This is a genomic window from Janibacter anophelis NBRC 107843, assembly GCF_001570945.1.
Classification (GTDB): Bacteria; Actinomycetota; Actinomycetes; order Actinomycetales; family Dermatophilaceae; genus Janibacter; species Janibacter anophelis.
Genome location: NZ_BCSQ01000027.1, coordinates 1 through 45,690 on the forward strand (window position 1 = coordinate 1; position 45,690 = coordinate 45,690).

At 71.7% G+C, this 45,690-nt stretch carries 46 protein-coding genes; 17 read left to right on the plus strand and 29 right to left on the minus strand.

Annotated elements, in window-relative coordinates:
* From JAN01S_RS08765 to JAN01S_RS08775, 3 genes are all read right to left on the minus strand, one after another.
* Nucleotides 1-2,338, minus strand: a 2,338-nt coding sequence (locus tag JAN01S_RS08765) for a PHP domain-containing protein (protein WP_157075673.1), incomplete at its 3' end; no start/stop codon positions are given.
* Nucleotides 2,335-2,907 (minus strand): SAV_6107 family HEPN domain-containing protein, encoded by a 573-nt coding sequence (locus JAN01S_RS16915; RefSeq protein ID WP_068316769.1) that lies wholly within the window; start codon nt 2,905-2,907, stop codon nt 2,335-2,337. The genes JAN01S_RS08765 and JAN01S_RS16915, both read right to left, overlap by 4 nt.
* Before the next feature lie 7 nt (nt 2,908-2,914).
* Nucleotides 2,915-3,208 carry a DUF6504 family protein gene (locus tag JAN01S_RS08775; protein ID WP_068316771.1) on the minus strand — a complete coding sequence of 98 codons (294 nt, stop codon included), beginning with the start codon at nt 3,206-3,208 and terminating at the stop codon, nt 2,915-2,917.
* A gap of 143 nt (nt 3,209-3,351) precedes the next feature.
* Between JAN01S_RS08775 and JAN01S_RS08780 the strand changes: the two genes are divergently transcribed.
* Complete coding sequence (locus tag JAN01S_RS08780; RefSeq protein ID WP_068316773.1) at nt 3,352-4,437, plus strand: polyprenyl synthetase family protein; 1,086 nt, start codon at nt 3,352-3,354, stop codon at nt 4,435-4,437.
* A gap of 200 nt (nt 4,438-4,637) precedes the next feature.
* Here the strand turns inward: JAN01S_RS08780 and JAN01S_RS08785 are convergent, their stop codons facing one another.
* Together JAN01S_RS08785 and JAN01S_RS08790 are read right to left on the minus strand one after the other, a co-directional pair.
* Complete coding sequence (locus JAN01S_RS08785; RefSeq protein ID WP_157075675.1) at nt 4,638-6,050, minus strand: hypothetical protein; 1,413 nt, start codon at nt 6,048-6,050, stop codon at nt 4,638-4,640.
* Nucleotides 6,051-6,087: 37 nt separating this feature from the next.
* Entirely contained in the window at nt 6,088-6,441 is a 354-nt protein-coding gene (locus JAN01S_RS08790; RefSeq protein ID WP_169797196.1) for an Rv2175c family DNA-binding protein, read from the minus strand.
* Between the two features lie 150 nt (nt 6,442-6,591).
* Between JAN01S_RS08790 and JAN01S_RS08795 the strand changes: the two genes are divergently transcribed.
* From JAN01S_RS08795 to JAN01S_RS08805, 3 genes are read left to right on the plus strand one after another with little or no spacing between them, the layout of a single operon-like run.
* Entirely contained in the window at nt 6,592-7,755 is a 1,164-nt protein-coding gene (locus JAN01S_RS08795; RefSeq protein WP_068316778.1) for a LysM peptidoglycan-binding domain-containing protein, read from the plus strand.
* Nucleotides 7,756-7,790: 35 nt separating this feature from the next.
* A complete protein-coding gene (pknB, locus tag JAN01S_RS08800) occupies nt 7,791-9,707 on the plus strand; it encodes a Stk1 family PASTA domain-containing Ser/Thr kinase (protein WP_068316781.1) in 1,917 nt (638 codons plus the stop codon).
* Nucleotides 9,708-10,139: a DUF2177 family protein gene (locus JAN01S_RS08805; protein WP_068316783.1), complete on the plus strand. Its 432-nt coding sequence runs from the start codon at nt 9,708-9,710 to the stop codon at nt 10,137-10,139.
* A gap of 355 nt (nt 10,140-10,494) precedes the next feature.
* On the opposite strand, the gene JAN01S_RS08810 is transcribed toward JAN01S_RS08805, so the two are convergent.
* From JAN01S_RS08810 to JAN01S_RS08825, 4 genes are all read right to left on the minus strand, one after another.
* On the minus strand, nt 10,495-11,820 hold the full coding sequence (locus tag JAN01S_RS08810; protein ID WP_068316872.1) for a class II 3-deoxy-7-phosphoheptulonate synthase: 1,326 nt from the start codon (nt 11,818-11,820) through the stop codon (nt 10,495-10,497).
* Between the two features lie 88 nt (nt 11,821-11,908).
* Nucleotides 11,909-12,589, minus strand: coding sequence for a response regulator (locus tag JAN01S_RS08815; protein ID WP_068316786.1), 681 nt, complete (start codon nt 12,587-12,589; stop codon nt 11,909-11,911).
* Nucleotides 12,586-13,764: a MacS family sensor histidine kinase gene (gene macS / locus JAN01S_RS08820; RefSeq protein ID WP_068316789.1), complete on the minus strand. Its 1,179-nt coding sequence runs from the start codon at nt 13,762-13,764 to the stop codon at nt 12,586-12,588. Before macS ends, JAN01S_RS08815 begins: the two co-directional genes overlap by 4 nt.
* A gap of 3 nt (nt 13,765-13,767) precedes the next feature.
* The gene (locus JAN01S_RS08825) at nt 13,768-14,601 is read right to left on the minus strand and encodes a lysophospholipid acyltransferase family protein (protein WP_068316792.1); all 834 of its coding nucleotides are present in this window, start codon (nt 14,599-14,601) and stop codon (nt 13,768-13,770) included.
* 110 nt (nt 14,602-14,711) lie between these two features.
* Between JAN01S_RS08825 and JAN01S_RS08830 the strand changes: the two genes are divergently transcribed.
* Entirely contained in the window at nt 14,712-15,254 is a 543-nt protein-coding gene (locus tag JAN01S_RS08830; RefSeq protein ID WP_068316795.1) for a hypothetical protein, read from the plus strand.
* A gap of 10 nt (nt 15,255-15,264) precedes the next feature.
* Here the strand turns inward: JAN01S_RS08830 and JAN01S_RS08835 are convergent, their stop codons facing one another.
* From JAN01S_RS08835 to JAN01S_RS08865, 7 genes are read right to left on the minus strand one after another with little or no spacing between them, the layout of a single operon-like run.
* Entirely contained in the window at nt 15,265-15,972 is a 708-nt protein-coding gene (locus JAN01S_RS08835) for an endonuclease/exonuclease/phosphatase family protein (RefSeq protein ID WP_068316797.1), read from the minus strand.
* A complete protein-coding gene (locus tag JAN01S_RS08840; protein ID WP_068316800.1) occupies nt 15,969-16,943 on the minus strand; it encodes an ROK family glucokinase in 975 nt (324 codons plus the stop codon). Before JAN01S_RS08840 ends, JAN01S_RS08835 begins: the two co-directional genes overlap by 4 nt.
* Entirely contained in the window at nt 16,940-17,911 is a 972-nt protein-coding gene (locus JAN01S_RS08845) for an ROK family protein (protein WP_068316804.1), read from the minus strand. Before JAN01S_RS08845 ends, JAN01S_RS08840 begins: the two co-directional genes overlap by 4 nt.
* Nucleotides 17,911-18,237 carry a hypothetical protein gene (locus JAN01S_RS08850; RefSeq protein WP_068316809.1) on the minus strand — a complete coding sequence of 109 codons (327 nt, stop codon included), beginning with the start codon at nt 18,235-18,237 and terminating at the stop codon, nt 17,911-17,913. Before JAN01S_RS08850 ends, JAN01S_RS08845 begins: the two co-directional genes overlap by 1 nt.
* Entirely contained in the window at nt 18,230-19,141 is a 912-nt protein-coding gene (locus JAN01S_RS08855) for an ArsA family ATPase (protein WP_068316812.1), read from the minus strand. The genes JAN01S_RS08850 and JAN01S_RS08855 overlap by 8 nt, the downstream gene beginning before the upstream one ends.
* 5 nt (nt 19,142-19,146) lie before the next feature.
* Nucleotides 19,147-19,590, minus strand: a complete 444-nt coding sequence (locus tag JAN01S_RS08860) for an SRPBCC family protein (RefSeq protein ID WP_068316815.1) — start codon at nt 19,588-19,590, stop codon at nt 19,147-19,149.
* A 10-nt stretch (nt 19,591-19,600) separates the two neighbouring features.
* Nucleotides 19,601-20,017: a polyketide cyclase / dehydrase and lipid transport gene (locus tag JAN01S_RS08865; protein WP_157075676.1), complete on the minus strand. Its 417-nt coding sequence runs from the start codon at nt 20,015-20,017 to the stop codon at nt 19,601-19,603.
* A gap of 91 nt (nt 20,018-20,108) precedes the next feature.
* Here JAN01S_RS08865 and JAN01S_RS08870 point away from each other — a divergent pair, with 91 nt between their 5' ends.
* Entirely contained in the window at nt 20,109-21,899 is a 1,791-nt protein-coding gene (locus tag JAN01S_RS08870) for an AMP-dependent synthetase/ligase (protein ID WP_084360123.1), read from the plus strand.
* A 23-nt stretch (nt 21,900-21,922) separates the two neighbouring features.
* On the opposite strand, the gene JAN01S_RS08875 is transcribed toward JAN01S_RS08870, so the two are convergent.
* Nucleotides 21,923-22,198: a hypothetical protein gene (locus JAN01S_RS08875; protein ID WP_244884795.1), complete on the minus strand. Its 276-nt coding sequence runs from the start codon at nt 22,196-22,198 to the stop codon at nt 21,923-21,925.
* 76 nt (nt 22,199-22,274) lie between these two features.
* On the minus strand, nt 22,275-23,306 hold the full coding sequence (locus JAN01S_RS08880; RefSeq protein ID WP_068316822.1) for a DUF2332 domain-containing protein: 1,032 nt from the start codon (nt 23,304-23,306) through the stop codon (nt 22,275-22,277).
* A gap of 65 nt (nt 23,307-23,371) precedes the next feature.
* On the opposite strand from JAN01S_RS08880, the gene JAN01S_RS08885 reads away from it, so the two are divergent.
* Together JAN01S_RS08885 and JAN01S_RS08890 are read left to right on the plus strand one after the other, a co-directional pair.
* Entirely contained in the window at nt 23,372-25,063 is a 1,692-nt protein-coding gene (locus tag JAN01S_RS08885) for a DEDD exonuclease domain-containing protein (protein ID WP_068316825.1), read from the plus strand.
* Complete coding sequence (locus JAN01S_RS08890; protein WP_068316881.1) at nt 25,060-25,338, plus strand: Lrp/AsnC family transcriptional regulator; 279 nt, start codon at nt 25,060-25,062, stop codon at nt 25,336-25,338. Before JAN01S_RS08885 ends, JAN01S_RS08890 begins: the two co-directional genes overlap by 4 nt.
* An 81-nt stretch (nt 25,339-25,419) precedes the next feature.
* Here JAN01S_RS08890 and trpD read toward each other — a convergent pair whose 3' ends face one another.
* Together trpD and JAN01S_RS08900 are read right to left on the minus strand one after the other, a co-directional pair.
* Nucleotides 25,420-26,484, minus strand: a complete 1,065-nt coding sequence (gene trpD / locus JAN01S_RS08895; protein ID WP_068316828.1) for an anthranilate phosphoribosyltransferase — start codon at nt 26,482-26,484, stop codon at nt 25,420-25,422.
* Nucleotides 26,481-26,942, minus strand: a complete 462-nt coding sequence (locus JAN01S_RS08900) for a response regulator transcription factor (RefSeq protein WP_068316831.1) — start codon at nt 26,940-26,942, stop codon at nt 26,481-26,483. Before JAN01S_RS08900 ends, trpD begins: the two co-directional genes overlap by 4 nt.
* A gap of 146 nt (nt 26,943-27,088) precedes the next feature.
* Between JAN01S_RS08900 and ctaE the strand changes: the two genes are divergently transcribed.
* From ctaE to JAN01S_RS08930, 6 genes are all read left to right on the plus strand, one after another.
* The gene (gene ctaE, locus JAN01S_RS08905; protein ID WP_068316834.1) at nt 27,089-27,691 is read left to right on the plus strand and encodes an aa3-type cytochrome oxidase subunit III; all 603 of its coding nucleotides are present in this window, start codon (nt 27,089-27,091) and stop codon (nt 27,689-27,691) included.
* A 56-nt stretch (nt 27,692-27,747) separates the two neighbouring features.
* The gene (gene qcrC, locus JAN01S_RS08910) at nt 27,748-28,530 is read left to right on the plus strand and encodes a cytochrome bc1 complex diheme cytochrome c subunit (protein ID WP_068316837.1); all 783 of its coding nucleotides are present in this window, start codon (nt 27,748-27,750) and stop codon (nt 28,528-28,530) included.
* Nucleotides 28,531-28,569: 39 nt separating this feature from the next.
* Entirely contained in the window at nt 28,570-29,694 is a 1,125-nt protein-coding gene (qcrA, locus tag JAN01S_RS08915) for a cytochrome bc1 complex Rieske iron-sulfur subunit (RefSeq protein ID WP_068316840.1), read from the plus strand.
* A 2-nt stretch (nt 29,695-29,696) separates the two neighbouring features.
* Nucleotides 29,697-31,409, plus strand: coding sequence for a cytochrome bc1 complex cytochrome b subunit (gene qcrB, locus JAN01S_RS08920; protein ID WP_068316843.1), 1,713 nt, complete (start codon nt 29,697-29,699; stop codon nt 31,407-31,409).
* 89 nt (nt 31,410-31,498) lie between these two features.
* Nucleotides 31,499-32,758 carry a multidrug effflux MFS transporter gene (locus JAN01S_RS08925; RefSeq protein ID WP_068316846.1) on the plus strand — a complete coding sequence of 420 codons (1,260 nt, stop codon included), beginning with the start codon at nt 31,499-31,501 and terminating at the stop codon, nt 32,756-32,758.
* Nucleotides 32,759-32,760: 2 nt separating this feature from the next.
* Nucleotides 32,761-33,141 (plus strand): metallopeptidase family protein, encoded by a 381-nt coding sequence (locus tag JAN01S_RS08930; RefSeq protein ID WP_068316848.1) that lies wholly within the window; start codon nt 32,761-32,763, stop codon nt 33,139-33,141.
* 137 nt (nt 33,142-33,278) lie between these two features.
* On the opposite strand, the gene JAN01S_RS08935 is transcribed toward JAN01S_RS08930, so the two are convergent.
* The 4 genes from JAN01S_RS08935 to ctaC form a co-directional block, all read right to left on the minus strand.
* A complete protein-coding gene (locus tag JAN01S_RS08935) occupies nt 33,279-34,496 on the minus strand; it encodes a L,D-transpeptidase (RefSeq protein WP_068316884.1) in 1,218 nt (405 codons plus the stop codon).
* A 119-nt stretch (nt 34,497-34,615) separates the two neighbouring features.
* The gene (locus JAN01S_RS08940; protein WP_068316850.1) at nt 34,616-35,017 is read right to left on the minus strand and encodes a cytochrome c oxidase subunit 4; all 402 of its coding nucleotides are present in this window, start codon (nt 35,015-35,017) and stop codon (nt 34,616-34,618) included.
* The gene (gene ctaD / locus JAN01S_RS08945) at nt 35,014-36,756 is read right to left on the minus strand and encodes an aa3-type cytochrome oxidase subunit I (protein ID WP_084360124.1); all 1,743 of its coding nucleotides are present in this window, start codon (nt 36,754-36,756) and stop codon (nt 35,014-35,016) included. The genes JAN01S_RS08940 and ctaD overlap by 4 nt, the downstream gene beginning before the upstream one ends.
* Nucleotides 36,756-37,664, minus strand: coding sequence for an aa3-type cytochrome oxidase subunit II (gene ctaC, locus JAN01S_RS08950; RefSeq protein ID WP_068316853.1), 909 nt, complete (start codon nt 37,662-37,664; stop codon nt 36,756-36,758). Before ctaC ends, ctaD begins: the two co-directional genes overlap by 1 nt.
* Before the next feature lie 180 nt (nt 37,665-37,844).
* Here ctaC and JAN01S_RS08955 point away from each other — a divergent pair, with 180 nt between their 5' ends.
* Complete coding sequence (locus JAN01S_RS08955) at nt 37,845-38,984, plus strand: cysteine desulfurase family protein (RefSeq protein WP_244884796.1); 1,140 nt, start codon at nt 37,845-37,847, stop codon at nt 38,982-38,984.
* On the opposite strand, the gene aat is transcribed toward JAN01S_RS08955, so the two are convergent.
* The 4 genes from aat to JAN01S_RS08975 all read right to left on the minus strand — a co-directional run bounded on the left by aat (nt 38,947) and on the right by JAN01S_RS08975 (nt 42,450).
* Nucleotides 38,947-39,717: a leucyl/phenylalanyl-tRNA--protein transferase gene (aat, locus tag JAN01S_RS08960; RefSeq protein ID WP_169797198.1), complete on the minus strand. Its 771-nt coding sequence runs from the start codon at nt 39,715-39,717 to the stop codon at nt 38,947-38,949. The genes JAN01S_RS08955 and aat overlap by 38 nt on opposite strands.
* A gap of 19 nt (nt 39,718-39,736) precedes the next feature.
* The gene (locus JAN01S_RS08965; protein ID WP_068316855.1) at nt 39,737-40,726 is read right to left on the minus strand and encodes a carbohydrate kinase family protein; all 990 of its coding nucleotides are present in this window, start codon (nt 40,724-40,726) and stop codon (nt 39,737-39,739) included.
* 69 nt (nt 40,727-40,795) lie between these two features.
* A complete protein-coding gene (locus JAN01S_RS08970) occupies nt 40,796-41,167 on the minus strand; it encodes a HesB/IscA family protein (RefSeq protein ID WP_068316857.1) in 372 nt (123 codons plus the stop codon).
* A gap of 116 nt (nt 41,168-41,283) precedes the next feature.
* On the minus strand, nt 41,284-42,450 hold the full coding sequence (locus JAN01S_RS08975; RefSeq protein WP_068316860.1) for a glycerate kinase family protein: 1,167 nt from the start codon (nt 42,448-42,450) through the stop codon (nt 41,284-41,286).
* Nucleotides 42,451-42,490: 40 nt separating this feature from the next.
* On the opposite strand from JAN01S_RS08975, the gene nadA reads away from it, so the two are divergent.
* Both nadA and JAN01S_RS08985 read left to right on the plus strand, forming a co-directional pair.
* Nucleotides 42,491-43,702 (plus strand): quinolinate synthase NadA, encoded by a 1,212-nt coding sequence (gene nadA / locus JAN01S_RS08980; RefSeq protein ID WP_068316862.1) that lies wholly within the window; start codon nt 42,491-42,493, stop codon nt 43,700-43,702.
* A 262-nt stretch (nt 43,703-43,964) separates the two neighbouring features.
* Nucleotides 43,965-44,897 (plus strand): putative endonuclease domain-containing protein, encoded by a 933-nt coding sequence (locus JAN01S_RS08985; RefSeq protein ID WP_068316864.1) that lies wholly within the window; start codon nt 43,965-43,967, stop codon nt 44,895-44,897.
* A gap of 46 nt (nt 44,898-44,943) precedes the next feature.
* Here JAN01S_RS08985 and JAN01S_RS08990 read toward each other — a convergent pair whose 3' ends face one another.
* Entirely contained in the window at nt 44,944-45,585 is a 642-nt protein-coding gene (locus JAN01S_RS08990) for a maleylpyruvate isomerase mycothiol-dependent enzyme family protein (RefSeq protein WP_068316867.1), read from the minus strand.
* Nucleotides 45,586-45,690 lie beyond the last annotated feature (105 nt).

The window sequence follows — 45,690 nt, forward strand, 5'->3', positions numbered from 1 at the left end:
CCTGCGGGTAGCCACGGGCAGCCGCCGCGGGCCGCCACCACGCCTCGATGCGTGCCTGCCCGTCGGGGCTGCCCATGGTGCGGCGCACCTCGTCGGCCTGGGCCAGGGTCGCGCCGGTCGTCTCGGAGATGATCCGCAGCATCTGCTCGTGGAAGACGACGACCCCTTCGGTCTCGGCGAGCGCGGGCACGAGCCGGTCGTGGAGGAACTGCGGCCGCGACCACCCGTGCCGCGCCTCGAGGAAGGGCCGGATCATGTCGGACTTCACCGGGCCGGGGCGGAAGAGCGAGATGTCGATGATGAGGTCGTCGAAGACCGTCGGCGCGAGCTTGCCGATGAGCTCGCGCTGCCCCGGGCTCTCGATCTGGAAGCACCCGAGCGTGCGGGTCGTGCGGATCATCGCGAAGGTCGCCGGGTCGTCGAGCGGGACGTCGTCCCGGTCGTCGAGGTCGATCCGCTCCCCCGTGGACCGCTCGACCTCACCGACGGCGTGCGCCATCGCCGACTGCATCCGGATGCCGAGGACGTCGAGCTTGAGCAGACCGAGCGCCTCGACGTCGTCCTTGTCGAACTGGCTCATGGGGAAGCCCAGCCAGCTCGACTCCACGGGCGTGCGGTCGAGCAGCCCGCCGTCGGACAGGACCACCCCGCACGGGTGCAGCGCGATGTGCCGCGGCAGGCCGTCGAGCCGCTCGACGAGGTCGAAGAGCACCCCCAGGCGTGGCCCGTCGAGGCTGCGGGTGCGCAGCTCGGGCAGCTCGGCCATCGCCGAGCGCACGTCCTTGGCCCGGATGTGCGGGAAGGCCTTGGCGATCTCGTCGACCTCCGAAGGGGGCACCCCCAGGGCCGCGCCGACGTCCCGGATCGCGTGCCGCGCCTTGTAGGTGTCCATCATCGACACGCACGTCACCCGGTCGCGGCCGAAGCGCTGCAGGATCAGCTCGTACATCTCGGTGCGCCGGGCCGACTCGACGTCGATGTCGATGTCGGGCAGCTCGGCCCGCAGCGGCGAGCAAAAGCGCTCCATGAGCAGGTCGTGCCGGATCGGGTCGATGGCGCTGATGCCGAGCAGGTGGTTGACGAGGCTGCCGGCGCCGGAGCCGCGGGCGGCGACCCGCACCCCCGCCCCGACGATGAGGTCGACGACCTCGGCGACGGTGAGGAAGTAGGTCGGGTAGCCCAGCGCCTCGACGACGTCGAGCTCGTCGGCCAGCCGCTCCTCGACCTGACGCAGGACCGAAGGGGGTGCGTCCGGGTAGCGGGCGCCGATCGCCGCCCGAGCGCGCTGGGCGAGCACCGCCTGCGGGTCCTCGTCGGGGCGCAGCCCGAGCACGTGGGCCTCGGGCAGGTGCACCCGGCCGATGCCCAGGTCCTTGCGGTCGTCCTGGGCACAGGCCATCGCGGTGGCGAGGGTCGTGTCGAGCAGCGCCGCGGCGCGCTCGGCCGGCCCGGCGCAGGACCAGCCGCCGGCACCACCGCCGAGGACGCTCGTCACCCGGTGGGCCCGCTCGGCCATCGTCGCGTCGTCGGCGAGGTGCCCTGCGGTCGTCACCCGGTCGAGGTGGCGGGTGTCGAGGACGACGAGCCGACGGGTCGCGTCGAGGACGTCGGCCGTCGTCGCGTCCTGCGGGTGCAGGTGGCGCACCGCCGCGGTGAGCACCGCGGGGACGCCGCAGGCGTCGGCCAGGCCGAGCAGGTGGGCGGCGTGGCCGGTCGAGGCGGGCGTGCCCGGCGGCCCTCCGTGGTCGACGACCTCGATCGCGAGCGCGTCGGGAGGCAGCACCTGCTGCCAGGCCCGCAGCCGCTGCCGGGCCAGGTCGGGCCGGCGGGCGAGCAGCGCGGCGCCGACGTCGGAGGCCGGGCCGAGCAGGACGAGCAGCGGTCCCGGCTCGTCGGGCCCGGGCGCTGCCGCGTGCCGGGCGACCATGGCGGCGCTCGCCACGGCCTCGCCCCGCTCCCCCGTCAGGTGCACCTCGCTGACGAGCCGGCACAGCCGGGCCCAGCCGACCCCGTGCGGCACCCCGGCACCGGCCCCGCGGGCCAGGACGGTGACGCGGGGGTGCCGCGGGTCGACCTCGGCTCCCCCGCGCACCGGCGTGCGTCGCCGCGGGTGCACCGGGGCCCCGTCGGCGACGGCCAGGTCCACGCCGAGGACCGGCGCGACCCCGGCCGCGGTCGCCGCCCGGACGAACCGCACCGCCCCGTAGAGCCCGTCGCGGTCGGTGAGGGCGAGCGCCGGCTGCCCGAGCTCCGCGGCCCGTGCCACGAGGTCCTCCGGTGTCGTCGTGCCATGACGAAGGGAGAATCCCGACGCCACGTGCAGGTGGGCAAAACTCACCCGGCACCACCCCCGGCCCACGTCTCCTCCGAGCCGCCCGCGCGCATGTCCCCGGGGAAATGCGCGGTCTGGTCCGCGCCCGCGCGCATGTCCCCGGGGAAATGCGCGTCCTGGTGCGCGCCCTCGGACGACGGGGTGAGCGCGACGAGGTCGCCGGTCACCCGCACCGGCGGCAGGCCGAGGATGCCGGCGACGAGCCGCACGAAGTCCTCACCCTGGCGCAGCAGGTCGTCGACCTCGCGCACGCTCATCGGACCGGACGGCCCGTGACCGGGGCGGGCGCCCCCTTCGGGCAGGACGGTCGCGAAGAAGTCCGCCCACTCGGTCAGCTCGGGCGCCACCTGCGGCAGCAGCCGCCACACGTCGACGGGCCCTGCCGCGCCCGTGGTGCGCCCCCGGACGGCGAGCACGGCCGCGGCGGCCCGGAGCACCGCCAGGCGCGTCCCGGAGCTGCGCTCGGGCACGCTGCGCGCCATGTGCGCGGCGGCGAGGCTCTCCCCGGCGCAGGAGAGCAGGTCCAGCGCCCCGTCGAGACGATCGGGACGGAGTACGGCGACGGCAACCACCACGACCCCCTCAGTCCTGGGTCCGCAGGAGCAGCCAGCCGGACGTGCCCTCGGGGTCGCCGTCGACCCCGAGGTCGTAGACCCCCGGCGTGCTGCTGCGTCCCCGGCTGGCCTCGACCCGCCACACGTCCCGGGCGAGCGGGACCTGCGCGAGCGGCCGCCCGCCCTCGCGCCACCACGCGTGCCTCTCCTGCCAGTGGTCGACCACCTCCGTCACCCGGTAGAGCCGCCCCCTCCACAGGAACTGCTCCGGCGAGGTCTCGCCCACCCGCACCTCGATGGACTCCTCGACGAGCCTGACCATTGCCCACTCCTTTGCTCGAACACCTGTTCGAACAACAGTAGACCCGGGGGCCGACACCGCGTCAACCCCGCTCGACGTAGGCTGGGCGCGATCACCGGATCCGACCACGGACCCCCGACAACCCCTCTGCCCCTGGAGCCCACGTGCCGCACCCGCTGGACCTGGCCGACCTGCGCTCGCGGGTCCAGGACCGCATCGACACCGAGCTGGACCGCTGGGAGGTCGAGCTCGCCGAGGTCGGGCCCGACGTCGCCGACCTCACCGGCCCCGTGCGCACCCTGCTGCAGGGCGGCAAGCGCCTGCGGGCCGGCTTCGCCTACTGGGGCTGGCGCGCCGCCGGCCAGGACGACCACGAGGGCGCGATCTCCCTGGCCGCCGCGATGGAGCTCTTCCAGGCCGCCGCGCTCATCCACGACGACGTCATGGACGACAGCGAGACCCGCCGTGGGCAGCCCGCGATGCACCGGGCGCTCTCCCGCGCCCACGCCGAGCGGCTCTGGCACGGCGAGCCCGACCGCTTCGGCGTCGCCGGCGCGATCCTCGCGGGCAACCTCTGCCTCGGCTGGTGCGACGACCTCTTCGCCGACTCCGGGCTGCCCCCGCAGGCCCTCGAGGCGGCCCGCCCGGTCTTCGAGCGGATGCGCGGCCAGCTCATGGCCGGGCAGTTCCTCGACATCGTCACCTCGATGCGCCCGTGGCACGACCTCGACGACGCCGAGCGGATCGAGCGCTCCCGCCACGTCATCACCTACAAGAGCGCCAAGTACTCGATCGAGCACCCGCTGCTCATCGGCGCCACCGCCGGTGGCGCCTCGCAGCAGGACCTCGACGCCCTCTCCCGCTACGGCGTGGCCCTGGGTGTGGCCTTCCAGCTGCGCGACGACGTGCTCGGCGTCTTCGGCGACCCGGACGTCACGGGCAAGCCCGCAGGTGACGACCTGCGCGAGGGCAAGCGCACCGTCCTCATCGCCCGGACCCTCGCCGGCGCCGACGACGTGGCGAGCACGCAGGTCGACCAGTGGCTCGGCGCACCCGACCTCGGCACCGCGGAGGTCGAGGCCTTCCGCGAGCTCATCATCAGCACGGGTGCGCTCGAGGGCGTCGAGCGCGACATCGCCGAGGGGGCTGCGGCAGCCCGCAGCGCACTCGCCGAGGCGAGCGGCGTGCCCGAGCCGGCGCGCACCGTCCTCGCCGAGCTCATCGACCTGACGACGGCCCGCAGCACCTGACGCGACGCTGTCGCCCCAGCTCCTGACGCGACGCTGTCGCCCCAGCTCCTACAGCGCTGCGCGTGTCGTACTGCAGTTCGTGCACGCGGCGACGAGGAATGGCGGAGCCGTCGGTCTCCCGGCCTGAACTGCAGTACGACACGCCGCTGCACCTGACCCGGCGCTGCCGTCCCGGCCCTGCTGGCAGCTGCGCGCGGTCGTCACGACCGCCAGGGCCACCTGACCCGGCGCTGCCGCCCCGGCCCCTCCGGCAGCTGCGCCCGGTCACCACGACCGTCCACCTGCGCACGTCGGGTCGCCGCCTCGAGCACCCCGGCGGGCACGAGCTCCTCCAGCGGCGGCAGCTCGTTGCCCGGCAGCGGCTGGTCCACGGGCAGACCGAGCCCGGACAGCCGCGCCTCCAGGTCGCGCCACGGCCCGTCGGGTACGACGTCGACGAGGTCGTCCACCTCATCGAGGTCGCCGTCCTCGCCGTCCTCGTCGACCGGGGCCGGCGGCCACGCGAGGTGGCCGTCCACCTCCACGGCCCGCTCGAGCACGTGCCGCACCGACACCCCCGGCCAGCCCCGCAGCGGGCTGCGCTCCTCCTCGGGCAGCAGCCTCGAGACGACCCCGCTCGCGAGCAGCTCGTCCGCCACCCGGTCGACGACCCGGGGCAGTCGGCCCGCGTCCGACGCCAGTGCCTGGTGCGCCCGGGGAGACGACATCACGCCCGCCAGGGCCACGGCCGCCAAGCACTCGCGGCGCTCGACGGCGCGGGTCGTCACGAGCGCGTCCACGGCCACCGAGCCGGTGGTGCCGCTGCCACGCCACAGCGGTGAGGCCATGACCTCCTCGACCGCCGCAGTCGCCACGGTCGGGTCGACGGCCGCCCCGGCGAGAGCGGTGAGTGCTCCCCAAAAACGGGTGGCCCCTGGCGTTGGTTGCTCACGCCGGTCACGCCGAGAGCCGTGCACGGACCACCCCGTCATCACCGCCGTCGACACCTCCGGGTCGTCGGGGCGGGCGCTGGCTGCGGCGTGGAGGGCGGCCGCCTCGAGCGCCGGGTCGTGCCGGGCGATCGCGAGGTAGAGCCCCTCACCGCCGTCGTCCGTGCGCCACCGCGTGGCCGGCCACAGCGAGTAGGCGATCTCGCTGCCGGCAGGTCGTCGGAGCACCTCGCGGAGCCACTGACGCATCGCCGGCTCGACGGCCTCACGGGCCGACGGGCAGCGGACGCCCACCTCGAGCATGCCCGTGAGCCCGTGGCTGGGGTGGGTCGGACGACCCTGCTGGGACCACGGCACGTCGTGCCACGGCAGCACCTCGTGCAGGACGTCGAGGTCGTCCCACAGTCCGGCCAGCAGCATGGCCGCCGTCTGCGCCCGGACTCGGGCGGCGGCCTCGTCCCCGGTCAACGAGGCAGGCTCGACCGGTCCGGCCGAGGGCACGGCGGCGCGTGCCGTCGCGTGCAGCGCCTCCCGCGCCTCGTCCCCGCCGCGGGCCAGCTGCCTCAGGTCGCTCGAGCTCCACGGCAGCACGTCCGGGGTCTCGAGCGCCGCCCGTACCCGGGCCGGCAGGTCCGCGAGACGACCCCGTGGGTCAGCCGCGATCTCCTCGTCCACGCGTCGCACGTGGTCCCCCTCCTGTCGTCACACTGCCACGACCCTGCTAGAGCGCCTCCTCCATCGCCCGGCGGCGCACCTCGGTCTTGAAGCCTGCGCGGATCGCCGCGATCGGGGTCGACCCGCCGGGGAGGGTCTCGTCGGTGGCGAACATCCACTCGACGATCTCGTCGTCGCCGAAGCGCCCGTCAGCGAGGACGGTGAAGGTCCCGGCGAGGTCCGGCAGCGGCCCGTGCTCGTCGACGAAGTCGGCCGGCACGGACAGGGCATTGCGCTCGCCGCGGCGCACGGCGACCAGCTGCCGCTCGTCGATCCAGCGCCGCACGTCGGTGATGCGCACGCCGAGTCGCTCGGCGAGGTCGGGCAGGGTCAGCCAGGTGGTCTCAGGGGTGCTCGTCACGCCGGTCAGTGTGGCAGAGCGGGCGCGCGGGCCCGATCTTCGGTACCGTCGACCGCAACCACATACGTCACACCAGTCACAGGCGCCACATGCGCCACGTCTCTCAGCCCCCGGGCGTTCCCCTGCGCCCCCGACATCGGAGTCCCCCACATGGTCCTTCCGCTCCTCGTCACCGTGCCGGCCACCCCCGTGGCACCGGCGGTCGACCTGACCGCAGAGTCCACGACGACCACGTCCGTCTCCCAGGGCACCCGCCACCACACCGTCCGCGACGGCGAGACCATCTACGACATCGCCGCCCGCTACCGCGTCTCCGCCACCGCGCTGCTCTCGCGCAACCACCTGTCGGTCGACGAGTTCATCCACCCCGGCCAGAAGCTGCGGATCCCCGGACGCTCGGGCGAGTCCTCCCCTTCGTCCTCGTCGTCGAAGAAGAAGCCGGCCCGCTCCGGCTCCACCCGCACCTACGTCGTGCGCAGCGGTGACACGCTCGTCGGCATCGCCGCCCGCCACCACATGAGCGTCGAGCGACTGCGCTCGCTCAACGACCTGAGCGGACGCTTCATCCACCCGGGCGACAAGCTGCGCGTCACCGGCACCGCGGCCAAGCCCGCCAAGCGGGCGACGGCCAGCCGGTCGACCTCCTCGCACAAGGTGCGCAGCGGCGAGACCCTCACCGGCATCGCCGCGCGGTACGACATGAGCGTCGCGCGCCTGGCCAAGCTCAACGACCTGTCGACGCGTGAGTTCATCCACCCCGGCACGACCCTCAAGGTCACCGGGAGCACGACGTCGTCCACGAGCACCAAGGCGGCCACCAAGCCCAAGCGCACGAAGCACAACACCTTCGCCGGGCGCACCTACTCCGACGAGATCGTCGACGCGGCCACGCGCAATCGCCGCATCCTCGCCGGACGCGACGTGCCGAGCCGCGCCGAGACCAAGGCCAAGATCACCCGCATCGCCCGCCAGCACGGGGTCGACCCCTCGATCGCGCTCGCCATCTCCTACCAGGAGTCGGGCTGGAACCAGCGCCAGGTCTCGGTCGCCAACGCGGTCGGCACGATGCAGGTCATCCCGAGCTCCGGCCAGTGGGCCTCCCAGCTGGCCGGGCGCCAGCTCGACCTGCTCGACACCGACGACAACATCACCGCCGGCGTGATCCTGCTCAAGGTCCTCACCCGCGAGGCCGACAGCACCTCCGACGCGATCGCGGGCTACTACCAAGGCCTGGCATCCGTCGAGTCCAACGGCATGTACAGCGACACCAAGCAGTACGTGGCCAACGTCAAGGCGCTCCGACGTCGGATGTGACGGACGGACGAAGGGGGCGAACCTAGACTTTGGGCGTGACCACGGCATCCACGCACCCGCTCGTCGGCGAACTCGTCGACGGCCGGTACCGCGTGCTGCGCCACCTCGCCGACGGCGGGATGGCCACGGTCCTGCTCGCCACCGACACGCGGCTCGACCGCGAGGTGGCCCTCAAGGTCATGCGCCCCGACCTCGCGGCCGACGAGACCTTCGTCGCGCGCTTCCGCCGCGAGGCGCGCTCGGCCGCGCGCCTCAGTCACCCCAACGTCGTCCCCGTGCTCGACCAGGGCGAGGACCGCGGCCGGGTCTGGCTCGCGATGGAGTACGTCGAAGGGAGGACCGCCCGGGCGGTCATCGACGCGGAGGGCGCGTTGACCCCGCGGGCAGCTCTCGACATCCTCGAGCCGGTCCTCACCGGGCTGGCCGTGGCGCACGAGGCCGGGTACATCCACCGCGATGTCAAGCCGGAGAACGTGCTCATCGCCGACCGTGGCCCGGTGAGGGTCGCCGACTTCGGACTGGCCCGAGCGGTGACCTCGCAGACGACGACGGCCGAGGACGGCGTGCTCTTCGGCACCGTCGCCTACCTCTCCCCCGAGCAGGTCGAGCGCGGCATCGCCGACGCCCGCAGTGACGTCTACGCCGCTGGGCTCATCCTCTTCGAGTTGCTCACCGGGCAGCGAGCGGTCGAGGGCGAGTCGCCGATCCACGTCGCCTTCCAGCACGTCCACGGTTCGCTGCCGGTGCCGTCGGAGGTCGTCGAGGACCTGCCCACCGAGCTGGACGACCTCGTCGCGCTGGCCACGCACCGCGACCCCGACGAGCGCCCTCTCGACGCCGGCGCCTACCTCGCCGAGCTGCAGCGCGTGCGCGCCGACCTGACGACCGCTCAGCTCGATCGACGCCCCACCGGTGCACGGGCGAGAGCTGCGACCGGAGCCGAGACGGTCGCCCACCCCCGTCCCCGTCCGACGACCGCCATCACGCGGCCGGCCGCCGTGGCCGGCCTCGCGACGACCGCGGCGGCGGACGACGACCCGACGAGCCCGGCCACTCCCCCTTCGCGCCGACGACGTGGCCTCGGGGCCCTCGTGGCGCTGCTGCTCGCCGGGGCGCTGGCCGCCGGCGGTGGCTGGTGGTGGACCCAGATGGGTCCGGGCAGCAAGGTCCTGGTGCCCGAGCTGGCCGGCCAGCCGCAGCAGGACGTCGAGACCACGCTCGCCCAGTACGAGCTGTCGCTCACCGAGCAGACCGCCTTCGACGAGGCGGTGCCCAAGGGCGAGGCGATCACCTCCAACCCGCCGACCGGCACCGAGCTGGCCAAGGGCAGCGAGGTCACCGTCGTCTTCTCCAAGGGGCCCGAGCGCTACGAGGTCCCCGACCTCGCCGGCCGGACCACGGCGCAGGCCACGTCCGACCTCGAGGCCGAGCACCTCGTCGTCGGGACGACGACCGAGTCCTGGCACGCCGAGGTGCCCGCGGGCCAGATCATCTCCTCGACGCCCGCTGCCGGCACGGAGCTCAAGCGGGACGCGGCCGTCGGCATCGTCGTGTCCAAGGGACCGGAGCCGGTCGCCGTCCCCGTCGTCGCGGGCAAGACCGCTGCCGACGCGACGACCGCGATCGAGGCGGCCGGCCTCAAGGTGGCCCGGGCCGAGGACGCGTGGAGCTCGACCGTGGCCAAGGGCTCGGTCATCAGCCAGAGCCCCTCGACCGGCACCCTGCTGCCCGGCGAGACGGTGACGATGACGGTCTCCAAGGGCCCCGAGATGGTCGCGGTGCCCGATGTCCAGGGCCTCACCCGGGCTGAGGCGACCAAGAAGCTGCAGGACGCCGGGTTCAAGGTGTCGGTGCAGAACTTCCTCGGCGCCCCGCTCGACGAGGTCCGCGCCTCGCGCCCCAGCGGCGGCACCGCCCCCAAGGGCTCGACCGTCACCATCCTGGTGGTCTGAGTGCCCTCGGCGGACGGGATCCTGCGCCGCTGGCTGCTGCCGGCCGCCCTGGCGGCTCTCGTCATCGGGGTGCTCGACGCGCTGTGGATCTCCCTCGTGGCAGGACCGCTCTACGCAGCCGAGCTCGGTGACCAACTGGCCGACCCGGTGGTCGGGTGGGCCGCAGCGATCTTCTACGTCGTCCACGTCGTCAGCGTCACGGTGCTGGCGATCCGACCGGCCCTCGATGCCGACTCACTGCGAGTGGCGGCGGTGCACGGCTTGGTGCTCGGGGTCGGCGCCTACGCGACCTTCGGGTTCACCAACCTCGCCGTCCTCGCCGACTGGACGCTGCTCCTGGCGGTGACGGACACCCTCTGGGGCGGCTTCCTCACCGCCACAGCCGCCGTCATCCCGGTGCGCATCCTGCGCCGCACGCGACACCGCGACTGAACCCGGCGCTTGGGCCCGGCCCCGTGTTGGCAAAGGGGACTCCTGGAACATGTGGTGGCCGATTCAGCCACGAGATGCTCCAGGAGTCCCTTTTGCCAACGGGCGAGGACCCCTGCCGGAAGAAGGGCTGAGGTGGGACCCGTTCCGGACGAAGGGCTGGGGTGGGCCCCGGACGGACGAAGGGGTGAGGTCCGGCGCGACTCAAGGAAAAGCCCGGACTGCTCCCGCGACGCGACGTGCGTGCAAAAGTCGTCCGGGCTTTTCCCCAGCGCCGGGCCTCATCCCTTCGTCCGGAAGGACAAGGCCGAACCTCATCCCTGCGTCCGGAAGGACAAGGACCCAGCCCACAAAACGATCAGGCCCCCGAAAGCATCTCCGCGGTGAGGAACGCCAGCTCCAGGCTCTGCTGGTGGTTCAGCCGCGGGTCGCACACGCTCTCGTAGCGCTTGTTGAGGTCCTCGTCGAGGATCCGCTCGGCGCCACCGAGGCACTCGGTGACGTCGTTGCCGGTGAGCTCGACGTGCAGGCCGCCGGGGACGGTGCCGAGCGAGCGGTGCACCTCGAAGAACCCGCGCACCTCGTCGACGACGTCGTCGAAGTCGCGCGTCTTGAACCCGGAGGCGGACTCGAACGTGTTGCCGTGCATCGGGTCGCAGATCCACGTGACCATCGCGCCGGAGTCGCGGACCTTTTCCACGATGCGCGGCATGGCCTCGCGGATCTTGCCGGCGCCCATCCGGGTGATGAAGGTCAGGCGGCCGGGCTCGCGGTGCGGGTCGAGCAGGTCGATGATCCGCAGCAGCTCGTCGGGGTCGGCCTTGTCGGAGACCTTCATCCCGATGGGGTTGCGGATCCGGCTGACGAAGTCGAGGTGCGCGTGGTCGATCTGGCGGGTGCGCTCCCCGATCCACAGGAAGTGGCCGGAGGTGTCGTAGAGGTCGCCGGTGCGCGAGTCGATGCGCGTCATCGGGCGCTCGTAGTCGAGCAGCAGCGCCTCGTGCGCGGACCAGAACTCGGTGGCGCGCATCGCCTCGAAGTCGACGCCGCACGCGGCCATGAAGCGCATCGCCTTGTCGATCTCGCGGGCCAGGCCCTCATAGCGGCGGTTGGCCGCGTTGGAGACGAAGCCGACATTCCAGTCGTGCACCATGCGCAGGTCGGCGAAGCCACCCTGGGTGAAGGCCCGCACGAGGTTCAGCGTCGCGGCGCTCGTGTGGTACCCGCGCAGCAGGCGCTGCGGGTCGGGGTTGCGCGACTCGGGGGTGAACGCGAAGTCGTTGACCATGTCGCCGCGGTAGGCCGGCAGGGTCACGCCGTCACGGGTCTCGGTGTCCTTGCTGCGCGGCTTGGCGAACTGGCCGGCCATCCGGCCCATCTTCACCACGGGCATGCCCGCGCCGTAGGTGAGCACGGCCGCCATCTGGAGGACCGTCTTGATCCGGTCGCGGATGTTGTCGGCGGTGGCGTGGACGAAGGTCTCGGCGCAGTCGCCGCCCTGGAGCACGAAGGCCTCACCGACCGACGCGGCCGCCATGCGGTCGCGCAGGTTGTCGCACTCGCCGGCGAAGACCAGCGGTGGATAGGTCGCCAGCTGCGCCACGACGTCGTCGAGAGCACCACGGTCGGGCCAGCTCGGCTGCTGGGCCGCCGGGAGGTCACTGGTGATCGTGGCTGGGGACATCTGGGAGGGCACTGCGGTGGTCACGCTCCAAGGATAGGCTGCGCCGCCCTTCGCCCCGTCATGCGTCCAACCACAGGACGAAGGGGGGTCACTCCGGCGCGTCGAGTCCCCGGCTGATCGCGAAGCGGGTCAGCTCCACGCGGTTGTGCAGGTGGAGCTTGCCGAGGATGTTCTGAACGTGGTTCTGCACGGTGCGGTGCGAGATGACGAGGTCGGCCGCGATCTCCTTGGCCGTCATGCCCATCGCGACGTAGCGCAGGATCTCGGTCTCGCGATCGGTGAGCTCGGGGACGGGCGAGGCCGCCTCGGCCGGGGCGGGCTCGGTGCGGGCCCGGGTGCTCATCTCGCGGAACTCGCCCAGCACGAGGCCGGCCAGGCCGGGGGTGAAGACGGCGTCCCCGGCCCCGGTCGCGGTCACCGCGTCGCGGATCTCGCCCGGGGAGGCGGACTTGACGAGGTAGCCGCTCGCGCCGGCCTTGACGGCCGCGAGCACGTCACGCTCCTCGCCGCTGGCGGAGAGGATGAGCACACGGGTGCTGAGGTCGCTGATCGCGGTGCACACCTCGTCGCCGCGCAGCTGCGGCAGGTTGAGGTCGAGGACGAGCACGTCGGGCACGGTGGCGCGGGTGCGGGTCACCGCCGACGGGCCGTCGGCGGCGGTGCCGACGACGTCGAAGCCGGCCTCCTCCAGGTCACGGACGAGGGCGTCCCGCCACAGGGGGTGGTCGTCGGCGACGAGGACCGTCAGGGGCTTCGTGGGCTCGCTCATGGGGTGGAGCCTGCCACGTCCGGCGTCGGGACGGTGAGGGTGACGGTCGTCCCGCCACCGGCGGGTGAGCGCCAGCTGGCGTCACCGCCGAGGTCGAGCATCCGGCCGCGGATCGAGCTGCTCGCGCCGAGACGGCCCTCCTCGACGGCACGTACGAGCCGGTCGCCGTCCATGCCGACCCCGTTGTCCCGGATGACGACCTCGATACCCCGGTCATCGGCGTCGAGGAGCACCCACGCCCGGGCGCCGTCCCCGGCGTGCACCGCGACGTTGTCGAGGGCCGCGGCGACGGCGGCCTCGACCTCACGGGCCGTGTGCTCGGGCAGGCGGACGGGTCCGGCGGGCAGGACCACCTCGACGTCCGCCGAGCGAAGGGCGGCGAGCCCGGCCGCGAGGTCACGCACCTGGTCCTTCGCGGAGATGGCGTCCGCCGCGGGCTCGAAGCGGGTGATGAGGCTGCGCAGCGAGCGCTCCTGGTCGGCGGCGAGGTCGGCGAGGGCCTCCCCTTCGGCCCCGAGCGTGCGACCGCGTCGGTTGATCATCGCGAGCGCCTGCAGCACCCCGTCGTGGACCTGCCGCCCGATGCGCTCGCGCTCCGCGAGACGCTCGCTGACGGCGAGCGCCTGCTCGAGGCGCTTCTGGCTCTCACGGGCCAGCTGGACGGCCAGTCCGACGAGGATGCCGACGATGAAGAGCAGGAAGATGTTGTGCCAGGTCAGCTGCCCGGCCTCCTCCACCTGCACGAGGTTGGCGACGGAGATGACGGCGGCGCAGATGACCCCGCCGGGGATGCCGCTGAGCAAAGCACCGGCCATGACGGGCGAGGCCGCCCACACCCCGGGGACCGTGGAGATCCCGGCGCTGACCTCGGCCGCGGTGTACACCTCGCTCGTCAGCAGGATCCCGACGGAGGCGATGACCAGCTCGACGCCGATCGCCACCTTGGTCGGGCGCGGCAGCAGTGGGGCGATGATCGACCACGCGAGGGCCACCACCCCCCAGACCAGGATCGGCCACCAGTGGATGACGTGCTCGCGGTGGGTCCAGATGAGGATGCCGGCGTAGGTCAGCGAGACGAAGCGGTACAACGCCAGACCCCGGCCGCCGGCGCTGTCGATGAGCGGCGACGGGTTGTACTGGCGCCGCAGCGAGACCTCCCCCGGGTCGGGCAGCACGGTCTACAACCCGTCCTTGGACTCCTCGGACCACGGGTCGGCCGGACGCTCCCCCGCGGCGGGGCTGCGGCCGTCACCCTCGAGGGCCTGCTCGAGCTCGGGCACGGCGCGACCGGGACGGGCGGCCTCCTGCAGCTCGCGGGCACGGCGCTTGGCCTTGGTGAGCAGCTTCTCCTTCATCGACGTGGCGTACATGTCGACGTACTCCTGGTCGGACAACTGCATCAGCTCGTACATCAGCTCGTCGGTGATCGAGCGCAGGACGAATCGGTCGCCCTCCATCCCCTCGTACCGGGAGAAGTCGAGCGGTGTGCCGATCTTGATCCCGATTTGCCGGATGTTGGGGATCTTCTGCCCCGTCGGCTGGGCCTTGTCGGTGTCGATCATCGCGACGGGGATGACGGGCACACCCGCGGTCAGCGCCATCCGGGCGACACCGGTGCGGCCGCGGTAGAGGCGCGAGTCGGGCGAGCGGGTCCCCTCCGGGTACAGACCGAGCAGGTCGCCCTGGGCGAGCACCTTGAGACCGGCGTTGAGCGCCGCCTCGCTCGCCTTGCCGCCACTGCGGTCGATGGGCAGCTGGCCCACGCCCCGCATGAACGTCGCGGTCAGCCAGCCCTTGAACCCCGGGCCGGTGAAGTAGTCCGACTTCGCGAGGAAGGTGACCCGCCGCTCGAGGGCGAGCGGCAGGAAGATCGAGTCGGAGAAGGACAGGTGGTTGCTGGCGAGGATCGCCGCGCCCTCCTCGGGGATGTTCTCCAGGCCCTCGACACGGGGTCGGAAGAGCACATTGAGCAGGGGCCCCAGGGCAACCCTCTTGAGAAACCAGTACAGCACCGTCGCCTCACCTCCAGATCGCAAGCGAACTCTACGGTAAGGACGCCCGGCTCAGGGCATGGGAGGATGTCCATGAGGCGACGGCGACGACGAGGACGGGCGGAGCACCGATGGTCGAGCGACAGCACCCGGACGACCGGGACGTCGACGCTGCCTTCGAGTCGATCATCGCCCGCTGGGACGACGACGTGCCGGAGGCGGAGCAGCCCGAGCACGACCGCCTCCCCGGCCCACTCGACACTCCGCCACGCGCTCCCCGGCAGAGCACCGGCGACGTGCGCGCCGCCCTGCCCCGCCCCCGCGAGGACGACCAGCGCGACCACGGCGTGCCGTGGCGGGTGGACCCGACCAACTCCGTCGCCGACGCTCTCATGGGCCAGGGCGAGACCCCCGGGTCAGCCGACGACGACGAGGGCTGGTCGCCGCCGGCGCCCGCCCCCCTTCCCCCGACGACCGATCACCTCTTCTGGGGCGCCCTGCTCGGCCTGGGGTTGGGCATCCTCGGCATGCTGTGGCTCGCGCTCGCCCGCCCGGCCGTCGGCAGCTGGGTGACCTTCCTCGTCGGCGCCTCGATCATCGGCGGCTTCGTCTGTCTCGTGGTGCGACAGCCGCGCGACCGCGACGACGACCCCACCAACGGCGCCCGGGTCTGACCCCCTTCGCTCACTCCCCCGAGCGCGGCACGGAGGGGTCGGGCAGGGGCTGGGTCTCGATGTCGACCCACACGGGCCGGTGGTCGGTCGCGGCCTTGAGGTCCTCCCACACCCACGGCACCTCCCGGTGCGGCAGCACCGTGACGTCGGGCGTGGCGAAGACGACGTCGAGCACCCGGTCCGGCTTCGCCGACGGATAGGTGGGCTCGAGCGGGCTCACCGGCTGCATCGACGCGCCGAAGAACTGCCAGGCGGCGCCGTCGGACTGCTCGTTGAGGTCGCCCGCGAGCACCGCGGGCCCGGGCTGGGCGGAGAGCCGGTCCATGATCGAGCGGGCGTGGACGAGGCGTTCGTCCGCGTCGAGGCTCAGGTGCACGCTCGCCACCGACACGGGAGCATGGCCGAAGGGGGCCACCCGGGTGACCGCGAAGCCGCGCCGGTCGCGCCACGTGCGCGCCGGGAGGCGGTGGTGGGTCACCGACAGCACGTTGGTGCGCAGGTTGGTCAGCACGCTCGTCTGCCCGGCCCTCTGGCTGCGACCGGACCACACCAGACCGCACCGGTCGGCGAAGTCGGCGATGCGGTGGTTGACCGGACCGATCCAGGGCACCTCCTGCAGGCACAGCACGTCCGGGTCGATGACGCGGACCGTGCGGGCCAGCGCCGCGACGTCGTCCTGCAGGGCCCGCAGGTTGTACGAGGCGACCCGCAGGCTCACATCTGCTCCTCGGCCCCCAGCGCGGCGGCTCCGATGAGGCCGGCGTCGGGACCGAAGCGGGCGGCGACGATCGTCGCGGCCGGGCGGTAGCCGCGGCCGGTGAGCTGTCGGGCGAAGGTGTCGCGGGCCGGGCCGAGGAGGAGGTCACCCGCGGCGCTCACGCCGCCGCCGATGACGAAGACCTCCGGGTCGAGGGCAGCAGCGAGGTTGGCGATGCCCACGCCCAGCCAGTGCCCGATCTCGGCGAGCAGCTCGGTGGCGGTGGCGTCGCCCTGCCGCGCGGCCTCGGTGATCATCGGGCCGGTGAGGGAGGCGGGGTCTCCCCCGACGTGCGCGAGCAGGTCGGTCGCCATCGGCGAGTTGGCCATCGCCAGTCCGCGGGCCTCGCGCACGAGCGCGTTGCCGGAGGAGTACTGCTCCCAGCACCCGCGGTTGCCGCACTCGCAGCGCTGCCCACCGGGCACGACCTGCATGTGGCCGAACTCGCCGGCGATGCCGTAACGCCCGCGCACGAGCTGGTTGCCGACGAGGATGGCGCCCCCGATGCCCGTGCCGAGGGTGATCATCACGGCGTGGCTGGCGCCGCGCGCGGCGCCGAAGCGGTGCTCCGCCCACAGCGCGGCGTTGGCGTCGTTGTCGATCGAGATCGGCAGGTCGACGCGCTTGCCGAGGGCCTCGCGCAGGGGCTCGTTGCGCCAGGACAGGTGCGGGGCGAAGACGACGGTGGAGCGGTCCGCGGCGACGAAGCCGGCGGCACCGACCCCGACGGTCGCGGGTCGTTCGACACCGGCGTCACGGGCGAGGACGAGCAGCTCCTCGATGACGGCGACGATGGTGTCCTCGACGACCCGGGGCGCGTTGGACCGGTCCGGGGTGTCGCAGCGGGTGCGCACGAGGATGCGTCCGTCCTCGTCGAGCACGCCTCCCGAGACCTTGGTGCCGCCGATGTCGATGCCGATGCTCGTGCTCATGCTCCGCCCTCCCGGGCCAGGGTGGCGGCGCCGACGATCCCTGCGTCGTTGCCGAGGGTGGCGCGGACGATCTCGGGCGAAGGGCGGTGCCCCCGGCCGATGAGCCGCTTGGCGAAGGCGGCCCGGGTGGGCTCGACGAGCAGGTCGCCGGCGGCGGCGACGCCACCACCGATGGCGATCCGGCCCGGGTCGAGGACGGCGCACACGGAGGCGATGCCGTGGCCCAGATGCGTGCCGAGCTCCTCGAGGAGCTCGACGGCGGCCCCGTCACCCTCCTGGGCCAGCTCGGTGACGTCCTGACCGCTCAGGCGGTCGGCGTCGCCGCCGCAGCGGGCGCGCAGTGCCTCGCCGAGGGGCGAGGCGGACTCCACGAGCTCGCGGGCGTTGCGCACGAGGGCGGTGCCGGAGGCGAAGACCTCGAGGCAGCCGAAGTTGCCGCAGCCGCAGCGCGGACCGCTCGGGTCGAGGACGATGTGGCCGATCTCGCCCCCGATGCCGAAGGCACCGCGCACGAGTCGGTCGTCGTTGATGCAGCCGCCACCCACGCCGGTCCCGACGGTCACGAGCAGCATGTCGTCGCAGTCACTGCCGGCGCCGAAGCGATACTCGCCCCAGGCGGCGGCATTGGCGTCGTTCTCGATGAGGACGTCTCGACCGACGCGCTCGGTGACCGCGGCTGCCAGGTCCAGGTCGCGCCACGGGAGGTTGGGTGCGAACCACACGTGGCCGGCGCGGGCGTCGAGGAAGGCGGCGCAGGCGATGCCCACGCCCGCGACCTCGTCGCCGGCGGCGTCCTCGAGGGTGGTGACGAGGCGCGCGGTGGCCTCGATGATCGCGTCGGTGTCGTCCGCCGGGGTCTCCACCCGCTCGCGGTGGGTGATCCGTCCCTCGGCGTCGACGAGGGCACCGGCGATCTTGGTGCCGCCGATGTCGATGCCGATCGCCGGACCGTCGTGCTGCTGTCCCATCAGGCCTCGCTCGCGATGTCGGTGTCGGTGGCCGCTGCCGCGGCCTCGTCGTCGTGGATCCGGATGCGCTGACCGCGCTCGCGGTGCGGCACGTGCTCGCTCGGCTCGTCGAGCTCGACGCCCAGGGCGTCGGCGAGCGTCGTCGACGCGAAGGTCGCCCGGGTGAGTGCCTCGGCGAGGAGGCTGGCCCCGGTCATGGCGCGTCGGGTGGTGGCGGTGTCGACGCGTCGCAGGTCGTCGCCGAGGGTCTCGATGTCGACCTCGGACAGCACGCGCAGCAGCTGCACGACGATGTCCTCGGGCCGGGGGTCGGTGTGCTCAGCCACGGGGCCACACCGCCGGGTCGGGCGTCATCGTCAGGGTGAGCACCCCACCGGCGATCCCGGCGCGCTCGACCTCGCAGCGTCGCAGGACCGAAGGGAGCAGCACCCGCCGCGTCCGCCCCGCGCACCCGAGGACGATCTCGTCGTCGTGGCGCACGAGCTCGAGGTCGGCGGCACGCACTCCGGGCACGTCGATGCGCAGCAGCCACTGCTCACCCGTGCGCTCCACGCGCGGCCCGGACTCCGGTGCCGGTGACGGCAGGTGCTCCACCCCGGAGCCCCCGACCGGGTGCACCGCGGTGAGGGTGCGGCCCATGAGGGCGAGCAGCACCTCGGCGTCGGCCCGGCGCGCCGCACCGACGGGCCCGGCCGGGGCCGCGAGGTGGATGCTCGTCATGGTCGGGTCGGCGAGGGCGCGGTCGAGGTCCTCGAGCAGCTCGGCACCCTCACGCAGGGCGGTGAGCACCGGCTGCTCGGGCGCGGGCAGGGCGCCGATGCCCTCGGGGGCCACGAGCACCTCCCAGCGGGCCACGACGGGGACGAAGGCGGCGAAGGCGCGGGCCACCCGCTGCGGGACGTCGAGGAGCCGGGCGACCTCGAGGTCGACGTCGACGACGAGCTCGTGGCCGTCGGCACGTGCCCGGGCCAGGGCGCGGGCGAGGTGCAGCAGGTCGGGCAGGTCCCGGGGCAGGATGGTGGCGATGAGGTCGGCCACGACGGGGGCGGGGAGGTCGAGGGCTGCGAGGATCCGGTCGAGCTGTGACTCGATCGCGACGACGACGGGGTCGGCCGGTGCCGCGCGGTGCGGGGGACGCACGACGGGGGTGCCGGGACCCAGCGCGGCCACCACGCGGGCGGTGACGGCATCGCTGTGGTCGCCTCCGCCGACGACGAGGTGCGCTCCCACGGTCCTCAGGCTTCGGCGTGCTTCTTGAGGTCGCGCAGCGCCGTGTCGACGATGACCTTCTCGGCCTTGCGCTTGAGCATGCCGAGCATCGGCACCTTGACGTCGACGGTCAGCTCGTACGTCACCTCGGTGCCCTCCCCCGCGGCCACGAGCGTGTAGGAGCCGTCCATCGCCTTGAGCATCGTGGCGCTGACGAGCGTCCACGAGGCGACCCCGACACCGTCCTCGTCGACGTCCCACGCGTAGTCGAGGGTGTAGGTGTCCTTGATCGCGCCGGCATCGAGGGTGAAGACTGCCTGGTCGGGCCAGCCGTCGCCGTCCTCGGAGAGGATCTCGACCTGCTTGATCTCCTTGGCCCACTCCGGGTAGGCCTCTAGGTCGGCGATGATGTCGAGCACCTCGCCGGGCGAGGCGTCCACGACGATGCTGGAGCGGGTGCTGTCGGCCATGCCCGGGAGACTATCGCGAACGACCCTCGAGACGATCCTTGATCTCGTTCAGCCCCTGCTTCCAGCGCCGACGGTGCTCCCGGGCCCAGCGCTGCGGCGCCCGCGGACCGGTGCCGTGGACGAAGTGGTGGACGATCGTGCCGCCTCCCGACGGCTCCAACCAGATCTCCATCCGCCCTTCGACCTGCCCCGTGCAGCGCCAGCGGACCCCCTTCGCCCCACGGTCCTGCACGACCTCCCGCTCCAGGCCGGGCCACAGCCCCTCGAGCAGCCCGGGCGCGTCGAGCGCCTCGCGCACGACCTGGGGGGCCGCACGCACATATGTCTCGTCGACGACGTCGACGACGGCACGGGGGCAGCGCAGGAGCACGGTGGGCCTCTCGGTCGGGGCGGCGCGGATCAGGGGCAAGAGTATGGCCACGGTCACGGAGCGACTCCGAAATCGTCGGCCACGACCACGGGTACTCTCGTCGCGAGCCAGCGTCCGGTCTGCTGGCACGGCGAACGAAGGAGATCCCGTGAACGACAGCGTCATGCCTCGACTTTTCGAGGGCGACCCCTCCGACTCCCTGGCCGACCTGCCAGGGCGCAATGCGGAGAAGAACCCCCAACGGGTGGCCTTCACGGTCAAGGAGGCCGGCGCCTGGCGGGACGTCACCGCGGCCCAGTTCAACCACGACGTGCGCGCCCTCGCCAAGGGCCTGATCGCCCAGGGCCTGCAGGCCGGCGACCGGCTGGCGATCATGGCCCGCACCCGGTACGAGTGGACCCTGCTCGACTTCGCCACCTGGGCGGCCGGCGGCGTGCCCGTCCCGATCTACGAGACCAGCTCGGCCGAGCAGGTGGAGTGGATCGTCAAGGACTCCGCTACCCGATTCCTCGTCGTCGAGACCACTCGCCACGAGGCCGTCGCCGAGGAGGCGCGCGGCAACCTCAGCGGTCTCGAGCAGATCCTCGTCATCGACAACGGTGACCTCGACACGCTCACCGCCGGCGGCTCGCAGGTCGGCGACGAGCAGCTCGACGAGCGCATCGCCTCCCAGGAGCGCAGCTCGCTCGCCACGATCATCTACACCTCGGGCACGACCGGTCGCCCCAAGGGCTGCGAGCTCACCCACGACAACTTCCTCGGTCTGGCGGAAAACGCGACGGCCAAGCTCGGCGACGTCGTCCAGCGTGAGGACGCATCGACGCTGCTCTTCCTCCCGCTCGCGCACGTCTTCGCCCGCTTCATCGAGGTGCTCGCGGTCAGCGCCGAGGCGCGCATGGGCCACAGCGCCGACATCGCCAACATCCTCGACGACTTCCAGTCGTTCAAGCCGACCTTCATCCTCGCGGTGCCCCGCGTCTTCGAGAAGATCTTCAACAAGGCCAACGAGACGGCGACAGCCGACGGCAAGGGCAAGATTTTCGCCAAGGCCGCCGAGACCGCCATCGCGTGGTCCGAGGGCAAGGACTCCGGCTCGATCCCGCTCAAGGTCAAGGTCCAGCACGCCGTCTTCGACAAGCTCGTCTACAGCAAGCTGCGGGCCAAGATGGGCAACCAGGTCGAGTACGCGGTCTCCGGCGGCGCGCCGCTGGGCACCCGTCTGGGTCACTTCTTCCGCGGCATCGGCGTGACGATCCTCGAGGGCTACGGCCTGACCGAGACCACCGCGCCCGCGACGGTCAACCTCCCCGACAAGGTGAAGATCGGCACCGTCGGCCCCGCCCTCCCCGGCGTGTCCCTGCGCATCGCCGACGACGGCGAGGTCCTCATCAAGGGGATCAACGTCCTGCGCGGCTACCACGACAACGAGCAGGCCACCCTCGACGCGCTGCAGGACGGCTGGTTCCGCACCGGTGACCTGGGCGAGCTCGACGAGGACGGCTACCTGAAGATCACCGGCCGCAAGAAGGAGATCCTCGTGACGGCCGGCGGCAAGAACGTCGCCCCCGGTGTCCTGGAGGACCGGCTGCGCGCGCACCCGCTGATCAGCCAGTGCCTCGTCGTCGGCGACGGCAAGCCCTTCATCGCCGCGCTCGTCACCCTCGACGAGGAGATGCTGCCGGGCTGGGCGGCCAACAACGGCCTCGGCTCCCTGACCGTGGAGCAGGCCCGGACCAACGAGACCGTCCTCACCGAGATCCAGGGCGCGGTCGACGAGGCCAACAAGGCGGTCTCCAAGGCGGAGTCGATCCGCAAGTTCTCCGTCCTCGCGGAGGACTTCACCGAGGACAACGGCACGCTCACCCCGTCGATGAAGCTCAAGCGCAATGTCATCATGCGCGACTTCGAGGACGAGGTGGAGGGCCTCTACGGCAGCTGACCACCGGCCAGCCGGCGCGCGGGTCAGACCGCGTGCCGGCGCAGGTCCTCGTAGTCCGAACGAGGCTCGTGCACCGCACGGGCCTCGTTCGCCGTCTGCGCACTCACCAGGCCTGCGGCGATGAGCCGGGAGATCACCTCCCGCTCGCGGCGGTCGAGCGGCAGCTGCGGTGGCAGGTCGGGGTCGGCGAGCATGGTGGGCGACTCCAGCGCGGTCACCATGCAGTCGGCACAGCCGACGTGCTGGACCGGGCAGGTGCCGCAGTCGATCGTCAGGGGCGCTGCGGGTCGACGGGTCATGTCCGTCACCTCCTCGTCGTCACCGGGTCCGTCCCGGCACCGACAACGCTAGGAGCCACCCCCGACAGCCCTCCCGTCAGCACATGCTCAGGTGCCGTCCGTGCCCGTGCGTCCACCCCAGGCCGCGCCCGTCGAGGCCCAGGCAGAAGTCCGCGGACGAGACCGGCGGGCAGCCCGCTCCAGCGGTGACCGACGGCAGCACGCCGGCACCCTCGTTGCTCACCCAGTGCGCCGCTCCCCCGTCGGCGCGCACCCGCTCGAGGGCCGAGGTGACGACCTGCGGCCAGCGGGTGCGGCCCCCTTCGTCGAGGTAGGCGATGACCGCGGAGTGGAGGACGACGACCGTCGCGCCGGGCGCGGCCTCCCGGGCCCGGTCCACCGCCGCGTCCAGACCGGTGAGCAGGTCCCCCCGCTCGAGAACGACCGGCTCCTCGGCGACCCGGGCGATGGCCGCGGCGAGCCGCGCACGACGGTCCTCGTGCTCGGGCCACACGAGCGTCTCGAGCCAGTCGGCGGTGTCGGGGTCCGACGGGTCGAGCGGGTTGAGGTCGATGCCACCGCGGTGGACGACCTGCGGGAGCGAAGGGGGGATCCGCACCGGCCCTCGCACGGTGCAGTCGAGCAGGACCGGTGACGGGCCGTCCTGCGGGTCGAGTCGCGCGACCTCCTCACCGCTCCCATCGAGGTACCGGTAGGACCACCGGTCCGGGTGGAGACACAGCCCGGCGCTCGCACCGACCTCGACGAGCGCCAGCGGGCCCGGCAGCGACGCCAGGACCGGCAGCAGGGTCGCGCAGCGACCGACCTCGTTGGTCTGGGTGGCCTTGGACAGGACGGTCTCGCGCACCTGCGTCCAGCGCGTCGTGAGGACCTCGCGCAGCACCGGGTACGACGACGGGGTCCGTGCCCCGTGCCGCCGGGCCGCCGCGAAGACGTGGTTGGGCTGGCGCTTGCCCACCGGGAGGCCGGCAACGAGGTCGACGACCTCGCGGTCCGCGGCGAGGCCGCGCGCCCAGCTCTCGAACGTGACGGACTCCCCCTTCGCCTCGTGCTCGGCGAAGTGCTCGTAGAACCGCGCGACATCGGCCAGCTCGTCCATGGCCCGCATGTCCCCACACTGCCGCGGGCCCCGCCTCCCGGACGTTGTCGGTGGCCGCACCTACGGTCGTCGCCATGGAGGTCGTCCAGGACAGGCTCGGTGATCTCGGCACCCCGCTGGCCGAGGTCACCTTCGTCGTCGTCGACCTCGAGACGACGGGCGGCTCGCCGCGCGACTGCGGCATCACCGAGATCGGCGCGGTCAAGGTGCGCGGCGGCGAGGTCCTCGGTGAGCTGCAGACCTTCGTCAACCCCGGCGAGCCGATCCCCGCCTTCATCCAGTCCCTCACCGGCATCACCGACGCGATGGTCCGCGACGCGCCCCGCACCGGTGCGGCGGTGACCAGCTTCCTCGAGTTCGCGAAGGGGGCGGTGCTCGTCGCCCACAACGCGGGTTTCGACATCGGCTTCCTCAAGGCGGCGTGCGCAGCCCACGACCTGCGCTGGCAGGGCCCCACCGTCCTCGACACCGTGCGGTTGGCCCGCCAGGTCGTCTCCCGCGACGAGGTCCCCAACCACAAGCTGGCGACCCTCGCCCGGGTCTTCGGGGCCACGACCACGCCCGACCACAGAGCGCTCCACGACGCCCGGGCGACCGTCGACGTGCTGCACGGGCTCATCGCCCGGCTCGGGTCCGTCGGGGTCCACACCCTCGAGGAGCTGAGCTCCTACACCTCCCGGGTGAGCGACGAGCTGCGCCGCAAGCGCCACCTCGCCGACGGGCTGCCGTCCGCGCCGGGGGTCTACGTCTTCAAGGACGAGCGCGGCGAGGCCCTCTACGTCGGCACCTCGGTCGACATCCGGGCCCGCGCCCGCAACTACTTCACGGCCTCCGAGCAGCGCCGCCGCATGGGCGAGATGGTCCGCTTGGCCACCGAGATCACCCCGATCGTGTGCGCGACGACCCTCGAGGCGCAGGTGCGCGAGCTGCGACTCATCGCCGAGCACCAGCCGCGCTACAACCGGCGCTCACGCCGCCCCGACAAGGTGTGGTGGCTCAAGCTGACCGACGAGGCCTTCCCGCGGCTGTCGATCGTGCGCTCCATCGGGCCCGACGACCTGGCCTGGGCCGGCCCCTTCGGCACCCGCCGCACGGCCGAGGACGCCGCAGCTGCCCTCCACGACGCCGTCCCGCTGCGGCAGTGCCTGACCCGCCTGTCCCCGACCCGACCGACGTCCGCCTGCGCCCTGGCCGACATGGGGCGCTGCGCGGCGCCCTGCACGGGTGCGATCGGCGTCGACGAGTACGCGCTGACCGTCGCCGACGCCGCCCGGGTCCTCGTCGGCGACTCGCGGGAGGCGGTGGCCGCCGTGCGCGAGCGGATGCGCACCCTCTCCGAGGGCGAGCGCTTCGAGGAGGCCGCGGCACTGCGCGACCGGCTCGGGGCGCTCGTGCGGGCGACCTCGCGCAGCCAGCGCGCCACGCCCGTGCGAGAGGCCGCCGAGATCGTCGCGGCCCGGCGCACCCCGCGGGGTGGGTGGGACCTGGTCTGCGTGCGCCACGGGCGCCTCGCCGGCAGCTCGCACTCCCCCGTCGGGGCCGACCCGATGCCCTACGTCGCCGCTCTGCGCGCCAGCGCCGAGGTCGTCGCACCACCGACCGGACCGGGCACGAGCGCCCTGCCCGAGGAGACCGAGCTCGTCCTGCGCTGGCTCGAGGCCGAGGGCACCCGACTGGTCGACATCGAGGGCGAGTGGACCTGTCCGGTGGGGGGTGCGGCCGCCGCCCACGGCGAGCTGGCGCCTGCTCTAGGGTGGGCCTCGTGATCACCGCCATCGTCCTCATCCACGCCGAGACCGCCCGCATCCCCGAGGTCGCCGAGGCCGTCGCCGGCATCGACGGGGTGAGCGAGGTCTACTCCGTCGCCGGAGACGCCGACCTGATCGCCATGGTGCGCGTCCACCAGCACGAGCAGCTCGACGACGTGATCGCCGGCCGGCTCAACAAGGTCGAGGGCATCGTCGACACCTCGACCCAGATCGCCTTCCGCGCCTACAGCCGCCACGACCTCGACGCGGCCTTCAGCATCGGCCTGGAGTAACCGCCTCGCGGGCCGTCGTCAGGACGCGGCGAGCCGTGCCCCCGGGACACGGCTGCCTCTGCCCGGGACGTGCCGTGCTGCTCAGGACGTGGCTGGAGCCTGCCGGGTCGCCTCGACCCAGCGCTGCAGCTGCTCGGCTGCCCGACCGGAGTCCAGGACCGCCTCGACGGTGTCCATCCCGGCACGCACCGCCGCGACCGGGTCAGCCGGCATCTCGGAGCCCGACTGCGACAGGGCCACGGCCGCGCCCGCATTGAGCACGACGGCGTCGCGCACCGGTCCCGCCTCCCCGGCGAAGAGTCGCCGGGCGACGTCGGCGTTGAAGTCCGCGTCCCCGCCGCGCAGCGCGTCGATCGGGCTGCGTGGCAGGCCGAGTGCCTCGGGCGAGAGCGTGAGCTCGGTGACCTGACCGTCGGCGACCCACCACACGCGTGAGGTCCCCGCGACGGTCAGCTCGTCGAGCCCGTCGTCGCCGCGGAAGACCAGCGCGTCGGTCCCCCGGTCGGCGAAGACCCCCGCCATGAGGGGGGCCACCCGCTCGTCGGCGACGCCGACGACCGAGTAGGTTGGTCGGCTCGGGTTGGTCATGGGCCCGAGCACGTTGAGTGCCGTGCCCACACCGAGGTCACGACGCGGTGCCGCGGTGTGGCGGAACGACGGGTGGAAGGTCTGCGCGAAGCAGAAGGTGATCCCTGCGCACTCGGCCACCGCGGCGACTTCGTCGGCAGGAAGGGAGAGGGAGACCCCCAGCGACTCGAGGACGTCGGCGGAGCCGGACTTGGACGACGAGGCGCGGTTGCCGTGCTTGACCACGCGCACGCCCGTCGCCGCGATGCAGATGGCCGACATCGTCGAGATGTTGACCGTGCCGGCCATGTCGCCCCCGGTCCCGACGATGTCCAGCGTCGGACCCGCCACCTCGATCGGCACGGCGTGGTCGAGCATGACGTCGGCCAGCGCCCGCAGCTCGGTGACGGTCTCCCCCTTCGCCCGGAGCGCGACGAGGAACCCGGCGATCTGTGCGGGGGCGGCGTCGCCGGACATCATCTCGCGCATCGCCCACGACGTCTCGTCGCTCGTCAGGTCGGTCCCCGCGAGGAGGGAGGTGAGGATGCGGGGCCAGGTGTGCGTGCCCGCAGTGGTCATCGGGCGGCCACGCCCCGGGCCAGGTCGGCCACTGCGTCGGCCAGGGCGATCGGGTCGACGGGGTGCGGCACCGCCGCGTCGGCCATCGACCACGTGGCGAGCCAGCCGTCCTGCGGGCGGCCCGTGAGGACGAGGACCGGGGGACACTCGTGGATCTCGGACTTCAGCTGACGGCACAGGCCCATGCCCCCGAGCTTGGCGGACTCACCGTCGAGGACGAGCAGATCGATCCCGCCGGCCTCGACCGCCTCGATGACCGCGTCCGGCGTGGCGCACTCACGCCACCCGGCGATCTCGACGTCCTTGGCGGGGCGTCGCCCCACAGCCGCACGCACCGCGTCGCGGGTCGTGATGTTGTCGCTCTGCAGGAGCACCTGCACGGAGATGACGTCTCCCCCACCCGCGACGAGGGCGTCGGACGCGGGGGCGGAGGGGGTCTGCTGGGGGCTGGCGGTCATGCCCAGATCGTAGCGGTGAGGGGCCTCACGAGACTCGCGGAGGGGGGTGGCGCACAGAGCGCTCCGGATATAGACATAATGGGTCCGTGGCCACTGCAACTTCTCTGCCTTCCAACGCGTCCGGGCACATCGCCGCAGACCCCTCCATGGGTCCGGTCAGCCGCCCCAACATGGTGTCCGTCGGCACCATCGTCTGGCTGTCCAGCGAGCTGATGTTCTTCGCCGGTCTCTTCGCGATCTTCTTCACGGTCCGGTCGATGCGACCCGACCTGTGGGAGTACAACTACGAGCTGCTCAACGTGCCGTTCGCGGCCGCCAACACCCTGATCCTCGTGGTCTCGTCGGTGTGGTGCCAGCTCGGTGTGCTCAAGGCGGAGCACGGGCAGAAGAAGCGCACCGGGTCGCTGCTCAACGTCGCCGGCTGGGGCATGCGCGAGTGGTACATCCTCACGTACATCTTCGGCGCGGTCTTCGTCGCCGGCCAGGTCTTCGAGTACGCCACGCTCGTCACCGAGGGCGTCACGGTCTCGGCCGACGCCTGGGCCTCGATCTTCTACCTCACCACGGGTCTGCACGGCATCCACGTCACCGGTGGGCTCATCGCCTTCCTGCTGATCATCGGCCGCACCTACACCACCCGTGACTACAGCCACGCCCAGCAGACCGGTGCCGTCGTCACCTCGTACTACTGGCACTTCGTCGACGTCGTGTGGATCGCCCTCTTCGCGGCGATCTACCTCCTCGGGTGATCCCGATGCGTCTCCCCCTGCCCCGTTCCACCCGCCCCAAGAGGACAGGACTGCACATGCCCACCCTCTCTCGTCGCCACCCCGCGGCGATCGCCCTGCTGCTGCTGCTCGGGCTGCTCGTGACCGGCACCGCCTACTCCGCGGTCGCCCCCAAGGAGGCCCAGGCCTCGGTCGCCGCGTCGGACAGCGTCGCCAACGGCAAGAAGCTCTTCGTCGCCAACTGCGCGACCTGCCACGGAGCCAACGGCCTGGGCATCGACGAGGTCGGTCCCAGCCTCGCCGGTGTGGGCGCGGCGTCGGTCGACTTCCAGATGGGCACCGGCCGTATGCCGATGACCGAGCCGGGCGTCCAGGCCAAGGACGACGGTCAGGTGAAGTTCTCCGACGAGGAGATCTCCGACATCGCGGCCTACGTCGCCTCGCTCGGCGCCGGCCCGGCCATCCCCGAAGAGGAGTACACCGACGGCTCGCAGGGCGACCCGGGCAAGGGTGGCCAGATCTTCCGCGTCAACTGCGCCATGTGCCACAACAGCGCCGGTGCCGGTGGCGCCCTGACCCGCGGCAAGGACGCCCCGCCCGTCACGGGCGTCTCGGGCAAGCACATCTACGAGGCGATGCAGACCGGTCCGCAGAGCATGCCGGTCTTCAACGACCAGAACCTCTCCCCCGAGAGCAAGCGCGACGTCATCGCCTACATCGAGGCACAGCAGGAGGCCGGCAACCCCGGTGGCAACCCGCTGGGCAGCCTGGGCCCCGTGCCCGAGGGCCTCTTCATCTGGACGATCGGCCTGGGGCTCCTCGTGGGCTTCGCCGTCTGGCTCGGCCAGAAGTCCGCTTGATCAACTGAACCATCGCCACACAGACAGGACCGACGACAGATGAGTGAGCACACCCCGACAGGGGCACAGCCGGAGGAGCCCACGGGCTCCGAGCCGGTGCGCCTCGACCAGGGCCACGTGCAGGGCTCCGGTGGTATCCCGGAGCGGTTCGAGAACCCCGGGCTGCCGCCCCACGTGCTGCGCAACGCCGACCTCGACGACAAGGCGGCCAAGCGTGCTGAGCGCCAGGTCGCGACCCTCTTCCTCCTGTCGATCCTCGGCACGGTGCTCTTCCTCGTGGCCTACTTCATGGTGGACATCGACACCCAGGTCTGGGTGCCCTTCACCAACGAGATGAGCCTGTCCAACCTCCTGCTCGGCCTCGGACTGGCCTTCAGCCTCCTCGGCATCGGCGTGGGCGCGGTCCACTGGGCCAAGACGCTCATGCCCGACACCGAGGTCGTCGAGATGCGGCACCCGATGCGCTCGAGCGACGAGGACCGCCAGGGCTTCGTCGACACGATGCTCGAGGGTGGCGAGAGCTCCCAGCTGACCCGACGCCCCCTGATCAAGATGACCTTCGGCGCGGCGATGGGTCTGTTCGCCCTGCCGCTGCTCGTCCAGATCGGCGGCTCCCTCGGCCCGCTCCCCCGCAACGACCTGGCGGTCACCTTCTGGAACGGCGAGAAGGGCGAGGACGGGACCTACACCCCGAAGAAGCGTCGCCTCCACCGCGACCCCGAGGACACACCGATCAAGCCCGGCGACGTGACCATCGGGTCCGTCTTCCACATCCAGCCCGAGGGTCTGCTCGAGCTGCATGACGACATCCTCAACGAGATGAGCAAGTCCTCCGTCCTGCTCATGCGTCTGAACCCGGACGACTTCCAGGACACCGACAAGGGCCGCAAGGCCCGCGAGTGGGGCTACCAGGGCATCGTCGCCTACTCCAAGGTGTGCACCCACGTCGGCTGCCCCGTCGGCCTCTACGAGCAGACCACGCACCACCTGCTCTGCCCGTGCCACCAGTCCACCTTCGACGTGACCAATGACTGCGAGGTCATCTTCGGTCCCGCCGGTCGCCCGCTGCCGCAGCTGAAGATCACCGTTGACAGCGAGGGTTACCTCATCGCCGACCAGCCCTTCCAGGAACCGGTCGGCCCGAGCTACTGGGAGCGTGGTTGATCGTGACCGCCAATGCCCGTCCCGCCGACGCACTGCGTGCCGATGACGCACCGGTGACGGCCCCCGCCTCCCCCGGCATGAAGAAGGTCGGCGGTGTCGCCGGCTGGATCGACGACCGCACCGGTGCCGCCAAGGGCGTCGGGTACCTCATGCGCAAGGTCTTCCCGGACCACTGGTCCTTCATGCTCGGTGAGATCGCCATGTACTCGATGATCGTGTGCATGCTCACCGGGGTCTTCCTGACCTTCTGGTTCGACCCGTCGATGGCGCACACGACCTACCAGGGCAGCTACGCGCCGCTGCAGGGCGTGGAGATGTCGCGGGCCTACGCCTCGACGCTCGACATCTCGTTCGACGTCAAGGGCGGCCTGCTGATCCGCCAGATCCACCACTGGTCGGCGCTGCTGTTCATCGTCGCCCTGTCGGTGCACATGCTCCGCGTGTTCTTCACCGGCGCCTTCCGCAAGCCGCGTGAGCTCAACTGGGTCATCGGCTGCGTCCTGTCGCTGCTGGCTCTCGTCGAGGGATTCGCCGGCTACTCCCTCCCGGACGACCTGCTCTCCGGTACGGGTCTGCGTGCCGCGCAGGGCTTCATGGTCGCCGCGCCGGTCATCGGCAGCTACCTCAGCTACGGCCTCTTCGGTGGCACCTTCCCCGGCGACGACATCATCCCGCGCCTGTACTCGGTGCACATCCTGCTGCTGCCGGCTCTGCTCATCGCGCTGTTCACGGTCCACATCGTGCTCGTCGCGCTGCAGAAGCACACCCAGTACCCCGGCCCGGGCAAGACCAACGACAACGTCGTCGGCTTCCCCGTCATGCCGGTGTACGCGGCCAAGGCCGGCGGCTTCTTCTTCATCGTCTTCGGTGGCATCGCGCTCATCTCGGCCCTGGTCCAGATCAACGCGGTCTGGGTGCACGGCCCCTACGAGCCCAACGCCACGACCGCCGGCGCCCAGCCCGACTGGTACATGGGCTTCCCCGACGGTGCGCTGCGACTGCTCCCGGGCTGGATGGAGTTCGAGACCTTCGGCTTCACCTGGGCTTGGCCGGTCATCATCGGTGCCCTCTTGGTCATCCCCGCCTTCTACGGCGGCATGATCGCCTACCCGTTCATCGAGGCCTGGGTCACGGGTGACAAGCGCGAGCACCACCTGCTCGACCGCCCGCGCAATGCCCCGACCCGCACCGGGCTCGGCATGGCCGCGCTGACGCTCTACGGCGTGCTCATGTTCGCCGCGAGCAACGACATCATCGCGATCAAGTTCGGCATGTCGATCAACGACATCACCCTGATCCTGCGGGTGCTCACCTTCGTCGGACCGGTCATCGCCTTCTGGGCGACCAAGCGGATCTGTCTGAGCCTGCAGCGGCACGACCGCGACCTGGTGCTCCACGGTCGCGAGACCGGTCGCATCGAGCGCGGTCCGGATGGCGACTTCCACGAGATCCACGAGCCCCTCGACGCGCACACCCGCTGGAACCTCGTCCAGCACGAGGCGGTCGCTCCCCTGGAGCTCGCCCCGGCCGTGGACGCCAACGGTGTGGAGGACAAGAAGCAGGCCCGCAAGAACAAGCTGCGTGCCAAGCTGCACTCCTTCTACTTCGACGGGGCCGTCCAGCCGGTCACGCCGGCCGAGCTCGAGGCGGCCCACCACGACCACGGTCACGAGGCGATCGAGTCCGGCGACAAGGACAAGATCTCCACGCACTGACCGCACGGTCACCTGACGAGGGCCCCGGAGGACCATCCTCCGGGGCCCTCGTCATGCCCCGACGGGCTCGGTGCGAGGATGTCCCGGAGATGATCCGCCGCCCTTCGCCCCCTTCGCTCGCCACCGCGCCGCTCGCCGTCACGACGGTGCTGCTCGCGCTGCTCGGCATGTTCGGGCCCTTCTCGATCGACACGCCCTTCCCGGCCTTCCGGGACATGGGCGAGCAGTTCGGTGCCTCGGAGGCCTCGATGCAGCTCGTCGTGAGTGCCTACCTCGGGGCGTTCGCGGTGATGAGCATCTTCCACGGGCCGCTGAGCGACGCCGTCGGCCGCAAGCCGGTCATGGTGACGGGCGCCGCGGTCTACGCCCTCGCGTCGATCGGGTGTGCCCTCTCCCCCTCGCTGCCCGTGCTGCTGGCCTTCCGTGTCCTCCAGGGGGTGTCCGCGGGCGCTGGCACGATCGTCTCGCGCACCGTTGTCCGCGACCTCTTCGAGGGCGCTCGGGCACAGCGACTGATGAGCACCGTCGCGATGATCTTCGGGATCGGCCCGGCGATCGCGCCGATCATCGGCGGTTGGCTCCTGCTCGCCGGGCCGTGGCCGCTCGTCTTCTGGTTCCTCTGCTGCTTCGGTGGCATCATCGCCGTCGCGGTGCTCGTCCTGCTCCCCGAGAGCCACCCACCGCACCGGCGCACCCCCTTCGACGTCCGCTCGATCGTCGGCGGCGTGGTCACGGTGGCCCGGATGCGGCGCTTCCAGGTGCTCTCCGCCGCGGCCGCCTTCTCCTTCGCCGGGCAGTTCCTCTACATCGGTGCTGCGCCGATCTTCGTCGTGACGCTCCTGGGCAAGGGCGCCCAGGACTTCTGGATGTTCTTCGTCCCCATGGTCGTCGGGATGGTGCTCGGTTCCTTCACCAACACCCGGCTCGCCGAGCGGGCGACCGGGGACGTGCTGATCATGGGCGGACAGGCCGTCGCCCTGAGCGGCGCCGTGGCCGGGCTCGTCCTGGCCATGGTCCCGGCCACTGCGGCCCTGCCCTGGGCGGTCGTGGGTCCCACGGCCATCGCCTTCGGCACCGGCATCTCGCTGCCCATCTACCAGCTGGCCCTGCTCGACGCCGTCCCCCACGCACGCGGCACCGCGGCGTCGGTCTCGACCTTCGCCATGCTGCTGCTCAACGCCACCCTGACGGCCGTCGTCGTCCCGATCGCGGCAACCTCGCTGTCCCGGCTCGCCGCCACGAGCCTGGCGCTGCTCGTGCTGGGGATCGGCCTGTTCCACCTGCACCGTCGGGTGACCCGCCCACCAGGTGCGGTACCCGTCCAGCCACTCACCCCGGAGGTGACCTGACCGTGGTCGAGATCGGCGCGGAGGAGTTCGAGCAGGCGGTGAGCGAGGCACTCGACGAGGTGCCGCAGGAGCTGCTGGCCATGCTCGACAACGTCGCCTTCTTCGTCGAGGACGAGCCCGGGCCGGAGCACGCCGACCCTCAGCTGTCACCGCAGGACAATGCCGAGCTGCTGGGCATCTACCTCGGCACTCCCCTCACCGAACGAGACGGCGGATGGGCCGGGTCCCTGCCGGACCGGATCGTCCTCTTCCGCGGACCCCTGACCCGCATGTGCGAGGACCTGGACGACCTGCGCGAGGAGATCGCCGTGACGATCGTCCACGAGGCGGGTCACCACGTGGGCATCGACGAGGACCGGCTGCACGAGCTCGGCTGGGGCTGACCCGCCACTGAACGCGCATTTCCCCGGGGAGATGCGCGCAAGGGGTGACCTGAATCCGCATTTCCCCGGGGAGATGCGCGCTAGAGGGGTGCTTTGGGGGGGGCTGAGGGGAAGGTGGGGTGAGGGAGCGGGTCAGGTCAGACCAGCGCGCTCTGCTGCTGCCACTGCGCGTAGTCGTACTGCCAGACGCCGATGCCCTCGGTGGGCTTGAACTCTCGTGAGGACCCCTTGAAGTCGACGGGGTCACCCGGCAGGGAGTTGTCGTAGAACCATTCGGCGCCGGCGGGCGCGACGTTGACGCAGCCGTGCGAGACGTTGGTGCTGCCCTGGGCGCCGACCGACCACGGGGCCGAGTGCACGAACTCACCGGTCCAGGTCACCCGGACGTTGAAGTCGGTGTCGACCTTGTAGTAGCCGGGCTCCCCCTCGTCGATCCCCACGGTGGCCGAGTCCATCGTCATCTCTCGTTGCTTGCCGATGACGACCTTCATCCCAGAGCGGGTCTCGGTCTCCTTGCCGGGCTTGCCGCTGCTGACGGGGAAGCTCTTGATCTGCTGGCCACCACGGTTGACCGTCATCCGGTGGTCGTCGATGTCGACCGTGGTCATCTGCTGACGACCGATGGTCATCGAGCCCGACAGGTCGTTGGCCACCCACTTGTCCTTGCCGGTCTGGAAGCCGGTGAGGGGTGCGTCGATGGTCACCTGCGTGCCGGGCACCCAGAACTCCTTGGGGCGCCACATCAGCTGCCGGTTGTCCAGCCAGCCCCACGACCCCTCCGTCTTGGGGCTCGTCGTCACCGAGACGGCCTGCTCGATCTGCTTGCGGTAGGCCTCGTCCGTGACCTCGGAGTCGAACTGGATGCTCGCCGGCATGGCGACGCCGACGGTCTGCTGGTCGTAGACGATGCCGTAGGTGGCGGTCACCTGCGGGTCATGGGTGGTGAAGGTGCTCGTCTGGGTGCTCTCGCCCCCTTCGGGTCCCTCCGCGGTGACCGCGACGATGTACGTGGTGTCCGGGCGCATGCGGGAGGTCGAGGACCACGCCTCGCCCTCGACCTTGCCCTCGAGCTCGTGTGCCTGCTCCCCCTCGGCGGTCACCGCGACGTCCGTCAGGTGGCCGCGCATGACCTGCACGTGGATGACGGAGTCGGGCATGACGCCCTCGGTGCCCGTGGCGGGATTGACCTTGACCTCCGCCTCGGGCAGCTCGGGGCTCGTCTCGCTCTGCGTCGCGGTCGAGTCCTGGCCGGAGTCACTCGGGCTCGCGTCCTGGCCTCCGCCTGCGCAGGCGGCGACGAGGAGTGCGAGCACGAGAGCCAGCGCGAGGAACCTCGCGCGACGCAGGAAGACCACCACAGGAATGCAACCCCCAAACAGACGGCATGGCGCGCCAAGCGGGCCAACTGCCCGGGACACGCTGAAGGGGCCCGGACCGTGGTCCGTGGCCCCTTCAGCCCAGTGTACGCGCCCGATCAGTGGGCGTGCTCACCCGAGTAGTACTCGAAGACCCAGCCGCACAGCGCCCAGACGCCGAGGATCGCGCCCAAGGCGGCGATCCACATCGCCACGGCCACGCCGAGGAAGATGAGCGAGGCGGACAGGGCCAGCCACAGCGGCCACCAGGAGAAGGGGGAGAACGCACCGTAGGCGCCGGCGATCTGGTCGATCTCGCCGTCCTCGTCGTCATCCGGCCGGAGGGGCAACTTGCGCGCCGTGTTCCAGAGGAAGAAGGCGATCATGAACCCGAGCCCGGCACACAGGCTGAGCGCGACCCAACCCACGGGCTCGACCCATCCGGTCCAGAAGCCGTACAGCGCAGCGACGGCGGCGAAGAAGACGCCGATGACCGCGAAGAACTGGATTTCGACCTTCATCGGGTGCCCTCACCATCAGTCGAGGCGGCGACGACCTTGTCCTGCGTGAAGCGGGAACGGATCGCGGCCGGTGCGTACTCGGGGTGGTTCATGTCGAAGACCGGACGCTCGGAGCGGATCGGCGGGATCGACGTGAAGTTGTGCCGCGGGGGCGGGCAGGAGGTCGCCCACTCGAGGCTGCCGCCATAGCCCCACGGGTCGTCAACCTCGACCTTGGGCGCGCTGACCTGCGTCTTCCACACGTTGTAGAAGAAGGGCAGGAAGCTGGCCGCGAGGATGAGCGAGCCGACCGTGGAGATCTGGTTGGCGAGCTGGAAGTTGTCCTCCGGCATGTAGTCCGCGTAGCGGCGCGGCATGCCCTCGACGCCCAGCCAGTGCTGGATGAGGAAGGTCATGTGGAAGCCGACGAACAGCAGCCAGAAGTGCAGCTTGCCCAGGCCCTCGTCGAGCATCTTGCCGGTGAGCTTCGGCCACCAGAAGTACAGACCGCCGAAGAACGAGAAGACGATCGTGCCGAAGAGCACGTAGTGGAAGTGCGCGACGATGAAGTAGGTGTCGGTGATGTGGAAGTCCAGCGCGGGGCTGGCCATGATCACGCCGGTCAGACCACCGAAGAGGAAGGTCACGAGGAAGCCGATCGCCCAGACCAGCGGCGTGGCGAAGACGAGCTTGCCGCCCCACATCGTGCCGATCCAGTTGAAGAACTTCACGCCCGTCGGGACCGAGATGGCCATCGTCATGATCGCGAAGAACGGCAGGAAGACCTGACCGGTGCCGTACATGTGGTGGGCCCACACGGAGACCGACAGGGCGGCGATCGCGATCGTCGCGAAGACCAGCGTCTTGTAGCCGAAGATCGGCTTGCGGGAGAAGACCGGCAGGATCTCGGAGATCACGCCGAAGAACGGCAGCGCGAGGATGTAGACCTCTGGGTGGCCGAAGAACCAGAACAGGTGCTGCCACAAGAGGGCGCCACCACTGGCCGAGTCGAAGATCTGGCCGCCGAACCTGCGGTCGACGCCGAGGCCGATGAGCGCGGCGGCGAGGACCGGGAAGGCCATGAGGACGAGGACCGAGGTGATCAGGATGCCCCAGGTAAAGATCGGCATCCGGAACATCGTCATACCCGGTGCGCGCATGCAGATGATCGTGGTGATGAAGTTGACCGCACCGAGGATGGTGCCGAAACCGCTGAGCGCCAGGCCCCAGACCCACAGGTCGCCACCGATGCCGGGGCTGTAGGTCGGGTCGGACAGTGGGGTGTAGGCGGTCCAGCCGAAGGAGGCCGCGCCACCGGGGGTCAGCAGGCCCGCGGCCGCGATGATGCCGCCGAAGAGGTAGAGCCAGTAGGCGAACATGTTCAGTCGCGGGAAGGCGACGTCCGGCGCGCCGATCTGCAGGGGCATCAGCGCGTTGGCGAAGGCCGCGAAGGCCGGCGTCGCGAAGAGCAACAGCATGATCGTGCCGTGCATGGTGAACATCTCGTTGAACTGCTCGGGGTTGTCCACCACCTGCAGGCCGGGGGCCCACAGCTCGAGCCGGATGACCAGCGCCATGAGTCCTCCGAGGAGGAACCAGACGAAGCTGGTGATCATGTAGAGGTTGCCGATGACCTTGTGGTCGGTCGTCGTGATGTAGCGGAAGAACTGCGTGCCCGCCTTTTCACGCCGGGCGATGGTCCGCTCCGAGACCTCGGTCTCGGTCGTGTTCCTGGCGAGTGCGCCGGATGCGGTCGACATCAGTTCTCCTCGGAGGTGCGCGCGGCGTCGTCCTCGTCGAGGAGGTCGTGGTCACGCGGGTTGATCTTCTCGCGGTTGAGCCCGTTGTCGAGCTGACCGGTCTGGCCCTTCTCCCGCAGCTCGGCCATGTGCGCGTCGAACTCCTCGCGCTCGACGACCTTGACGTTGAAGAGCATCTGGGAGTGGTAGGCGCCGCACAACTCGGCGCACTTGCCCTGGAAGGTGCCCGTCTGGTTGGGGGTCACCTGGAAGCGGTTGACGATGCCCGGGTTGACGTCCATCTTCTCGAGGAAGGCGGGAACCCAGAAGGAGTGGATGACGTCGCGGGAGGTGAGCACGAACTCGACGCGCTCCCCCTTCGGCAGGTAGAGGGTCGGCAGCTTTTCCTCAGCGCCCTCCTTGCCGTCGAGCTCGGCCATCAGGCCGGCCTCGTACACGTCCTCGTCGACGTAGTTGAAGTCCCAGCTCCACTGCTTGCCGACGATGTTGATCGTCTGGTCGGGCTCCTGGGAGACGTCGAGCAGTCGGCTCTGCGCGTCCTCGGTGTAGTAGAAGAGGGCGCCGACCATGAGCATCGGCACGACCGTGTAGAGGATCTCCAGCGGGACGTTGTACTGCAGCTGCACGGGCAGCGTCCCGTCATCGTCCTTGCGCCGGCGGTAGGCCGCCATGCACCACAGGATCAGGCCCCAGACGAGGATGCCGACGGCGAGGGCCGCGACCCACGCCCAGATCCACAGGTTCTCGACGATCTGGGCCTCTTCGGTGACGCCCTCGGGCAGGTACCCGTTCTTGGGGTCGGTGTGGACACCGACCGCACTGCAGGCCGACAGAGCCACGACGGCGATGACGAGTCCGATGGCACCGACTCCGCGGCGCGTGCGCCGAGAGGATGGGCTCGAAGACACAGGCAAGGGGCACCTACTACTGGTCCGAAGTTCTTACACAGGGCATGGGCCACGTTACCGCAGCACCCGACCACTTCCGACGAAGGGGGGCATTAGCCTCGACACGTGGCGCGAGAGCGAGATTCGTCCCCTGCGGACCCCCGTGACGACGGCCCCGACACGCCTCCCGACAGGGGTGCGGTGACCGGGCCCTCCGGCCTGCTCGACGCCACCCCCGGACCGGTCCTCCCGCAGGCCCTGGAGACCCTGGCCGCGGCCCATTCCCTGGCCTGGGCCGACCCCACGGCCCGGCATGCCGCGGGGCGGCGCAGCCGGGCCCTGCTCGACCGCGCCCGCGAGGTCGTCGCGGCCGGTCTCGCCGTGCGCCCCGACGAGGTCACCTTCCACGCGAGCGGCGACCAGGCCGCCCGCAGCGCCCTCGAGGCACTCGCCCGTGGTCGACGCCGCCTGGGTGGCCCGGTGGTCGCCTCGGCTGTCGAGCACTCCTCGATCCTGCGCTGGCTCCGGGCAGGTGAGCGCCCCCCTTCGCTCGTCGCGGTCTCCCCCACCGGGGCCGTGGACCTGGCGGCGTGGGCGGAGGCGGTGGACGCGCAGACCCCCTTCGCCGTGCTGCAGTCCGCCAACCAGGAGGTCGGCACCCGGCAGCCCCTCGCGGAGGCGCGCGCGGTGACGCGGGCTGCCGGCGTCCCCCTGCTCGTCGATGCCCGGGCGGGGCTGGGCCGGGACGCGGTCCCGACCGACTTCGACGTGCTCGTCGGCGACGCGACGTCCTGGGGCGGTCCCCGCCTCGGCGTCCTCGTCGTGCGCACCGGCACGCGGGTCGCCCCGCACCACCCGCCGAGCCCGCACGAGGGCGGCTTCGCCCTGGACCCGGTCGAGGTGCCGACCGCCCTCGCGGCCGCGGAGGCGTGGCAGCAGGTCACCGCCCACCAGCAGGACGAAGGGGGGCGCGCCCGCGCCCTCGTCGATCGCATCCGCTCGGCGGCCGCAGACCTCGAGGACGTCGACGTCGTCGGCGACCCGCAGGACCGACTGCCGCACGTGTGCACGTTTTCGGTCCTCTACGTCGACGGCGAGACGATCGTCGACGAGCTGGCCCGGCGGGGCCTGGCGGTGGCCTCCGGCTCGGCCTGCACCGCCGACACCCTCGAGCCGAGCCACGTGCTCGCCGCGATGGGCGCCCTGACGCAGGGCAATGTGCGCATCACCCTCCCGCTCGACGCGGTCGTCCCGGACCGCGAGGCCGCGGTCGAGCGGCTCGTCGCGGAGCTCGGCGACGTCGTCAGGCAGTGCCGGGAGCGGATCGCAGCGGGTCACTGACCGCCGCCACCGACCGCAGGTCGAGCGCCGGGGCCTGCAGCGCGGCCGCCAGGCGAGCGAGGTACTCGCGCCGATGGATCTCCTCGATCCCGAGCGTGCCCAGGTGCGGGGTGCGCCACTGGACGTCGATGATCCGGCGCGGGTCCCCGTCGGCGCCGACGATCCGGTCGAGGGCGACGACCGCCGCCTTGGAGGCGTCGGTGGCGTGGTGGAACATCGACTCCCCGGCGAAGAGCCCACCCACGGCGAGCCCGTAGAGGCCGCCGACGAGCGTGCTGTCCTCGTCGCGCACCTCGACGCTGTGCGCCCAGCCGAGCTCGTGCAGCTGCGTGTAGGCGGCGGCCACGTCGTCGGTGATCCACCGGCCGTCACGCCCCGGGTCGGCGCACGCTGCGACGACACCGGCGAAGTCCTCGTCGACGGTCACCGTGAACCGCCGCAGGGAGCGCCGCAGGGACCGACTGATGTGCACGTGACCCGGGCGCAGGACTCCGCGCCACGTCGGGCTCCACCACCCCATCGGCGGGGTGCCCCCTTCGCCCAGGCCCATGGGGAAGGCCCCGAGGCGGTAGGCGGTGACGACGGAGGCCGGGTCGAGGCGTCCGCCGATGCCGACGACGTCACCGATGTCCCCCGGTGCGGTCTCCGCGGCCTCGAGGCCGGCGCGCAGGTAGCCGGCCCACAGGGCGCTCCCCCCGGCGGGTTCGACGGGCGGGAAGGGGGCCGGGCTCACGTCGACCGGTGGGACCGGGTCAGGGGCGCGGGCAGGTGATGTGCCCGGCGATCAGGTCGGCGCTCTCCTGCCCGTAGGCCTCGGCGAGGCGCTCGAGGAAGCGTGCCGTGCCCAGCTCGTACTCCTGGGTGCCGACGGTCTCGATGACGTAGGTCGCGAGCATCGAGCCGAGTTCGGCGGACTCGCGCAGCGGCAGCCCCTCGGCCACGCCGGTGAGGAACCCGGCGCGGAAGGCGTCGCCGACACCCGTCGGGTCGGCCTTGCTCACCTCGCGGGCGACGCCGACGACGATGTCCTCGTCGAGCTCGCCACCGCTGATGCGCACCCCGTCCTTGCCGAGGGTGGTGACGCGGTACCGGACGCGGGAGTTGATCTCGTCCTGGCTCCAGCCGGTCTTCTGCTCCGTCAGGTGCGACTCGTACTCGTTGGTGATGAGGTACTCCGCGCCGTCGACGAGCTCGCGGATCAGCTCGCCGTCGCTGAAGGCCAGCTGCTGGCTCGGGTCGGCGACGAAGGGGATGCCCCGGGTGCGGCACTCGCGGGTGTGCCGGCGCATCGCCTCCGGGTCGTCGGGACCGACGAGCACGAGGTCGAGGCCGCCGACGCGCGCGGCGATCGGCGCCAGCTCGATCTCACGGGCCTCGCTCATCGCCCCCGCGTAGAAGGTCGCGATCTGGGCCATGTCGTCGTCGGTCGTGCAGACGAAGCGCGCGGTGTGCTGCGTCTCGGACACGCGCACCGACTCGCAGTCGACGCCGTGGCGCTCGAGCCAGCTGCGGTAGTCGGCGAAGTCCTCACCGACCGAGCCGACGAGCACGGGGCGCTGGCCGAGGTTGGCCATGCCGAAGGAGATGTTGGCGGCCACTCCCCCGCGCCGGATCTCCAGCTTGTGGGCCAGGAAGCTCACGGAGATCTTGTCGAGCTGCTCGACGACGAGCGAGTCGGCGAAGCGACCCGAGAAGGTCATCAGGTGGTCGGTGGCGATGGATCCGGCAATGGCGATGGGCACCGGGCCACCCTACAGACGACGAAGCGGCCCCCACCGGATCGGTGGGGGCCGCATCGTGTGCGGGGCGGCTCAGCTGAAGCTGTCGCCGCAGGCGCAGGAGCTGCCCGCGTTGGGGTTGTCGATGGTGAAGCCCTGCTTCTCGATCGTGTCGGCGAAGTCGATCGTCGCGCCGCCGAGGTAGGGGGCACTCATGCGGTCGACGACGACCTCGACACCGTCGAAGTCGCGCACGAGGTCACCGTCGAGGGAGCGCTCGTCGAAGTACAGCTGGTAGATCAGGCCGGAGCAGCCGCCCGGCTGGACGCCGATGCGCAGGCGCAGGTCGTCACGACCCTCCTGCTCGAGGAGCGACTTGACCTTGCCGGCGGCGACGTCGGTGAGGATGACGCCGTGGGTCTCGGTGGTCTCGGGGGTGGTGGCCTGGGTGTCCTGGACGCTCATGCGATGTCCTCACGGCTCGGGGTACTGGGAGTGGCGGAGTCCGCCACGACGGGGTCAACACGCGCGGTGCCCGGGTTGTTCCCGTCCTCCCACCATACGTCAGGGACGAACGGGGGTCACCCACGTGGTGACCACGTCGCCGCGACCCGTGCGGCCCGGGCGCGCAGCGTGCCGACGGGGTCGGACATGGCCACCTCGACCTGGTCCGGCCGCTCGGCGACCGCATAGGTGCCACTCAGGCCCAGGGCCATCGCCTCGCGGCGGCCGATGAGGACCTGACCGGCGAGCGCGACGGCGGGGGTCGCGTGGGCGACGGCCAGCTCGGCGACCCCGGCGACGACCTTGCCCTGCAGGCTCTGCCAGTCCAGGCAGCCCTCGCCCGTGAGCACGAGGTCGGCGGCGGCGACGAGGCGGGACATGCCGACCGCCTCGAGCACCATCTCCACGCCGCTGGCGCGTCGGGCCCCGAGGAGCATCAGGCCGTAGCCGACCCCACCGGCGGCCCCGGCTCCCGGCTCGCGGTCGAGTCGGCGCTCACGGCCGGTGAGCAGGTCGGTCCCGGGGGGCAGGACGCGACGGACCTGGTCGGCGAAGTGACCGAGGGCTGCCTCGAGGACCTGCGACTGCTCCGGGCTCGCCCCCTTCTGCTCCGAGAAGACGGCACTGGCTCCCTGCAGCCCGAGCAGCGGGGACGCGACGTCGGTCGCCGCGACGAGCTCGACCCCGGCGAGGCGCTCGCGGGTGGCGGCCAGCCCGGCGAGGTCCCCCTCGCGGGTGGCGATGAGGCCCGATCCCCCGCCGGCGAGCACCTCCCGCGGGCCGGCGCCGAGCGCGGCGAGCATGCCGGCGCCCGCGTCATTGGTCGACGAGCCGCCGAGCCCGACGACGATGCGGTCGACGCCCTGCGCGAGGGCCGCGTCGAGCAGCTCGCCGAGTCCCCAGGTGCTCGTGCGGCCCGGGTCGCGCTCGGGGACCTCGAGCAGGTGCAGGCCGATCGCCTGGGCCGACTCCACCCAGGCGGTGCGTCGACCCCCTTCGTCGGTGGTGATGTGCAGTGCGGCGGGAGTGCTGCGGCCGCGGGGGCCGGTGACGGTGACGATCGAGGACTCGCCGGGCACGCTCGCGGTGAGCACGTCGAGGAACCCGGGGCCGCCGTCCGACAACGGGACCACGGTCAGCAGGTCGTCGGGCGCGCGCTCGCGCCAGCCGGCCGCCATCGCCTCGGCCGCCTGGGTCGCGGTGAGGGTGCCGGTGAAACAGTCCGGCGCGATGATCACGTGCACCCGTGGACTCTACCGAGGTCGTCGAGGCTGCTGTGGGATCATGCCTGCCGTGAGCGCCACGACGCAGTCCTCGCCCAAGCCCCTCTCCCTGCTCGTCCTCGGGCAGGGCAACGACCCGCACTCCGAGCGCGGCGTCGAGTGTCCCGGCGACCTGCCGGCGCCCTCCGACCCCGACCTCGTCGCCCGCGCCCGCGCTGCCAAGGAGGCGCTCGGTGACCGGGTCTTCGTCCTCGGGCACCACTACCAGCGCGACGAGGTCATCGAGTTCGCCGACACGACCGGCGACTCCTTCAAGCTGGCCAAGGAGGCCGCGGCCCGGCCGGACGCGCCGTACATCGTCTTCTGCGGCGTGCACTTCATGGCCGAGTCCGCCGACATCCTCACCAGCGACGAGCAGACCGTCGTGCTGCCCGACCTCGCCGCCGGTTGCTCGATGGCCGACATGGCCGCCCTGCACCAGGTCGAGGACTGCTGGGACGAGCTCGTCGAGGCCGGTGTCGCCGAGTCGACGATCCCGGTGACGTACATGAACTCCTCCGCGGCGATCAAGGCCTTCACCGGTCGGCACGGCGGGACCATCTGCACCTCGTCCAACGCGAAGACGGCGCTCACCTGGGCCTTCGACCAGACGGGCGGCGTCGAGGGCGAGGGCAAGGTCCTCTTCCTCCCCGACCAGCACCTCGGTCGCAACACGTGGGCGCGGGATCTGGGCCGTGACCTCGACGACTGCGTCGTGTGGGACCCGCACCAGCCGATGGGCGGCCTCACGCCCGAGCAGATCCGCGACGCCCGGATGATCCTCTGGCGCGGACACTGCTCCGTGCACGGCCGGTTCACCGTCGACGCGGTCGAGACGGCCCGAAGGGAGATCCCCGGCGTGCGCGTCATCGTCCACCCCGAGTGCCGGCACGAGGTCGTCGAGCTCGCCGACGAGGTCGGCTCGACGGAGAAGATCATCCAGACCGTCGCCGCCGCTCCGGCCGGCACGAAGTGGGTCGTCGGCACCGAGCTCAACCTGGTGCAGCGCCTCGGGCAGATGTTCCCCGAGCAGCAGATCAGCTTCCTCGAGAAGAACGTCTGCTACTGCTCGACGATGAACCGCATCGACCTGCCCCACCTCGTCTGGGCGCTGGAGTCACTCGTCGAGGGGCGCGTGGTCAACCCCATCGTCGTCGACCCCGACGTCGCCCACTGGGCCAAGGTCGCCCTCGACCAGATGCTCGCCCTGCCCGGGGAGACCTCGAAGGACTGAGGAAAGCGCTCCCCTCCCTCTCCGCTGCCCCCTCCCCCTTCGCCGGGTGGAGGTATACGCGCCGACGATTCATCGGCGAGTCGGCGTCCACCCCAGGGCCCCCTCCGCCGGGTGGAGGTATACGCGCCGACGCTCTACCGGCGAGTCGGCATCCACCCTCGGGCGAAGGGGGGCCATCCCCATCTCCCCCGCGCCTCACGTCCTCGTCCACAGGAGTGGCCGGGCCCTCCCTTCGCGCTCGTCCCGGCCGTGGGATGGGGCCATGGACGCACGCATCCTGGGGATCCACGACCGAGCGCATGCGGCCGCCGCGGCCCGAGGCGGCGTCATCAGCCGCCGCCTCCTGCGGGGTCTGGGCATCGACCGCGACGACGTACGCCTCCAGCTGCGGCACCGCAGGTGGGCGGCGCACGGACACTGGACCATCGCGACGCACACGGGCGAGCTCAGCGATCTGGCCCAGCGTTGGCGTGCCGTGTGGGAGGTCGGCGAACGCATTGCTGCGCTCGATGGCACCTCGGCCCTGCAGCACGCGGGGCTCGAGAGGTGGCGCGACGACCAGATCCACGTCTCCGTGCCGCACACGGCGAACACCAAGGGCGTCCCCGGGGTGGTCGTGCACAAGGTGCGCTCCCGACCATCCGCGCTCCTCGCGCCGGGCGAGCTCCCGGTCGTCAGACCCGCCCCCGCCGCCGTCCGGGCTGCCCACTGGGCCGTCTCCGACCGACAAGCCGCTCTGGTCCTCGTCATGCCGGTCCAGCAGCGCCTCTGCACCGGTGAGCAGCTCCTGGAGGCCACCGGGGTTGTGCGCGGCCGCACCCGCAGGGCGCTCATCGCCGGCGTCGCCGCTGACGTCGCCTTGGGAGCGCAGGCGCTCGGAGAGCTGGACTTCGCAGATCGTTGCCGCCGCCATGGTCTGCCGGAGCCGAGTCGGCAGGTCGTGCGCAACGGGCCTCGTGGCCGGGTCTATCTCGATGTGCGCTGGGACTGCGGTCTCGTCGTGGAGATCGACGGCGCCGGCCACCGCTGGGGTCTGGCGGTCACGGACGACAACCTCCGGCAGAACGCGGTCGCGCTGCAGGGCGACACCGTCCTGCGGATCGACGTCCTCGGACTGCGGATCGCCGAGGAGCAGTTCATGCAACAGGTGCTGGCCGCATACCGGCATCTGTCAGGTCTGCAGGCCGCGGGGTGACAGCAGACGCGCGGGCGAAGCACCCGCGCGTACACCTCCACCCGGATCAGGCGGCCAGACGCTGCCGAACCGTCGCGGCACCCTCTCCAGAGATGCGGTCGAGGTAGGCCGGCCGCCCCGACATGACCATCGCGAGCGCCTCCGCACTCCCGGTGACTGCGCTCCCCTCACCGTGCGACCACTCGACATCCGTCGCTTCCCACCGCAACCCGTCGAGCAGGCCCTCGTGTGGCACGAAGGACTCGCGTCCCCGCGGCGAGACGATGATGTCCAGAGCCTCACGCCAGTCCTCGAGGGGCGCTGACACGTCGAGTCCCTGCGGTTCGGCGAGGTCCCGTAGGTGGATGCATGAGTCGGTGAACGGTCCCGCGTGGCCGATGTACCACGGCTTCGATCCGTCGCTCGCGTGCTGCCGCAGCTCGGCCGCCGTCTCGGCGAGTGGCCGGTCCCCCAGCCGAGCGGCGTGGAGGTCACAGGCACGCGCCATCGATCGCTGCATGGCCGCGGTGATCAGGAAGCGCCACGACGGCACGTGGACCGGCTGCAGCTGGTGACCGGCGAGCGTGCGCACGTCCCACCCTTCGCACAGGGTCGCGTCGTGGGCATGGGCCTCACCGAGTCGGTCGAGCACATCGGCGAAGAGGCGCCGGTTGGAGGCGGTGCGGGCGATGAGCGTCGCGTCGTCCATGCCACCACCCTGCCAAACGCTGGAGGTCCGGGTGGATGCCGACGCGCTGATGATTCGTCCGCGCGGATACCTCGACCGGGTGGGTGGGTGGGGAGGAGAGAGCCT

Excerpts from the sequence above, each read along its gene's own strand:
- JAN01S_RS08775 (WP_068316771.1), bottom strand. The coding sequence starts at position 3,208 with ATGGTCAGGCTCGTCGAGGAGTCCATCGAGGTGCGGGTGGGCGAGACC.
- JAN01S_RS08795 (WP_068316778.1), top strand. The coding sequence starts at position 6,592 with ATGGTCCTTCCGCTCCTCGTCACCGTGCCGGCCACCCCCGTGGCACCG.
- JAN01S_RS08810 (WP_068316872.1), bottom strand. The coding sequence starts at position 11,820 with ATGTCCCCAGCCACGATCACCAGTGACCTCCCGGCGGCCCAGCAGCCG.
- JAN01S_RS08815 (WP_068316786.1), bottom strand. The coding sequence starts at position 12,589 with ATGAGCGAGCCCACGAAGCCCCTGACGGTCCTCGTCGCCGACGACCAC.
- JAN01S_RS08830 (WP_068316795.1), top strand. The coding sequence starts at position 14,712 with ATGGTCGAGCGACAGCACCCGGACGACCGGGACGTCGACGCTGCCTTC.
- JAN01S_RS08840 (WP_068316800.1), bottom strand. The coding sequence starts at position 16,943 with ATGAGCACGAGCATCGGCATCGACATCGGCGGCACCAAGGTCTCGGGA.
- JAN01S_RS08845 (WP_068316804.1), bottom strand. The coding sequence starts at position 17,911 with ATGGGACAGCAGCACGACGGTCCGGCGATCGGCATCGACATCGGCGGC.
- JAN01S_RS08860 (WP_068316815.1), bottom strand. The coding sequence starts at position 19,590 with ATGGCCGACAGCACCCGCTCCAGCATCGTCGTGGACGCCTCGCCCGGC.
- JAN01S_RS08875 (WP_244884795.1), bottom strand. The coding sequence starts at position 22,198 with ATGACCCGTCGACCCGCAGCGCCCCTGACGATCGACTGCGGCACCTGC.
- JAN01S_RS08880 (WP_068316822.1), bottom strand. The coding sequence starts at position 23,306 with ATGCGGGCCATGGACGAGCTGGCCGATGTCGCGCGGTTCTACGAGCAC.
- JAN01S_RS08885 (WP_068316825.1), top strand. The coding sequence starts at position 23,372 with ATGGAGGTCGTCCAGGACAGGCTCGGTGATCTCGGCACCCCGCTGGCC.
- trpD (WP_068316828.1), bottom strand. The coding sequence starts at position 26,484 with ATGACCACTGCGGGCACGCACACCTGGCCCCGCATCCTCACCTCCCTC.
- JAN01S_RS08900 (WP_068316831.1), bottom strand. The coding sequence starts at position 26,942 with ATGACCGCCAGCCCCCAGCAGACCCCCTCCGCCCCCGCGTCCGACGCC.
- ctaE (WP_068316834.1), top strand. The coding sequence starts at position 27,089 with ATGGGTCCGGTCAGCCGCCCCAACATGGTGTCCGTCGGCACCATCGTC.
- qcrC (WP_068316837.1), top strand. The coding sequence starts at position 27,748 with ATGCCCACCCTCTCTCGTCGCCACCCCGCGGCGATCGCCCTGCTGCTG.
- qcrA (WP_068316840.1), top strand. The coding sequence starts at position 28,570 with ATGAGTGAGCACACCCCGACAGGGGCACAGCCGGAGGAGCCCACGGGC.
- JAN01S_RS08925 (WP_068316846.1), top strand. The coding sequence starts at position 31,499 with ATGATCCGCCGCCCTTCGCCCCCTTCGCTCGCCACCGCGCCGCTCGCC.
- JAN01S_RS08940 (WP_068316850.1), bottom strand. The coding sequence starts at position 35,017 with ATGAAGGTCGAAATCCAGTTCTTCGCGGTCATCGGCGTCTTCTTCGCC.
- ctaD (WP_084360124.1), bottom strand. The coding sequence starts at position 36,756 with ATGTCGACCGCATCCGGCGCACTCGCCAGGAACACGACCGAGACCGAG.
- JAN01S_RS08970 (WP_068316857.1), bottom strand. The coding sequence starts at position 41,167 with ATGAGCGTCCAGGACACCCAGGCCACCACCCCCGAGACCACCGAGACC.
- nadA (WP_068316862.1), top strand. The coding sequence starts at position 42,491 with ATGCCTGCCGTGAGCGCCACGACGCAGTCCTCGCCCAAGCCCCTCTCC.
- JAN01S_RS08985 (WP_068316864.1), top strand. The coding sequence starts at position 43,965 with ATGGACGCACGCATCCTGGGGATCCACGACCGAGCGCATGCGGCCGCC.
- JAN01S_RS08990 (WP_068316867.1), bottom strand. The coding sequence starts at position 45,585 with ATGGACGACGCGACGCTCATCGCCCGCACCGCCTCCAACCGGCGCCTC.